The sequence below is a fragment of the Pseudonocardia sp. genome (assembly GCF_025465255.1).
Lineage (GTDB): Bacteria > Actinomycetota > Actinomycetes > Mycobacteriales > Pseudonocardiaceae > Pseudonocardia.
This window is the reverse complement of the sequence record NZ_JAODNI010000206.1, coordinates 1-56,064: the sequence shown is the minus strand read 5'-3', so window position 1 is coordinate 56,064 and position 56,064 is coordinate 1. Positions and strand designations below refer to the sequence as shown.

Genomic DNA, 56,064 nt, shown 5'->3' with positions numbered 1-56,064 from the left:
GTAGACGGGCCCGGTGAAGTTGGCGCGCAACAGGTTCGACAGCACGGCGTGGCCGATCTTCGACTCGTCCGTGGACGCCCCGATGACCGCGACGGAGGTCGGGTGCAGCACGTTCGCGACGCTGCGCGCCTCGGCGGCCTGTTCCCGGGAGTCCCGCACGGCGAGCGACTTCGCGGTGGCCTCGATGTCGAACTCGAGGTGCAGCACACCCTCGGCGAAGGCGCGGCTGACCTGGTAGCCGGCGTCCCGGAAGACGCGCACCATCTGGTGGTTCTCCACCAGCACCTCGGCCTCGAAACGCGACAGCCCGTTCTCCCGGGCGGCCGCGGCCAGGTGTTCGAGCAGGATCGAGCCGAGCCCCCGGCCCTGGTGGTCGTCCCGCACGACGAAGGCCACCTCGGCGGAGACGACCGGCTCGGAGTCCCCGAGGCCCTCGTACCGGCCGACGGCGATGATCTCGTCGCCGAGCAGGGCGATCAGCGCGACCCGTTTGCGGTGGTCGACGTTGGTGAAACGCTCCAGGTCCCGCGGGGAGATCCGCGGGTAGGGGCCGAAGTAGCGCAGGTAGCGGGTGCGGTCCGAGAGCTGCTTGTGGAACGCGGTGATGTGTTCCGCGTCCGTGGGCAGGATCGGCCGCAGGTGCACGATGCCGCCGTCCGAGGCGACGACGTCCGCCTCCCAGTGCCGGGGGTAACCGGCGGGGGCGTCCTCGGGAACCTCCGGCGCGGCCGGGGTGCCGGCCTGGTCGGGATCCGTCTCGTTCGTGTCCGGCATGTCAGTCCCGGGGATCGTCGGGGTCGAGGCCGTGCAGGGGGAACAGTGCACGGCGGGAGTCGACGACGGCGCCGTCGACCCGGTCTGTGGTGACACCGTCGCCCCAGGGCACGAAGGCGGGGTCGGCGCTGTCGGTCATGGCGACGGGCAGGGGCTGGCGGGTCAGGGTCGTGGCGTGCGCGGTCCAGCCCGCCGGGATCGGCCGGCGCGGGTCCAGGTCCCGGTCCAGGGCCGTGGCCAGCAGGTGCGTCCAGGAGCGCGGGACCACCCGGAACAACGAGTACCCGCCGCCGCCGAGGACCAGCCACTTGCCGCCGGCCATGGTCTCGGCCAGCTCGCGCAGCGTGTGGTAGATCGCCCGCTGCCCGTCCACGGACAGCTCCAGGTTGGCCAGCGGGTCCTCGGCATGGGTGTCCGCGCCGCACTCGGTGACCAGGATCTGCGGGCGGAACTCCTTGAGCAGCGACGGGACGACGGCGTTGAACGCCCGCTGCCAGCCGGCGTCGCCCGTGCCCGGGGGCAGCGGCACGTTCACGGCGTAGCCCTCGCCCTTGTCCCTGCCGAACTCCCCGGGCCAGCCGGTGCCCGGCCAGAGGGTCAGCGGGTGCTGGTGCATGGAGACGGTGAGCACGCGCGGGTCGTCGTAGAAGGAGGCCTGCACGCCGTCGCCGTGGTGCACGTCGACGTCCACGTAGGCGATCCGGTCGTAGCCGTGCTCCAGCAGCCACGCGATCGCGACCGAGCAGTCGTTGTAGACGCAGAACCCGCCCGCGCGGTTCCGCATGGCGTGGTGCAGCCCGCCCGCCAGGTTGACGGCCCGGTCCGCCCGGCCCTCCGCGATCTCCCGCGCCGCGGCGATCGAGCCGCCGCAGATCAGCGCGCTGGCCTCGTGCATCCCGAAGAAGATGGGGTTGTCGTCGGTGCCGAGCCCGTGGCCGACGTCGAAGGGCATCTCCGGGGCCGAGCGCACGGCCGTCAGGTAGGACGGGTCGTGCACCCGCAGGAGGTCCTCCTCCGTCGCGGGCTCGGGGACCAGCAGCTCGACGTCGTCGAGCACGCCGAGCTCGGCGGCCAGGCGCATCGTCAGGTCCAGCCGCACGGGATTGAGCGGGTGGTCCTCCGACAGCTGGTAGCTCAGGAACTCCGGTGTCCAGACGACCGAGGTGCGGGGACTCATGACGCGGACGCTAGGCGATCGGGGCGCGCGCGGCCACGCCTCCCGGAGAGCCGCGGTCGCCCGCGGCGGGATCTCACCACGGTCATCCCGCCTCCGGTCCGGTCGCCGCGGGCCGGTCCGGGTCCGTCGACCAGTCCGACCACGACCCCGCGTAGAGCGCCGCGGGCTTCTCCGGCGCCGTCAAGCCGGCGTGCTCCAGCGCCAGGACCAGGGACGACGCCGTCACCCCGGAGCCGCAGTAGGCCCCGACGGCCTCGGGCCCGGAGCCGGGCTCGACGCCCAGCTCGCGGAACCGTTCGGCCAGGTCCTCGGGCTCCTGCCAGCGCCCGTCGTGGCCGGCGTTCCCGGCCGAGGGGGCACTGCGGGCGCCGGGGATGTGCCCGGCCCGCGGGTCGACCGGCTCCGCCTCGCCCCGGTAGCGCTCCCCCGCGCGGGCGTCGAGGAGCACCCCGGAGCGGGCCAGCGCCGCCGCCCCGTCCGCGTCGAGCACGGGCATGCCGCCCGGCCGGACGACGACGTCTCCGGGCTCCGGCGCCGGCTCCTCCGTCGAGACCGGGAGCCCCTCCTCGCGCCAGGCCGCCCAACCTCCGTCGAGCACCGCGACGTGGTCCGCGGACAGCCCGGCCCAGCGCAGCAGCCACCACGCGCGGGCGGCGACGGACCCGTCCGCGTGGTCGTAGGCCACCACCCGCGAGCCCTCCGAGATCCCCGCGCGCCGCAACACCTCCTCCAGCCGCGACGGCTCCGGGAGGGGGTGCCGGCCGCCCGTGCCGGGCGGCGCGGCGAGCTCGGTGTCGAGGTCGACGAACACCGCGCCGGGCACGTGCCCGGCGGCGTGGTCCGCGCGTCCGGGAGGGCCGCCGAGCCGCCAGCGGACGTCGAGCACGACGGGCCGGTCGGCGGAGCCGCGTTCCAGGTCGGCGGCCAGGTCAAGGGGGGAAACGAGGACGGACACCCCACCATCCTGCCCGGGCGAGGGGCGACGGCCGACGGGGCGCCGCACAGCTAGACTGGGTCGACAACGAAGAGGGGTCCGGCTGTGAACGAGTTGATCGACACCACCGAGATGTACCTCCGAACGATCTACGAGCTCGAGGAGGAAGGCGTCGTCCCGCTGCGCGCGCGGATCGCCGAACGTCTCGGGCAGAGCGGTCCCACCGTGAGCCAGACCGTGGCGCGGATGGAGCGGGACGGGCTCGTGGTCGTCGCCGGGGATCGTCATCTCGAACTGACCGAGAACGGCCGCGCGCGTGCCGTGGCCGTCATGCGCAAGCACCGGCTGGCCGAGCGGCTGCTCACGGACGTGATCGGACTCGAGTGGGAGCTCGTCCACGCCGAGGCCTGCCGCTGGGAGCACGTGATGAGCGAGGCGGTCGAGCGCAAGCTCGTCCGCCTCCTGGACAACCCGCAGGTCTCGCCCTACGGCAACCCAATCCCCGGCCTGGACGAGCTGACGGTCGAGCCCGAGCTGGCCGAGGCCGCCGCGCGGCACACCGCCTCCGCGCCGCCCACCCTCGAGGTAGGCCTGCAGCGCCTGGACGAGTTCGCCCGCCGCGGCGGCGGCAAGGTCGAGGTCCGGCGGATCGCCGAGCACGTGCAGGTGGACGCGGACCTGATGGGCGAGCTGAAGCTGGCCGGCATCGTGCCCGGCAAGGGCGTGGACGTCGCGGCCATCCCCCGCTTCGGCGACGCCGTGTCCGTTACCTCCGACGGCGAGACCGCACCGGTGGGGCCGCTGATCGCCCACGCGGTGTTGGTCCGCGCCGTCTGACCGCACCACCGAGACGAGCGTCGCGCCGCCCCTCCCGACATGCTCGTCACCCGATCGAGTGCCCCGGCCATCCGGCCGGGGCACTCGTCGTTGCAGGCCCCGTCCCGGGCCGGATGCCCGTGACACCGCGGGGCGTGAGACCGTTCGCGCAGCGAGTCGACCCCCCAGGAGGACCTTGTGAAGCTGCTCGTCACCGGTGGCGCGGGCTACGTCGGCAGCGTGTGCGCGGCGCATCTGTCCGAGGCCGGGCACGAGGTCGTCGTGCTCGACGACCTGTCCACGGGGCACCGCGACGCGGTCCCGGACGGGGCCCGGTTCGTGGAGGGGAACCTCGCCGAGATCGCGGGGACGGTGCTGGGCGAGGGCGGTTTCGACGGGGTCCTGCACTTCGCCGCGCGGTCGCTCGTGGGCGAGTCCGTGGTGCGGCCGGAGCTGTACTGGGACAACAACGTCATCGCCGCGCTCCGGCTGCTGGAGGCCATGCGCGAGCACGACGTGCCGCGGATCGTGTTCTCCTCCACCGCCGCCACCTACGGCGAGGCCGAGCAGGTCCCGATCCTGGAGTCCTCGCCCACCCGGCCGACGAACCCGTACGGCGCGAGCAAGCTCGCCATCGACATGATGCTGACCTCCTACGCCACCGCGTACGGCCTGGCGGCGACGAGCCTGCGGTACTTCAACGTCGCCGGTGCCCACGGCCGCTACGGCGAGCGGCACACGCTCGAGACGCACCTGATCCCGATCGTGCTGCAGGTCGCCACCGGGCACCGCGAGTCCGTCGCGATCTACGGCGACGACTGGCCCACCCCGGACGGCACCTGCATACGGGACTACATCCACGTCGACGACCTGGCCGAGGCCCACGCGCTCGCCCTGGCGAACGCGGCCCCGGGCCGGCACTCGATCTACAACCTCGGCAGCGGTCAGGGCTTCTCCGTCAAGGAGGTCGTCGAGGCCTGCCGTGAGGTCACCGGCCACCCGATCCCGGCCGCGATCGCACCGCGACGCGCCGGGGACCCGGCCGTGCTGATCGCCTCCAGCGCGGCGGCGGCGGCGGAGCTCGGCTGGCAGCCGACGCGGACGGACATCCGGACCATCGTCGGGGACGCCTGGCGCTTCACCCAGGACCGCCTGCCCGTCTGAGGTCACCGGAGATCCTCTCGTCGGAGGTCCCGGGGCAGGGTCGTCTCCTCGAGCCACCGGCGGATCTCCACCGGCCCCATCCCTGAGTCCAGGGCCTGGCGCAACAGGAGCGCGAGCCGGTGCCCGGGGCACGCCCGGTGCGCCCGTTCGAGGGCGATGTTCGCCAGCGCGCCGTCCCCGCGCAGCAGGGCGCTGACGGCCAGCAGGGCGGCGGGTTCCGCGGCCTCCGGAGCGGGGGTCTCCCGCGCGAGCGCAGCCCACAGCTGCTCCGCGGCCGGTGCCTGCGACCCGGCACAGGCGGCGAGGGCGATGTCCCGCACAGCGGGTTCCTCGAGCGCCGCGGACAGGGCCAGGACCAGCGCGTCGTCGACCATGAGCCGGCAGGCCGCGGCGTCGTCGAGGGCGGCCTGCAGGGCGGTCCAGTGCTCCGCGAGGGTGCTCGTGCGGGCCTCGTCGGTCCACCGGTCCCGCTCCTTCGCCCGGCGCGCCAGGACGTCCCGGGACGCGGGCACGACCTGCTGTTCGAGCTCTTCGCGCGAGGCGCGCACGACGGTCCCCCGGGCCACCGCCGCCGCGGCGAGCGGAGTCGACGAGGGGTCCGGGACGGCTCCCGTGCAGCCGCACGGGTCGACCGAGGGGTAGCAGGCCCACGGGTCCCCGGCGGCGGTGCCGCCCGCCCAGACCACGGTGTGCGCCCTCAGCCCGACGACGGCGAGCGCGGCCACCATCGCGGTGGCGGCCTCGCCCCGGCGCGGGTGCGCGGGACCGCCGCCGCCCTGCACGACGACGACCGCCACGCTCGCCGGATCCCCGTTCAGGATCGCGTCCGCGGCCGTCTCGCAGACCACCGCGAGATCCTCGCCGACGCCGGGCGGGGGCAGGTCCACGCGCAGCGTCAGCCCGATCCGCCGCCCGGACGGGCCGCCGGTGCCCACGAGCACCACCGAGTCCCGGGGGTGGAACCCGAGCAGGACCGGGATCGCGGCGATGAGCTCGCCGGGGTCCCGCACCCGGAGCGGTGGCGGATCGGAGGAGTCGAGCGGTGCAGGTGCTGCGGTCATGGAGGCAGCGTCCGGCCGCGCACCGACGGTCCGGAAATCGCGACGATCTCGGTTGTGGACAGCGGTTCGCCCGCCGGTCCTGACCCGTTCGGAGGCCCCGAAATCCCGGCCTGGGGATGAATCGCCCCTACGGACGCCACTGAGCAGCGGTCCTGTCGTCGCACAGATGTAACGTCCTCCGGTTGCTCCGCCGGTCCGTGACGGGGAACGCTGACGGAGCGTGTGGTCACCCCGGCCGCGCGGACGGAACTTCCGACAGCACGCGAGGGGACGGTCGGTGTACGACTACGACCTGCTGGTGATCGGTTCGGGGCCGGGCGGACAGAAGGCCGCGATCGCGGCGGCGAAGCTCGGCAAGCGCGTCGCCGTCGCTGAGCGCCGGGACATGATCGGCGGCGTCTGCGTCAACACGGGCACCATCCCGTCGAAGACGCTGCGCGAGGCCGTGCTGTACCTGACCGGCTTCGCCCAGCGGGACATGTACGGCGCGAGCTACCGGGTCAAGTCCGAGATCACCATCGCGGACCTGATGGCGCGCACCCAGCACGTCGTCGGGCACGAGGTCGAGGTGATCCGCAACCAGCTCATGCGCAACACGTCGACATCCTCGGCGGCACCGCCCAGTTCGAGGACCCGCACACCGTCACCGTGCACGGAGCGGCCCGCGGGGACCACAACACCGTCACCGCGGACAAGATCGTGATCGCCACCGGCACCCGGCCGGCACGCCCTCCGGAGGTGGAGTTCGACGACGAGGAGTACCACGTCGTGGACTCCGACGCCGTCGTCAGGCTCAAGCGCGTGCCCACCTCGATGGTCGTGGTCGGCGCGGGTGTCATCGGCATCGAGTACGCCTCGATGTTCGCCGCGCTCGGCACCAAGGTCACGGTCGTCGAGAAGCGGACGAACATGCTGGAGTTCTGCGACCCCGAGGTCGTCGAGTCGCTCAAGTTGCGACCAGGCGGTGACCTTCCGCTTCGGCGAGGAGGTGTCCAGGGTGGAGAACACCGCGAAGGGCACCGTCACGACGCTGGCCAGCGGCAAGAAGATCCCGGCGGACATGGTCATGTACTCGGCCGGCCGGCAGGGCGTCACGGACGAGCTGCACCTGGACAAGGCGAACCTCACCGCGGACAAGCGCGGCCGGATCTCCGTCGACGAGCGCTACCGCACCGAGGTCGGGCACATCTACGCCGTCGGGGACGTCATCGGCTTCCCCGCCCTGGCCGCGACGAGCATGGACCAGGGCCGGCTCGCCGCCTACCACGCGTTCGACGAACCGGCCCGGGAGCTGCACGGTCTGCAGCCGATCGGCATCTACACCGTCCCCGAGATCTCCTACTGCGGGAAGACCGAGGCGGAGCTGACGGGCTCCTCCACCCCGTACGAGGTGGGGATGTCCCGCTACCGCGAGCTCGCCCGCGGCGCGATCGTCGGGGACTCCTACGGGATGCTCAAGCTGCTGGTGTCCACGGAGGACCGCACCCTGCTCGGCGTGCACGTCTTCGGCACCAACGCCACGGACCTCGTCCACATCGGCCAGGCGATCATGGGTTGCGGCGGGACCGTGGACTACCTGGTGGACACGGTCCTGAACTACCCGACGCTGTCCGAGGCCTACAAGGTCGCGGCGCTGGACGTCACGAACAAGATCCGCGCGCTGCAGGCGTACAGCTGACTACTCGGCGACCGCCAGCGCGTCGATCTCGACCAGCATGACCTCGTGCGGGAGGTCGACGAAGACGGTGGTGCGGGCGGGCAGCGCACCGCTCGGGACGTGCTCGGCGACGAACTCCCCGTAGACCTCGTTCATCAGCGGGAAGTCCTCCCGCTTCGTGAGGTAGACGCGGAACATCAGCACGTCCTCGACCGACGAGCCGCCGGCCTCGAGGATCGCCCGGACGTTCTCCAGCGTGCGCCGGGTCTGGACGCGGACGTCGCCCTCGCCGATGTAGGTGTTCGACTCAGGGTCCATCGGTCCCTGGCCGGAGACCTGCAGCAGCCCGCCCTTGCGCACTGCCTGGCTGAAGGTGTGCGCGGGCGCCGGGGCGGCGTCGGTCTTGACGACGGTCTTGCTGTTCATGCGGGGCGGCCTTTCGAGGTGGTGACGGATTCGAGGTGCTCGGGGGTTGCCAGCCGTGGTCCCGGGAGATCCGGCCGGTGACGGCCAGCAGTGAGGGGACCAGCTCGACGAGCTGGTCGTAGGTCATGACGATGTCCGGGACGGAGACCGACACGGCGGCGACGGCCCGGCCCGAGGCACTGCGGACGGGCGCGGAGATGCAGTTGATGGAGCGCTCGTTCTCCTCCCTGTCGTGCGCCCAGCCCTGCTCGCGTACGCGGGCGAGCTCGGCCAGGTAGTCCTCGCGCGTCACGAGGGTGTTCGGGGTGGCCCGGGTGAACTCGACGGCGCTGAGCACCTGCTCGAGCTCGGCCGGCGGCAGGTCCGCGACCAGCGCCTTCCCCGCGGCCGTCGAGTGCACCGGCGCACGCAGGCCGATCCGGGACGCCATCCGCACGTGGTCGTGGGACTCGAGCTTGTCGATGTAGACGATCTCGCTGCCCACCAGCTCCGAGAGGTGCGTCGTGCGGCCGTGCTCGGCGTTGAACACCGCCAGGTGCGGGGCCGCGATGCCGCGGACCTCGCGCTGGTCCAGTCCGCGCGAGGCGAGCTCGAAGACCGTGGCGCCGAGGTGGTAGCGGTGGTTGCCGTCCCGGTAGACGAAGTGGTCCTCGGCGAGGGTGCGCAGCAGCCGCAGGACCGTGGTCTTGTGCACGCCCAGCGCGCCCGCCAGGTCGTCCAGGGACGCGGGCCCGGCACCGAGCCGGACCAGGATCTGCAACGCCTTCCCCAGACTGGCACTCATCGGGTCACCTCCTTCACCCCCGCCGCGGACACGCGGACGTCCGCCCACTCCCGCTCCGTCGAGTCGAGGAGCCGGCCCAGCATCGCCGCAGGCAGCGGCGTCGCGGAGTCCCCGGGGACGGTCAGCACCGCCGCCGCGCCGAGGTGCCCGCGCCGCAGGCATCGCTCGATCGGCTCGCCCCGGACGAGCCCGGTGAGCAGGCCCGCGGCGAACGCGTCCCCGGCCCCCACCGGCTCCAGGACCTCCACCGCGAGCGCCGGTTGCGCGACGACGCTCCCGTCCCGCGCCGCGGCGAGCGCCCGGTCCGCACCGTCCTTGACAATGAGCAGTTCCGGCGCGGGGAGCAGCCGCCGCAGCGCCGCCGGATCGTCCGTGCCGAACACCCGCCGCGCCTCGTCGCCGCCCACCAGGACGACGTCCGCGAGCCCGGCGAGCCCCACCACGACACGAGGGTCCCCGGACGGCCACATCTGCTCGCGCCAGTTGACGTCGAACACCGCGCGCCCGTTCCGCGGCGCGGCGAGCAGGGCCTCCATCAGCTTCGCGCAGGGCTGCGACAGCGCGGCGGTGATTCCGCTGACGTGCACGAACGCGGCGGCGGCGAGGCGCTCGCGGACGGCGGGCCGCGCCAGGAAGCCCGGCCCCATGCCCGCGGCGGCCGAGCCCGCGCGGCGGTAGTGCATGCGCGACGACGGCTCGCCGTCCGGCCCGATCGCCACGGTCTTCGCGTAGCACCCGGTCGGCAGGGCCGGGTCGATCTCCACGGCGCCGACGTCGACCCCGCGGCCCTCCAGCTCGGACATCACGACCGCGCCGAGCGCATCGTCACCGAGGCGACCGATCCACGCGACAGGGGTCCCGGCCCCGGCCAGGCCGAGCGCGACGTTCACCTCGGCGCCCGCGGCGCGCGCCATGTCGGGGGCCGGTTCGCCGGTGGGCACGTCCGGGAGCAGCGCCAGCGCCTCGCCCAGACACACGACCGTCGGCTGCATACCTCGAACCCCCGCACGTTGACGCTCTGCCGGCGGCGATGCTACAACCAGCGCAGCATATTCTGCAACGCACGTTGCATAGCACGCAACGCACGAGCTGAACGCACCTGTCGTCCGAGGAGACGCACCATGACCGGAACGACCAGCCCGCCGGCGCACGCGACCACCGACCTCCGGCCGGGACCGCTGGCGAAGTCCCTGCCGGACGCGGCGGGCGACGTGACCGTCGGCGAGTTCCTCGCGACCGGGCCCCGGCTGTCCGCGTTCGGCACCCCGCTGCTGGTGCTCACCGGGTCGGCGCTGCGGGAGAACGCGGAGCACATGGCGGCGTGGTGCGCCGAGCGTGGCGTCGGCCTCGCTCCGCACGGCAAGACGACGATGGCGCCCGCCCTCTGGGACCTCCAGCTGCGGGCCGGCGCCTGGGGCATCACGCTCGCCACGCCGTCACAGGTCAAGGTCGGGCTCGAGTCCGGGCTCCGGCGGATCATGCTCGCGAACGCGCTGGTGGATCCCCACGGCGTCGCGATGGTCGCGCGGGCGCGCGATGCCGACACCGAGCTGGAGGTCCTGAGCTGGGCGGACTCGGTCGAGACCGTCGCCGCGATGGAGCGGGCGCTCCCGATGAGGCCCACCCGGCCGCTCACCGTGCTGGTCGAGCTGGGTGCTCCCGGCGGGCGGACGGGCGCGCGCAGCCGCGCGGAGGCGGAGGCCGTCGCGGCGGCGATCGTCGCGAGCCCGGCCCTCGCGCTCGGCGGCGTGAGCGGCTACGAGGGCGCGCTCGCCCATGACGCCTCCCCCGCCGCGCTCGACGCCGTGCGGCGCTATCTCGGGGAGATGGCGGCGCTGCACCGGAGCCTGCGCTACGAGACGGACGAGGTCGTCGTCACGGCGGGGGGCAGCGCCTACTTCGACGACGTCGCGGACGTCCTCGGCCCGCTCGCCGACGACCGCACGCAGGTCCTGCTGCGTTCCGGCGCCTACCTCGTGCACGACGACGGCTTCTACCGTGGCATCTCACCCTTCTCCCGAGGCGCCTCGACCCCCTTCCGCTCCGCGATGCACGCGTGGGCCCGCGTCGTCTCCCGCCCCGAGCCGGGCCTGGCGTTGCTCGACGCCGGTAAGCGGGACGTCCCGTTCGACGAGGGCCTGCCCGAACCGCAGCTCCTCGCGGACTCCCTCGGTGCCCCCGCCACCTCGCTGACCGGTGAGATCACCGCCGTCAACGACCAGCACGCGTTCCTGCGCACCGAGGACCCGATCCGCGTCGGGCAGGTCGTGCGGCTCGGCCTCTCCCACCCGTGCACGGCCTTCGACAAGTGGCGGTGGATCCCGGTGGTCGAGAGCACCGAGGAGGCCGACCCGGTCGTCGTCGACCTGGTCAGGACCTACTTCTGATGCGCACCCTCATCCGCGGGGCCACCGTCGTCGACGGCACGGAGAGCCCCCGCTACCGCGCGGACGTGCTGCTCGACGGCGGCCTGATCGCCTCGATCGGCGGCGACGGCACGGCCGACCGGGTCATCGAGGCGGACGGGCTCGTCCTGTCCCCCGGCTTCATCGACATGCACGCCCACTCGGACCTCCAGATCCTCACGGCGCCGGACCACCTCGCGAAGATCAGCCAGGGCGTCACCACCGAGCTGCTGGGCCAGGACGGGCTGTCCTACGCCCCCGTCGACGACGCCGCGCTCGCCGTCCTGCGCCGCAAGATCGCGGGCTGGAACTCCGATCCGCAGGACTTCGACATCTCCTGGCGCAGCGTCGGCGAGTACCTGGACCGCCTCGACCGCGGCATCGCCGGCAACGCCGCCTACCTCGTTCCGCACGGTGTCGTCCGCGCGCTGGTCTGCGGCTGGGACGACGTGCCCGCGAGCGCCGCGGACGTCGAGGCGATGCAGCGGATCGTCCGGACCGCGATGGAGCAGGGCGCCGTCGGCATGTCCGCGGGGCTGACCTACACCCCCGGGATGTACGCGGACAACGCCGAGCTGCTCGCGCTCTGCCGGACGGTCGGTGAGCTCGGCGGGCTCTTCGCGCCGCACCACCGCTCCTACGGCAGGGGCGCGCTCGAGGCCTACGCCGAGATGATCGACCTGACGAGCCGGGCGGGCTGCCCGCTGCACCTCTCGCACGCGACGCTGAACTTCGGCCCGAACAAGGGCCGCGCGGGCGAGCTGATCACGATGCTCGACGACGCCATCGCGGCGGGCGCGGACATCACCCTGGACACCTATCCGTACCTGCCCGGCGCGACGACGCTGTCCGCGATCCTGCCCAGCTGGTCGTCCGCGGGCGGGCACACCGCGACGCTGGACCGGCTGCGGGACCCGGCCGCGCTCGCCCGGATCCGGGAGGACCTCGAGGTCCACGGCTCCGACGGCTGCCACGGCGTGATCGCCGAGTGGGAGACGATCGAGATCAGCGGGGTCACGAACCCGGCGCTCGGCCACGCCGTCGGCCGGACGATCGAGGAGCTGGCCGAGGGGAAGGACCCCTTCGACGTCTGCGTCGAGCTCCTCCTGGCAGACGACCTCGGCACCGGGATCCTGCAGCACGTCGGGCACGAGGAGAACGTGCAGGCCATCATGCGTCACCCCCGGCACACGGGCGGGAGCGACGGCCTGCTGGTCGGCGCCAAACCGCATCCGCGGGCGTGGGGGACGTTCCCGCGCTACCTCGGCCACTACTGCCGTGACCTGGGCATGTTCTCCCTGGAGGAGTGCGTCGGACACCTCACCGGCCGGGCCGCGGCCCGGCTCCGCCTGCACGACCGCGGCCTCGTCCGCGAGGGCTACGCCGCGGATCTCGTCCTGTTCGACCCGGACGTCGTGGCGGACACCGCGACGTTCGCGGACCCGGCCCAACCGGCCGCCGGGATCCCCTACGTGATCGTCAACGGCGAGCTCGCGATCGAGGACTCGCACCGGACCGACGCCCTGGCCGGGCGCGCGCTGCGCCGCCGGCCGGACGGGAGCACCTCATGACCCACCTGATGCAGGACCGCGTGCTCGCGGTCGTCCGCGCCGAGCGGATCCCGGACGCCGCCGCGCTCTGCCGCGCGCTCGCGGCCGGCGGGATCCGGACCGTCGAGCTCACCTTCACCACGCCGGGCGTGCTCGACCACCTCCGGGCGGCGGCGGGCGAGCCCGGCGTCGACCTCGGCGTCGGGACCGTCCTCACCGGGGACCAGGCCAAGGCCGCGATCGACGCGGGCGCGACGTTCCTGGTCACCCCCGGTCTGCGACGGGCCGTGGCCGACGTCGCCGTGGCCGCGGGCGTCCCGGTGTACCTCGGCGCGTTCACCCCCACGGAGGTCGCCGAGGCGATGGACCTGGGCGCGAGCGCCGTCAAGATCTTCCCGGCCGGGCGGCTGGGCCCCGCCTATCTCCGTGACCTGCTCGGCCCCTACCCGCACGCGCGGCTGCTGCCCTCCGGCGGCGTCTCCACGGACAACGCCGCGGAGTTCCTCGCCGCGGGCGCCTCGGCCGTCTGCGCCGGGACCTCCGTCGTCCCCCCGGCCGCCGTCGCGGCCGGCGAGTGGGACCTGATCACCGACCGCGCCCGGGCCTTCGCGGCCGCCCTCACCCCTTCCCGGCTGGAGAGCTGATGTCCTTCGTCGACTGGCTGCAACACGACACGGCAGGCCTGCTCACACTCGCCGCCGTGAGCGTGGCGGTCCTGCTGCTGCTCATCATCAAGCTGAAACTCGAACCGTTCGTCGCGCTGATCGTGGTCGGCGTCGCGGTGGCGCTGGTCGCGGGACTCCCGGTCACGAAGCTGGTCGGGACACCGATCAAGTCCGCGGACTCGCTGCTGGAGACGGGCTTCGGGAGCATCCTCGGGCACATCGCCCCGATCATCGGGCTCGGCACCGTGCTCGGCGCGATCATGGAACGCTCGGGCGGCGCGGACGTGCTCACCACGCGCCTGCTCAAGCTCTTCGGGCCGAAGGGCGCGCCGCTCGCGATGGGCCTGACCGGCCTCATCCTCGGCATCCCGGTCTTCTTCGACATCGGCATCTTCGTGCTCGCGCCGCTCGTCTACGTGGCCGCGAAGCGCGGTGGACGCTCGCTGGTGCTCTACGCCCTGCCGATGCTCGCCGGCCTGTCCATGACGCACGCGTTCCTGCCGCCGCACCCGGGGCCGGTCGCCGCGGCCGGGCTGCTGGGCGTGGACATGGGCTGGATCATCATCATGGGCCTGATTTGCGGGATTCCCGCGTGGCTGGTTAGTGGGGTGTGGTGGGGCTCGTTCGTCGGGAAGCGGATCGACGTCGCGGTCCCGGAGGAGTATGTCCCCGAGCTGCCCGACGGCCGTTCGCCGCCCGCCGGCGGCTCCTCCCCCGCCGACGACGCCGACGGACCGACGGGCCGTGGTACCGCCACCGCGACCGCCGTCCGCACAACCCGCCCGCCGTCCGTGGGCCTGATCGGCGCGATCATCGCCGTGCCCCTGGTGCTGATCCTGGGCGCGACGGTCGGCACGATCGCCCTCGCCGAGGACTCGGCGATCCGCTCGGTCCTGCTGTTCCTCGGCACGCCGGCGATCGCGCTGACGATCGCGGTGCTGCTGGCGATGTACCTGCTCGGCCTCCGGCGGGGCATGACCGTCGTCGAGCTGGGCCGGATCACCGGTGAGTCCCTGAAGCCGATCGGCATGATCCTGCTCGTCGTCGGCGCGGGTTCGTTCTTCGGCGCGGTGCTGCGGGCGACCGGGGTGGGCGACGCGCTCGCCGGCTCGATGACGGCGATCGGCCTGCCGGTGATCGTCTCGGCCTACCTGATCGGCGCGGCGCTGCGGCTGGCGCAGGGCTCGGCGACGGTCGCGATCGTGACGACCGCCGGGATCATCGGCCCGACCGTCACCTCGGGCGGGTTCTCCCAGGCGCAGGTGGCGCTGATCGTCGTCGCGGTGTCCGCGGGCTCGATCATCGCCAGCCACGTCAACGACGGCGGGTTCTGGATCGTGTCGAAGTACTTCAACATGTCGGTGAAGGACACGCTGAAGACCTGGACGGTGCTCGAGACGATCCTGTCCGTGGTCGGCTTCGCGATGGCCGGCCTCGTCTGGCTCGTGGTCTAGAGCCTGTGGATCACGTGTAGCGGAAGCCGCGCTCGTCCAGCCACGGCTGCGGGTTGATCTTCGTCCCGCCCGGGGTGATGACCTCGATGTGCAGGTGCGGTCCGGTGGACTCGCCGCGGTTGCCGACCTCGGCGATCTGCTGGCCGGCCTGCACCTGCTGTCCGACGCTCACGAGCGAGCGGTTGATGTGTCCGTAGACGGTGATCGTGCCGTCCGCGTGCTGTACCCGGACCCAGAGGCCGAAACCGCTGGCCGGGCCGGAGCTGATGACGGTGCCGGCCAGCGGGACGTTGATCGGGGTGCCGATCGGCGCGGCGATGTCCATGCCCATGTGCGGCGTGCCGCCGCGGATGCCGAAGCCGGACGAGACCCGTCCGACGACCAGCTGGACCGCTCCCTTGGCTGCCGCCGGAACGGCGGCCGCGACGGTGTTCGCCTGCTGCGTCGTCAGCCGCACTGCGGCCTCCGCCGTGGCCTTCTGCTCTGCCTCCGCAGCCTTGACGGCCTCGGCCGCCTTCCGCGTGGCGGCGGCGGTCTGCTGGTGCAGCCCGGCGGCCTTGACGAGGTTCGCGACGTTCGGGGACTCGGCGACCGGGGCGGCGGCGGCCGGGGCCGTGGCGAGGGCCGCGATGGCGGCGCCGTCCACGGTCGGCAGGGCCTCCGCAGCGATCGGGGCCTCTGCACCGATCGGGGGCAGGGCCGGAGCCTCGGCGGCGACGGCGTCCGTCGTCGTGAACTCCGCGGCGCCGAGCAGCATGGTGTCCACGCCGATGTCCGGGAGGGTGCCGGCGTAGGCGGCCTGGCCCACAGCGGCCAACGTGCCACCGGCGACGGTGACCGCGGCCATGCGGGCGAGCAGGGACGGGGTGAACCCTGCGGTGGTGGACCGGAGCGTGTCACCGGTCCTCGACGCCGTCACGAGGACGGGCAGCGAGGAGCCGACGATCGCGCGACGGCCCCGGGGGGAGCGATGCCGTGCCACGTCTTTCTTTCCTTCCGGATCACCGGCGGCCGGACGACCCGTGGGGAGCGGGCGAGCGACTGGGGTTCGACTCGAGTCCGTTTCGTGACCGCGCCGTGATCCGGGACCGAACGTAGCCGCGCGGACGTGGGCGTCGAGGCGGAGGTTGCCTCCGGAAGGACCACCGGATCGTGGACGGCGCCGAGCGGTCGAATCCGGCGAGTCGCAGGGACACGCCGGTCGGGCGTTCCCGTTCGGCGCACGGAACGACCCGTTTTCGCATCCACCACTGCTCTTCGTACGCAACTCGTCACATAGTGTGACGGACGGTGCCGTGGGTCACGCGTAGAACGCCCGCCCGTCGCGCCGGGCCTCGTCGAGGACCGCCGCGGGACTCCAACAGGGTGGATTCGTCAAGCTCACGCGCGTTGATTTGCCCCACGCGCGCGATCGACACCGCGCGTCGCGCCGATCCGCGCGCGTGGGTGGCCGCCCCGAGCCGCGCGGGCCTCAGCCGATTCCGAGCTCCGCGAGCCGCGCCCGGTACCGCGCAACCCCCGCGAGCTTGACGTCCTCGTACCCCCGCACCAGCTCGGCCGCCTCCGCCGCGGCGGCCGCGGTCTCGTACGACTCGGGCGTCAGCTCCGCGGCGAGCCGCAGCACCATCGCCCGGTACCCGTCCCGCAGCTCCCGTTCCAGCTTGCGGATCTCGGTCCGGCCGAACGGGTCAAGCGGCGTCCCGCGCAGCACCTTCCCGCGGGCGAGCTGGGTCAGCACCGGCTTCATCCACGGCCCGAACGCGATCTTCCGGTCCCGGCCGAGCGCCTTGAGGATCGGCGGGTGCAGCCGGTAGCGCAGCTTCGCCCCGCCCGGCACCTCCGCGGCGAGCGCCGCCTCGAAGGCCGGGTCGGTGAGCAGCCGGGCGACCTCGTACTCGTCCTTGTACGCGGTCAGCCGGTGCAGGCCCCGCGCCACGGCCTCGGAGAACGCCGACCCGGCATCCACCCGCTGCTCGGCACACCACACCGCGACGACGTCCGCGACGTACCGGCGGGCCGTCCGCTCGCCCTGGTACCCGACGAGCTGCGCCGCCCGCACCTCGACGAGCCGGCGGGTCTCCCCCGCCAGCTCCCCGAGCGTGATCGACGCGGGCAGCCCGGGCGCCGTCGCCACCGCGACCGGCCGGGGCGTCCCCGCCGCGAAGGCCTCCGGGTCCGCGACAGCCACGCGTCCCCACCGGAACGCCGCGGTGTTGGCCGCGACCGCGACACCGTTGAGCTCGATCGCCCACTCGATCGCCGCGGCGGACAGCGGCAGCGCCCCCGACTGGTACGCCGCGCCCACGAGCAGCAGGTTCGCGGGCATCGTGTCGCCGAAGAGGGCCTGGGCGGCCGCCTGCGCGTCGAGCTGCACCACCTCGCGGGACGTGCCGGCGATCCGCGCCACCAGCCCGTCGACGTCCGGGGCGGCGACCGTCGCGTCCCGCACCATCGCGCCGGTCGGCACCGGGCTCGTCGAGACGACCGCGGTCGTCGTGTCCGGTGACGCGTAGGTGAGGTACTTCCCGTCGGCGCCGACCAGGACGTCGAAGGCGAGGTAGCAGGCGGCCTGCGCGCTGCCGACCCGGTTGGCCGGGCCCAGCGCCGCCTCGTCCGCGGCGATCCGCAGGTGCGAGACGACCGGGCCGGCCTTCTGCGAGAGCCCCGTCTGGTCGACGCCGTGGACGGCGAGCCCGTCGCGGATCGCGGCCGAGCCCAGCACCTGGTTCACGGTGACGATGCCGGTGCCCCCGATCCCGGCGAGGAAGACGTCGCCCTCGCGGCGCGGGGTGACGTCCGGGACGGCCGGCGGTTCCGGCCGTTCCTTCCGTGCCTTCGCGGCACCCCCGGGCGCCTCCACCGTCACGAACGACGGGCAGTCCCCCGCCAGGCACGAGTAGTCCGTGTTGCAGGACGTCTGGTCGATCCGGGTCTTGCGCCCGAACTCCGTGTCGACGGGCTGCACGGACAGGCAGTTGGACTTCACGCCGCAGTCCCCGCAGCCCTCGCAGACCGCCTCGTTGATGACGACGCGGGTCGCCCGGACCGGGATCGCGCCGCGCTTGCGCAGCCGCCGGGACTCCGCGGCGCACCGCTGGTCGTACACCAGCACGGTGACGCCCTCGGTGGAGCCGAGCACCTGCTGCGCCTCGTCGAGACGATCCCGGTGCCAGAGGTCCACGCCGCGTGGCAAGGGCGACAGCGCACGGAACCGCTCCGGCTCGTCCGCGCACACGATGATCCTCGTGACGCCCTCGGCCAGCAGCTTTGCCGCCAGCTCGGGCACCTCGAGGCCGCCCTCGGCGTCCTGCCCGCCCGTCATCGCGACGGCGCGGTTGTAGAGCAGCTTGTAGGTGATCGTGACACCCGCGGCCACACAGGCCTGGACGGCGAGCTGCCCGGAGTGCGCGAACGTCCCGTCACCCATGTTCTGGAACATGTGCCGGGCCGTGGTGAACGGGGACTGCCCGATCCACTGCGCGCCCTCGCCGCCCATCTGCGTGATCGACGTGACCTCGCTGGACTCGCGGTGGGTCAGCGCGACCATCGCGTGGCAGCCGATCCCGCCGCCCGCGACCGCGCCCTCGGGGACGACGGTCGAGCGGTTGTGCGGGCAGCCGGAGCAGAAGTAGGGCGTGCGGGCCACGGGCAGGAGTTCGAGCTTCGGCGGTTCGCGGCGGGCCATCGGGGCCGGGGCCAGCTCGCCGAGGACCCGGCGCAGCGGCCCCGTCAGGGCCCCGGCCGTCAGCTCGCCCGCGACCGGGACCAGCGGCGCCCCGTTCTCGTCGGCGGACCCGATCACGGCGGGGGCGTCGGCGAGGCCGTAGAGCACGTCCCGCACGGCGGACTCGACGAACGCCGACTTCTCCTCCACGACCAGCACGGTCCCGAGTCCCGCGGCGAACTCGCGCAGCTGCCCGCGGTCCAGCGGGTGGATCATGCCGAGCTTCAGCAGCCGGACGGCGCCGTCGGCCACCCCGAGGTCCCGCAACGCCTGCCGGACGTCGGTGAACGCCTTCCCGCCCGCGACGATCCCGATCCGCGCGTGCGGCGCCGCGTCCTCGACCGTGTTGATCGGGTTCGCCGCGAGGAACTCCCGCAGCATCGCCCAGCGCGGCCCGTACATCTGCGCCTCGGCCTCGAGCGACGCGGGCGGCGCGAGCATCGGGATCTGCCGGTACTCCCACGGCTGCCCGTCCCACTCCAGCTCGGGGACGGTGATCGGGACGTCGGGTGCGCCGTCGAGGGTGTAGACGCCGTCCGCCACGTCGGCCGTGATCTTCATGCCGACCCACATGCCGGACGCCCGGGACATCGCGATCCCGTAGCGGCCCAGCCGGACGATCTCCGTGGCGTCGGAGGGGTAGAGGACGGGGAGGCCGAAGCCGGCGAGGGTGCGCTCGGAGATGCACGGGATCGTGGAGGACTTACAGCTCGGGTCGTCGCCGGCAAGGACGAGCACGCCGCCGGACGGGTGGGCGCCGCACATGTTGCCGTGCCGGAACGGGTCCCCGGCCCGGTCGACGCCCGGCGCCTTGCCGTACCAGACCCCGACGGCGCCGTCGACGGTCCGCGGGTGCCCGGGCACCTCGACCTGGCTGCCCCAGATCGCCGTCGCGGCGAGCTCCTCGTTCAGGCCGGGGACGAACTCCAGCCCGGCGCTCTCCTTCAGCTCGGGCGCGGCGGCGAGCGTCTTGTCCAGCCCGCCGAGCGGGCTGCCCTGGTACCCGGACACGAACGACGCGGTGCGCAGCCCGGCCGCGGCGTCCGCGGCGTGCTGCTCGACCAGCAGCCGGACGATCGCCTGCACGCCCGTGACCAGCACGGGACCGGCCCCGGCGCGGTAGCGGGCGCCCAGGTCGAAGTCGACCTGGGCGCGAGGGGTGGTGTCTTCGAGCGTCATACGCCGTGCCTCACTTCGTTCGGCCTGTGCGGGGAAGTGGTGCCGGGGCACCACTTCCCGCGCACGGGCGACGTCAGCAGTTCGCGAGCATCGCGGACACCGTCGCCGCGGCCCTGCGGACACTCTGTACCACCGCGACCTTCCGCGCCCCCAGGACACGGGACGTCGACCCGACCACCGAGATCGCCGCGACCGCCACCCGCCGGTCCCCGCGCGTGACGACGACCGGCGCCGCGACCGACGACATGCCGATCGTGTGCTCCTCCCGCGAGGCCGCGTACCCGTCCGTCCGGACCTGCAGGAGAACCTGGCGGTACCGCGCGGGGTCGACGATCGTGAACGGCGTCTTCCGCTCGAACCCGCGCTCGAGGATCGCCCGCGCCATCGCCGGGTTCACCGCGGCCATCACCTTCCCCGCGCTCGACGAGTGGCCGGGCCCGCGCCGGTACATCTCGGTGTGGAACATCGTCCCGGCCCCCGCACCCTCCAGCCGGTCGACGTAGAGCACGTCGGCCCCGACCGGGATCGCCAGCTGCGCGGTCTCCCGCAGGATCTCCCGCAGCTCGCCGAGCACCGGCAGGGACAGCTCGCGCAGCATCAGCCGGTCGACGGCGAGCTGCCCGATCTCGAAGAGCCGCAGGCCCAGCCGGTACCGGCCACCGGGCGTCCGTTCCAGGAGGCCGCCGGAGGCCAGGGCCGCCAGCATGCGGCACGCGGTGCTCTTGGCGACGCCGAGGCGTTGCGCGACCTTCGTCGCCCCGAGCTCGGCCTCGTCGCCGAAGCAGTCCAGGACGGCCATCGCGATCGCGACCGAGCGGAGCGGGCCGTCCTGGGCCTCGCCCGCCGGCGCGGGACCGTCCGGGACCAGCAGGGGTGGTGGGTTCTCGAGCGCTGCGCCGACTTCACTGGCGGTGAGCGTCATATCGCGTCAGGCCTCCCAGGCGGGGAACTCGTCTGCGGGCGGGACGTGCACCTCGGTCACGCGGTTGCGGTAGGAGACGAACGCGGTCTTGCCGCCCTCGCGGAGCTTGACCCGGATCTCCTCGGTGTTCAAGGGCTCGCCCGGGTCGTAGCCGTGCGCCCAGGTCGCGAACGCCCGCATCGGACCCGAATGGGTGGCCGCGACGATCCGCCGGTGATCCGGCGACTCGCTCATCAGGCGGTGGAACCCCCGCCAGAACCGCCGCACGCACAGCGCGGGAGGCTCGAAGTACATCATCGGGATGGTCAGCCACATCTCGATCGGGTCCGCCCCGCCGAGCTGGGTCCGGTAGAAGCGGTCGATCTCGACCAGCCAGCGCGGGCGGTCGCCCATCGCCATCCGCTCGAGCTTCTCCATCGTCGACTGGTACTGCCGGAACGCGGACGTCACGTCGCGCAGGCCGTCGGGGGTCCAGACCCCGAAGTTCCGCAGCTCCGGGATGGGTTCGGGCTCCGACAGCTCGACGTCGTGGCCCCACATCTGCAGCCCGTCGAGCGCGCCGCGGTGGATCTGCTCCGCCGTCTGCCGGGCGCGGTTGGTGTTCGCGCAGACGAGCCGGACCTTGTCCCCGGAGTCCCAGCGCCGGGCCAGCTCGTGGCCGCGGCGGTGGGCCTGCCAGCCGCCCATCGGCGTCAGGCCCGCATCGGTGGAGTAGCCCTGGGTGATGCCGTGGCGGATGATCGAGATCTCGCAGACGATCTTCTCCGACGCCTTGCGCTCGACCGGCGCCGCGACCTCCTTGCCGCGGGTGGCCTCGGCGAGCGCGGGGGTGAACGACTTCCCCTCGTACTCGACGACCGTGGCCGCGGACGAGGCCCGCTCCCGGAACCGCCGGAGGTAGAGCGGCGCCGAGTCGGGCGCCTCCTCCGCGGCGCCCGGTTCGACGGGCGCGGCGTACGACCGGCTCGACCCGTTGCCGTCCGCGCCCTTGCGGGCCTGCCGGTCCCGGTACTTCGCGAGGTAGTTGGGTGCCTCGTACCGGTCGATCTTGCGGGGGTCCGTCGGCGCGCTCATGAGTGCACCGTGAAGAACCGCTCGTTGACCTGGCGGTGGTAGTAGAAGATCGCCCGGCCCATCTCCTCCTCGGTCCAGGTGATCGGCTCGAAGTCCGGGTCCACCCAGTAGCCGCCGGTGAAGAGCTCGTTGCGGTTGCCCACCGGGTCGAAGAAGTACGTCGTGTAGCCGCGGGTCACGCCGTGCCGCGTGGGCGCCACGTCGATCGTCACGCCGTGGTAGGCGAGGGTGTCCGCGGCGTCCCGGATGCCGTTCCAGTCGTCCATCCAGAACGCGAAGTGGTGCAGCGCGCCGTTCGGGCCGGTGATCACCGCGATGTCGTGCGGCGTGTGGCTGTGCTCCAGGAACGTCGCGAGCTGGTGGCCGTCGTTGGCCACGATCTGCTCGGTGAGCCGGAACTCGAGCAGCTCGGTGAAGAAGCGGGTGAACTCCCCGACGTCCTCCGCCATCACGAACACGTGGTCCAGCCGCGGCGGCGCGATCCCGACGAGGTCCTGCGGGCGGGGCGGCGGGTTGGTCATCGGCAGCATGTTGCCGACCCGTTCCATGCCGTGGACCAGCTCGACGAGGTGCCCGGACGGCGAGTCGAAGCGGATCGCCTCGCCCCAGCCCGGTCCCAGCTCGCGGGCGGCGAACCGCTTCACCGGCACGCTCGCGGCCTGCAGCTTGTCCGTGAAGTAGTCGAGGTCCTCGGCGTCCCGGACCTTGAACGACATGTGGTCCAGGCCGTAGGTCGCGGCCTGGCGCAGGATCACCGAGTGGTGCTCACGCTCGTCCCAGCACTTGAGGAAGACGCGGTCGGTGCCGTCCTTCTGGTCGCGCGCGGTCTCGATCAGCCCGAGGACCTCGGTGTAGTAGGCGGTGCACAGCTCCAGGTCCGGGACGCGGATCTCGACGTGCTGCAGCCGCAGGATTCGGTCGGTCACGATGAGCTCCTCAGGTGTGCATCCGCAGGAAGCGCTGGCTGACGACGTTCTCGTAGTAGAAGAGGCCCTTGCCGAAGTTGTCCTCGGTCCAGGTGATGATCTCCGTGTCCGGGTCCACCCAGTAGCCGCCGGTGAAGACCTCGTTGCGGATGCCCAGCGGGTCGAAGAAGTAGATGGTGTTGCCGCGGGTGATGCCGTGCCGGGTCGGGCCCTGGTCGATCTGCACGCCGTTGTAGGCGAGGGTGTCGGCGGCCTTGCGGACGTCGTCCCAGTCGTCGAGCCAGTAGGCCCAGTGGTGCAGCGCGCCGTTGGGGCCGTTGACGATCGCGATGTCGTGCGGCGAGTTCGTCCGGCCGGCCATCCAGACGCCGAGCTGGTGGCCGTTGCCGTCGAGCACCTGTTCGGTCATCCGCATGCCCAGCACGTCGATGAAGAACGACGCGGCCTCGGCGACCTCCTCGGCGTTGACGAGCATGTGGTCCATCCGCGGCGGCGCGATGCCCGGCAGGTCCGGCGGCGGCGTCGGGCTCGGGTTGTGCTTGCCGAGGATGTTCCCGGTCTTCTCGATGTCCCAGACCAGTTCCATGATCTGGCCCGAAGGCACCTCGAACCGGATCGACTCGCCCTGGCCGACGGCGGCGCCCTTGGAGACGCGCGTCGTGGGGCAGCCGTAGGCCTCCACCCTCTTCTCGAAGTCGTGCAGGTCGTCCTCGGACTCCACGCGGAAGGTGAAGGAGTCCATCCCGGTGCGCGGGTTGTAGCGCATGCGCAACGAGTGGTGGTCCTCCTCGTCCCAGCACTTGAAGTAGACGGTCTCGGCGTCGCGCTGCACGGTCTGCAGGCCCATGACCTCGGAGTAGTACGCGGCGGCGAGGTCCAGGTCGGGTGTGCGGACGTCGATGTGGGCGAGGCGCAGGATCCCCACGGGTAACCCCTCTCTCAGCAGCGGTGCCGGCGGGTTGACGGTGTGACCGTAGGCGGCCTAGCGTTCCGGAAGGAAGCCCACCCGTTCCGGAAATCAGAACGGACGTCGCATGACCCAGACCGATCCGATGCGCATGCGCGAGGCCGTCGCCGAGTACGTCACGGCGCTGCACCGCGCCTACCTCGCCCAGGCGGACACGTTCCCGCCCGCCGTCCGCGGCCGGATGCCGCTGCTCACCGGCGGTCCGTTGCACGTGGCGGCGATCGGGGTGCGCAACCTGCACCTGCTCGCGACGCGCGAGGACCTCGGCCCGCTCCGCGGCCAGGAGGTGCAGCACACCGGCACACTGCCGGGCCTGGAGTGGACGCTCCGCTTCTACGACCCGGTCGTCGTCCCGTCGCTGGGGCTGGTCGACGAGTCCGTCGAACCGCAGTACGCCGAGGTCAGGGGCGCGCTCGGGCTGCAGACGACCGTCTACCACGTGGTCGCGCAGCCCGGCTCGGGCCTGACGCCGCACCACGCGGGCCACGTCGGCTCGGGCCTGGCGAGCGGCCACTCGGCCGCGATGCGGGACTTCGACACCATCCGCAGCCGGGTCCGCGGCCGGGAGTCCCTGGTCGACGAGCTGGTGGGCGCCTCGGTGGCCGGCCTCCCCCGCGCCCAGGCGTTGCTGGCCCGCGCCATCGCCCCCCGGGACCCGGCGGTGGCGGCCCTCGCCGAGAGCGCGACGCCGGACCCGGACGAGGTCCGCAAGGCCCTCCTCGCCTCCGTCGGCGGCCGCCGCGACTGGACCCCGAGGCCGCCGGAGCCCCCCTCATGACGGACGCCCCCCTCGCCACCGTCACCAACGCGGCCCGGCTCCTCAAGGCCTTCCGCACCCGCGAGGCCACCCTCGGCGTCTCCGAGCTCGCCCGGCGCCTGGGCCTGCACAAATCCGTCGTCCACCGGCTCCTCGTCACCCTCGCGGGCGAGGGCATGATCGAGCAGGACCCGCACACCGGCGGTTACCGGCTCGGCGTCGTCATGGTCGAGCTCGGCGAGGCGGTCAAGGTCCACATGGACCTGCACGCCGCGGCCGGCCCGGTGCTCGCCCACCTGCGCGACGAGACCGGCGAGACCTGTCAGATCGGGGTGCTCGACGGCGTCGAGGTCGTCTACGTGGACCGCCTCGAGAGCGCCCACTCGCTGCGGCTGTTCACCGAGACCGGCCGCCGGGTCCCCGCGCACTGCACCAGTTCCGGGAAGATACTGCTCGCGCACCTGCCCGAGGCGGAGCGGGAGGACCGGCTCGCCGGGCCCTTCGCCGCGCTGACCTCGCACACGCTCGTCGAGCCCGGGACGCTGCGGGACGAGCTCGCGACCGTCCGGGCCCGCGGCTGGGCCGAGGCGGTGGACGAGCGGGAGATCGGGATCGCGTCGATCGCGGCGCCCGTCCGGGACCGCTACGGCGACGTCGTCGCGGCCCTGTCGATCGGCGCGCCAGGGGCCCGGTTCGGCGCGGCGGCCCGGCGGCGGCACGCGCGCTCGCTCGTCGAGGCGGGCGAGGCGATCTCCCGGCGTCTGGGCTGGTCACCGGAGCCCGTCGAACGCGACGGACAGGGCGCGTGAGCGCGGGGGCACCGCGTGCCTCGGCTCCGGGGACCCAGGGTTCCGGTGAGCGGAACGGGGGCGGTGACGGGGTGCGCCGCGGACGCCACGATGATCTCGGACTTCGAACGACGAGGAGAGGCCTGCGATGCCCGTGACGGACGCCCGCGAGAAGGCGCAGGCGCTGTACGACGCCCGCCGCACCCGCACCCCGATCCCGCCCTTCACCGACGACGACCCGTCGCTCGGCATGGCGGACGGCTACGCGGTGCAGAAGGAGCTGCTGGCGCTGCTCCTCGCGGACGGCGACAGCGTGGTCGGCTACAAGGTCGGCCTGACCTCGGAGCCGATGCAGAAGATGGTCGGCGTCGACTCCCCGGACTACGGCCCCGTCCTCGCCTCCACCGTCTACCGCGACGGGGACGAGATCCCGCTCGACCGGTTCATCGCACCGAAGGTCGAGGCGGAGATCCTCTTCGTGCTCGGTGAGCGGCTGCAGGGCCCGGGCGTCACGGTGACGCGGGCCCGGGCCGCGATCGCCGGCGCCGTGGCGGGGATGGAGATCGTCGACTCGCGGATCGCGGACTGGCGGATCAAGCTCGCGGACACGGTCGCGGACCTCGCCTCGAACGGGGCGATGGCGACGTCGAGCCGGATCGTGCCGGTCGAGAACCTGGACACCCGGCTGATCGGGATGACCCTCACCCGCAACGGCGAGCTGATCGACACGGGCGCGGGCGCCGCGGCCCTGGGGGACCCGGTCGCGGTCGTCGCCTGGCTGGCGAACGTGCTGGGCGAGAACGGCATCGCGCTCGAACCCGGCCACCTGGTGATGACGGGCGCGCTGCACGCGGCGGTCCCGATGACGCCCGGGGACGTGTTCCGGGCCGAGTTCGACCGGCTGGGCCCGGTCACGATCCGCGTCGGCGCGGGAGGCAACGCATGAACGTGTCCGAACTCGCGGCCCGGCTGAGCAAGGCCGTCGCGGACCGCACCGCCATCGAGCAGCTCTCCGCGGACGTCCCCGAGCTCGACCTCACCACCGCCTACCAGGTGCAACGCGAGCTGCGCGACGCCGCGGGCCCTCTCGTCGGCTGGAAGCTCGGCGTGACGAGCCGGGCGAAGCAGGCGCAGGTCGGCGTCAGCGATCCGGTGTTCGGCTTCCTGGCCGGGGCCAACGCGGTCGACCTCGGGGAGCCGCTCGACACGTCGGCGCTGATCCAGCCGCGCTGCGAACCGGAGATCGTCTTCGTCCTGGGTCGTGACCTCGCGGGCCCCCACGTCACGGCGTCCGACGTCGTCGCGGCCTCGTCCGGGGTGGCCGTCGGCATCGAGGTCCTCGACTCCCGCTACACCGACTACAAGTTCACGATGGCCGACGTCGTCGCGGACAACACGTCGGCGGGCCGGTTCGTGGTCGGAACGCCCGTCCCGCCCGGGTCGATCGACCTCCGGCTGGTCGGCGTGGTGCTGGAGAAGAACGGCAAGGTCGTCGCGACGGCGTCGGGTGCCGCCTCGCTCGGCCACCCGGCCGCCGCGGTGGCCTGGCTGGTCCGCCAGCTCGCCGCCGACGGCGAAGGGCTGAGGGCGGGCGAGATCGTGCTCTCCGGCGGCCTGACCGCCGCGGTCCCCGTGACCCCTGGCGACGTGGTCGTTGCCTCGATCGACCGGCTCGGCACCGTCGAGCTCGGCTGCAGGTAGACCCGTCCTGTGCGCGTGGAACCTCGTTCTAGCGAGGTTTCACGCGCACGGGTCGGGGTGAGCAGGGAGGACGCGACATGCCGTTGATCCAGGTGACGATCGGACGCGGGCGCACGCCGGAGCAGCTCCAGGCCCTGGGCCAGGCGCTGACCGACGCCGCCGAGAAGTCGATCGGGGCGAAGCGCGAGTCCATCCGCGTGGTCCTCACCGAGTGCGAGCCGGAGCACTGGTTCGTGGGCGGCGAGACCCTCGCCGAGCTGCGGGCGTCCGGGCGCAGGTAGTGAGCCTGGTCCGGCTGGACGGGCCGGGCGTCGTCACCAGCGACGACGGCCGGACCTTCGCGGTGTTCTCCGGCGCCGGCGGCTACCGGGTCACCGACGCGCTCTGCCCGCACAACAAGGGCCCTCTCGACCAGGGCTGGCTGCGCGACGGGCGGACCCTGACCTGCCCCTGGCACTGGTACCGCTTCGACCTCGAGACCGGCGAGTGCGACGCCTCGCCCCAGCACCGGCTCGGGGTCTACCCCGTGGTCGAGCGGGACGGGGCGTGGTTCGCGGACGTGGGCGAGCCCGCGGCGGCGCTGTCCTGGGCGGAGCGGCTGCGGGCGCACGCCCGCGGTGACGGCTGAGCGGCACGGCCCGCGCGTGATCGAGAGGCGGGGCGCCCGATCACCGAGGACCACGACGCCGTGACCCCGACGGCGGCTTGTCCGCACGCGAACGCCCTGGCTGGATGAGGGGATGCGCCGCCGTGCCGTGATTCTCCTGCTGAGCTGCCTGACCCTGCTCGGCGTGGCCACGGCCGTCGCCCCGGCCGCCTCGGCGGACGCCGGGCCGGAGTACGTCGCCCTCGGGGACTCCTACGCCGCGGGCGTCGGCGCCCCACCCGACGGCGTGAGCGGCGCCTGTCAGCGCAGCCCGTATTCCTACCCCGCCCTCTACGCCCGGACCCGGCCGCTGACCCACATCGCCTGCAGCGGCGCGACCACGACCGACGTCCTGCGCCACCAGGTCGAGGCCGTCACCGCCACCACCGATCTGGTGACGATCACCGTCGGCGGCAACGACACCGGCTTCTCCCCGGTGCTCACCACCTGCTCCACCGCAGCAGCGGACGAGACGTGCGCGCAGGCTGTCCGGGCCGGGGAGGGGGTCGCGCGCTTCGCGCTGCCGGTCGGGCTCGCCGCCGACTACGGGGCGATCCGGCTGCGCGCGCCGCAGGCCCGGATCGTCGTGCTGGGCTATCCCTGGCTCTTCGACGAGACGCCGGACTGTGCCGGCGTCCCCAACCAGGCCCGGAGGGTCCTGCTCAACGGCGGCGCGGACACCCTGAACGCCTCGATCCGCAGGACCGCGGCGCGCCTGGGCGCCGAGTTCGTCGACGTGCGCCCGGCGTTCGAGGGCCACGGGGTGTGCAGCGCCGACCCGTGGATCAACGGGCCGGCGGCGGCCGGCGCCTACCACCCGACGGCGCGCGGCTATGCGCTCGGCTACTTCCCCGCGCTGGTCGCCGCGGCGGCCCGGCCAGGCACTAACGCTCCCGCGTGACCGCCGCCAGGACCGCGGCCAACGCCCCGTCCGCGAGCGCCCGCAGCTCCTCGTCCGTCCGGTCCTGGATCGGGTGCGGGACGAAGACCGAGGGCACCTCGCGATAGCCCAGCGCCTTCGCCTGGGAGGCGGCGGCCACGACGAACTCGGTGGACGCGAGGAAGGCCGCGATGACGCCCCGGCCCTCGAGGGCGGCGAAGTCGTGCACACTGCACGACGTGCAGGAGCCTCAATCGGCGAGGGCCTCGATCACCACGTCGCACCGGGCGGTGATCTCCCGCCGCAGGTCCGGCGGCATCGGCTTGGCGAAGGTCGGCTTGGCGTAGCGGCGCACGGCGATCCCGCGGCCGGCCAGCAGCTCCTCGAGCCGGTCGAGGAACACGTCCCCCCGCGCCTTGGAGATGTCCAGCAGCCCGACCCGCAGCCCGTCGAGCGACGCGGGCCGCTCCAGCGCCGTGCGCGGGTCCGGCGCCCGCTCGTCGGTCGGGTCCAGGATCGTCAGCGCCACGGGTCCACCTCTCTCGTCACGGGCCGGCTGCCGCCGGGGCCGCCTGCCCAGCCGCCGATCACGGCGGAGAACATCCCCGCCCCGCCCCCGGCGTGCACGATCTGCAGCCCACCGGGCCGGAACTTGGGCAGCGGGCGGTCGGAGTCCGACACCGGGACGCCCTCCTCGATGCCGCCCGCACCGCGTTCGATCTCGGCCCGATCGAGCAGCAGGAGCGCGTCCAGCTCGGCCGTCAGGCGTGCGCGGTCCCAGCCCGCGTCGGTGAACACCCGCGTGTGCTCGGGGCAGACGACCAGGGTCGCGTCGAACCCGATCACCAGCTTGGGGTGGCAGACCGCACGCAGGCCGAGCGCGAGCGAGCGGGCGAGCGACTCCGGGGTCCGGGAGATCTGGTCCACCACGCCGCGCGGCCCCTCGGCCGCGAACACCGTGACCGCCGAGCGGCCCGGGGCGACGCCGTAGGTCTCGGCGAGGGGCTCCCACGGGGACCCCTCCTCGTCCTCGGCGAAGCAGAAACCGATCTTGCCGGGATGCCCGAGCGCGGCCCGGTCGACCTCGCCGGGGCGCCCGCCGCCGATGTTGCGGATGACGAGTTGCAGCGCGCGGCCGATCGTCGAGTTCGCCCGGTTGCCCTGGCCGAGAGCGTTGCCCCGGGCGTTCATCCCGATCTCGGCGGCGACCGGACCGTTGACCAGGACCGCCGGGCCGGCGCCCCAGGTCGTCGCGAGGAGGCCGTGGGCGTTGAACTCGTCCGTGCACGCGGCCTCGACGGCGGCGAGCACGACCGGCAGGTACTCCGGCCTGCACCCGGCGAGGACCGCGTTGATCGCGACCTTCTCGACGGTCGCCTCGGCGAGGTTCGGCGGGACCACGGCGACCACGTCGGTGGAGGCCCGCGACGTGCCGTCGAGCATCCGCAGGACCCGGGCGGGGGTCGGCGCGACGACCGGCAGCCCGTCGGAGTAACCGCGGTCGAACAGCGCCTCGGACTCGTCCTCCAGCTCCGCGATCTCCAGCCGGCGCGACGACAAGGTGCCGCCCCGGGTGCGGACCAGCAACTCCTCGGCGACCTGTGGATCGTGGGTGCGCGATCCACAGCCCGGCCGGTGCTCGGGCAGGTCGGCGCCGAGGTCGTCGATCCCGGTGAGCGCCGCCCACGACGCCCGCAGCCAGCCGACCGTCCGCTCCACCTCGACGCCGCCCGCGAAGCGGATCAGCGTGGGGACGGTGTCGATGTCCAGGGCGAGGCTGACGTCCAAGGTGGTGTCGTCGCGCAGGTCGGCGATCCCGGCCGGGAACGCGGGGTCGTCCTGGGAGAACACCGCCACCTGCGGCAGCGCGGCGAGGACGGGTTCGACCAGCCGGCACGTCGGACAGTCCTGCTTGACGACGGCGACGAGCCCGTCGGACGGGAGCGCGACCGTCGGGTCCGTCTGCACCGACATGCGATCACGCTAGCCCGCCGGGCGGCGCGGGCACAGTCCACGGGACGGACGTCCGGCGGTCAGTGGTCCGGCTCGTGCCCGATCACCCCGCCGTCGGACGTCGTGATCTCCCCGCTCCAGCCGCAGCCGCCGCACCAGCAGTAGAACCGGCGCTCGTCGGCCTCCCAGAACTCCGTCGCCATCGGGAACCGGGCGGCGCACCGCGGGCAGAACCGGGGGGCGTCGCGCCGGTGGGCGTCCGCGTCCCCGGTGAAGCGCCGGTCCGGGCGCGCCCCGCCGGGGAGCTCGGACACGGTCATCCCGCCGCCTCCTGCGCGGCGGCCTTCTCGCTCGCGACCTTGTCCGCGGCCGAGATGTGGATCTTCTTGATCGTGTCCAGCATCGGCGAGAAGCGGGTGGAGCCCATGTCGCAGAAGTCGAGGGCGAACCGGGCGCCGCCGGCGTGGAACTTGTCCTTCTCGCACGGCAGGTCGATGCGCTCGTGCTTCTCCCGGATGGTGCCGAGCGGGTCCTCCCCGCGCTCGACGAGCTCCATCTGCTCGCGGAACATCTTGCGCAGCATCGCGACCCCGATGTCGCTGCGGCCCAGGTGCTCCGTGGTCCGGTCGGTGATCGGGCCCTGCGTCACCCAGGCCATGAAGTCCTGGCCCTCGACGTAGTTGGTGACGTGCCGCCCGTTCTCGTCGATCAACGGCAGCTCGTAGTCCGGGATCTGCGGCTGCTCGACGTGCTCGTAACCGTCCGGACCGTGCACGGTGTAGAGGTAGAACCGCGTGGTGGTGCGGTTGACCGGGACGCGGATCTGCATCTGGTGGATCCCGCCGCCGCCGACCCGCATGTTGTACGGGAAGACGAGCGGATGACCGACCTTCCAGTCGTCGTTCTCCTCCGAGGCGCCTTTGAGCACGCGCCGCTTGATGATGCCCCACTCGAACGCCGTGAAGCCGATCTTCACGTGTTCCTTGCCGAACGACGCGGGCGCGGTGAAGCCCTCGTGCCGGCCGACGAACTCGAAGTACCGCCCGTGCAGGAACTCGACGTGGTGCGGGTCGACCGCGTTCTCCATGACCTGCACGTAGTTGCAGGGCAGGTCCGTCCAGCCGATGTCCCGGTAGCCCTCCATGACGTAGGTGTCGAAGCGGGGCAGCTCCGGGGCCGGCATGGGACCGACGTACGCCCAGACGAGGCCGCCCAGCTCCTCGACCTTGCCCGCCTGCGCCCGCACCCGGTCCTGGAAGTTCGTGTTGCCCTTCTCCGCGGGCTGCTCGGTGCACGCGCCGTCCGTGTCGAAGACCCAGCCGTGGTACGGGCAGCGCAGCCCGTCCGCCTCGACCACCCCGTAGGCCATCGACGCCTTCCGGTGCGGGCACGCCTCGGGCATGATCCCGTACCGGCCGCTCGGGCTCTTCCACAGCGCGAAGAACTCGCCGAGCAGCTCGACCCGCTTCACCGGGAACTCCTCGAGCTCGCGGGTGAACGCGACGGGGTACCAGTAACGGCGGAGGACCTCGCCCATCCGCGTCCCGGCGTCGACCTGGGTCAGCTCGTCGTTCTGCTCGGCAGTGAGCATCTATCGCTCCTCGCAGTGGTGGGGGTGCGCTGCGAGGAACGCTAGGTAGCGCCGGGCGCACGCGACAAGGAAGCTTTCCCGCATGGAGGGAAAGCCACGCACGGAGGGAAAGCCGTCCTGGGAGCTCGCGTCGGTCCGCAACGCGGCCCGGCTGCTCAAGGAGTTCTCCCGGACGGACCGCGAGCTGGGCGTCTCGGAGCTGGCCCGCCGCCTCGACCTCGCGACGTCCACGGTCCACCGCCTGCTCGCGACCCTCGCCGACGAGCGGCTCCTCGAACGCGGCCGCACCCCCGGGAGGTACCGGCTCGGCCTGGCGGTCTTCGACCTCGGCGCCGCCGTCGGGCCCAACCTGGACCTGCACGAGGCGGCGATGCCGGTCATGGCGACGCTGCGGGCGTCCACGGGCGAGACGGTCCAGCTGGCGGTCCTCGACGGCCTGGAGTCCGTCTACATCGACCGGCTCGAGAGCCCGCACACGGTCCGCATCTTCTCCCGCGTGGGCACCCGCCTCCCGGCGACGACGACGAGCACCGGCAAGGTCCTGCTCGCCGCCCTCCCCGCCGACGAGCTCGACGCCCGGCTCGCCGGCTGGCGGCCGAGCCGGATCACCCCGCGCACGATCGTCGACGCGCGGGTGCTGCGGACCCGGCTCCGCGAGATCGCCGAGCGGGGCTGGGCGGAGAACAACGAGGAGAGCCGGGTGGGCGTCGTGTCCGTCGGGGCGCCGGTGCACGACGCTGACGGGACCGTGATCGCGGCGCTGAGCGTCGCCGCCCCGACGGACCGGGCCGCGCCGGACGCGTTGCGCCGCATCCGATCCGGCGTGATCGACGCGGCGGGGGTCGTGTCCCGGCGGATCGGCGTCCGGCCCGCGTGACTGCGGCGATCAGATCGTCAGGACGATCTTCCCCGTCGTCCGGCCCTGCTCCCCCAGCCGGTGTGCGTCCGCGGCCTGCGCCAGCGGGAACGTCTCCGCGACGAGGATCCGCAGCTTCCCGTCGGTGTACAGCTCGACCAGTTCCGCGAGCCCGCTGCCGCCCGCCCGCACGTAGGCGCCGGACGCGTTCACCCCGCGCTCCTTCGCCGCCTCCAGTGCATCGGCGACCGCGACCGTCGGGAGGCAGATGAGCAGGCCGCCCGGCTTCAGGACATCGAAGGACCGGACCGCCGTCTCGCCGCCGACCAGGTCGTACACGAGGTCGACGGGCTCGACGACCTTCTCGAACGCCGTGCTCCGGTAGTCCACGACCTCGTCCGCGCCGAGCTCGCGGAGCAGCTCGTGCTTGGCCTCCGACGCCGTCCCGATCACGTGGGCGCCGCGGGCCTTGGCGATCTGCACGGCGAGGTGCCCGACCCCGCCCGCGGCGGCGTGGATCAGCACCCGCTGCCCGGCCTCCAGCTTCCCGACGTCGACGAGGCTCTGCCAGGCCGTCATCCCGGCGAGAGGCAGGGCCGCGGCCTCGACAACCGGCATGCCCTCCGGGCGCGCGACGAAGTGCCCGGCCGGGGCCGTCACGTACTCGGCGTAGGCGCCGTCCGGGCTCGGGAACCTGGCCATGCCGAGGACCGCGTCGCCCTCCGCGAACGCGCCGGCGGCCACGTCGACCACGCCCGCCGCGTCCCAGCCGACGGTGAAGGGCTTGCCGCCGAAGGACTTCGCCGGCCCCCCGCCACCGCGGGTCTTCCAGTCGATCGGGTTGACGCCGGCGGCCTCGACCCGCACCCGGATCTCGCCGGGCTCCGGCTCGGGCACCGGGACGTCGACGAGCTGAAGGACCTCGGGCCCACCGGTGGACTCACAGACGATCGCGCGCATGCCCGCTGTCTACCACCCCTTGTGAGTGGCGATGAGGGTGAGAGCGATCATCGCCACTCACAGGGGTCATCGGCCGGGGATGGGCTTCCCGCTGAAAACGAACTTGGTCGCGAGGGCGACCGGGTCGTAGGCCGCGGGTGTCTCCTCCTTGGAGGTCACGGTCACCGGGCGGGACTGGACGATGCAGACCGGATCGCCGGCGCGGCGGTGCCGGTCGATCACCCACTCGATGTCCACCGGGTAGCCGTAGTGGTCCTCGATGCACTTGACGGCGTCGGCGACCGCGCCGATCTGCTCCTCGTCGAGGACCTGACGGTCCGCGAGCTTGGCGGGCATGTCGATCTCGGTCACCCGGCCCTCGGCGAAGTCGAACGCGGACACGATCGCCTTGTGCGCGACGGTGTACTTGAGGATGCGGCCGTCGGCCTTGCCCACCTCCACGTGGTCCGGGTCAACGACGCCCTGCACGATCGCCTCGCCCCAGCCCCACGACGTCTCGATCACGATCCGGTCCGTCTTGCCGGTGACCGGGTGCACCGAGAACGCGACGCCCGACGCCCGGGCGTGGATCAGCTCGATCACGCCGACCGCGATCGGCATGTCGTGGTGGCTGATCCGCTTGCGGAGCCGGTACGCCAGCGCCCGCCCGGTGAACAGCGAACCCCAGCAGGCGCGGACGGCGTCGAGCACCCGCTCCGGCCCGGAGACCCCGAGGTAGGTGTCGAAGATGCCGGCGAAGCTCGCGTCCGCGGCGTCCTCCCCGGTGGCCGACGAGCGCACCGCGGTGGGCACGTTGACGTCGACGCAGCGCAGGCAGAGCTCCTCGTAGGCCTCGGTGATCTCGGCCCTCAGCTCATCGGACACCGGGGTGTCCTCGAACATCGCACGGATCTCCCGGGACGCGGCCTCCACCTCCGCGTCCGACGGCCCCGGTCCCGACGAGCCGCCGCCCAGACCGTCGATCACCGCCTGCACCCGGGCGTCCAGCCCGGACGCCGCGCAGTGCCGCAGGTAGGCGCCGACGCTCACCGCGAACCCCTGGGGCACGCTCACCCCGGCGCGGTGCAGCTCGGTCAGCCGGCCGATCTTGGACCCGGCCGCGGCGACCGCGCTGTCCGTGTCGACCTCGTCGATCCAGACGATCGAGTCCGTGCTGTGCGCGGCCCCTTCGGTCTCCGGCTCCACCAGAACCCCCGTCATCCGGCGACCTCCGCCGTGTCTCCGGTAGGCGCCTCCGCGAGCTCGGCGGCCCGCTTGAGGATCGTGACCTTACCGTTCGTGCCGTCGACCTCGACCGTGTCGCCGTCCTTGATGGCGACGGTCCCGACGCCGACCGCGGTCACCGTCGGGACGCCGTACTCCCGGCCGACGATCGCCGCGTGCGAGAGCATCCCGCCGCCGTCACAGACCGCGCCGGCGATCTTGCCGAACGCCGGGGTCCAGCTCGGCGACGTCGACTCGCACACCAGGATCGAGCCCGGCTCGAGGCGGTGCATGTCGTCGCTGGACTGCAGGACGCGGGCGATGCCGGTCGCCATGCCCTTGGCCGCCGCGACCCCGGCCAGCGTGGTCTCCTCGGCCGCGTTCGGGTTCTGCACCGCGCGGATCGCCGCGGGGTTGAGGCCGAAGATCTCGATGAGCACCGGGTCCTCGACGGTGTCCGGGACCGTGCCGAGCACCTTGGGCATCGACGAGCGCAGCGCGCCCCAGTGGTCGAAGTACTGGCGGCGGTCGGCGACCAGGCTCTTGAGCTCGCCCTGGTAGGGCTTGCCGTTCGCGACGTCCTGCAGCTCGGGCCAGAACAGGTAGAGCAGGTCGTCCTTGTGGTCGGCGCCGAGCCGGTTCGCCAGCTCCTGGGAGATCCGCCGGAGCGGGATCATGACCTTGAGGTCGATGTAGAAGTTGTGGTCGTCCTGCCACCACGGGAAGTTGGCGTCGAGGTTGGACTGCAGGCCGGCGTCGAAGACCGCCTGCTCCTCCTTGGTCAGCCCCGAGCGCGCCGTGTCGATCGCGGCCTCCCGCTCGGCCATCGCGTTGCGGGCGGCCGCCTCGAAGTCGTGGTCCTCCTCCTTCAGGACGAAGGTCTTGACCAGGTCGAGCGGGATCGTGTTGTCCTCGATCCAGCTGGGCACGCCGACGTCGCAGGTCGCCTCCTGGCGGTGGCCGTAGACCTGCAGGAAGTCGTCGAAGTCGGTGAGCCACACCGACGCGGCACCGCCGTGGGCCGAGAGCGCGGCCCGCAGGCCCCCGCCGGTGTTGTCCGCGAACACCTGGCCGAGGCCGGCCTGCCGGGCCTTGACCGCGAGCTTGTAGAGCTCCCGGTCGGTCTCCATGATCTTGGTGTCCTCGCCCTGGAGGAACCTGCCGATGTCGGCGGTGTTGATGCCCATCTCGGCACACGCCCCGTAGAAGCCCAGGAAGTTCACCAGCAGCGGGTACATCACCCCGAAGTGGATCTCCATCGAGCGCTGGTGGTAGCGCCGGGCCTGGGTGAGCAAGGTCGGGAAGTCACCGGTGGGTGCGGTGGTGAGGTCGATGCCCTGGAAGTACTGCCAGGTGGCCTCCAGCTCGTCGCGGCCCGCCGCCCACGTCTGCTTGTAGTTCTGCAGGAACCGGGGGAGGTTCGTGCCGAGCCGGTTGGCCCGGGCCCCGATCTCGCGGGGGTCGGACTCGGGGATCGCGGAGCCGTAGAGGTGGGTGCCCGCGAAGCGGGACGTGATGCCGCGCCCGGGCGGCAGCGGCAGCGCCTCGGCGGCGTGCTGAGTGCCCCAGCAGTAGCCGTCGTGGCCCCAGGCGAAGGCGGCGAGCGGGGTCATCCCGCGCGACCAGTGGAAGTCGAGGTACCAGAACTTGTCCTCGTCCGCACTTGTGAACGGCCCGGTGCCGTCGATGATGTAGGGCGAGGCGATGTGCTCGGGCTTGAAGCCCGGGTACCACTCACCCGTGTAGGGCTCGACTGGGACGACGTTGGCCATGACGATCTCCTGGAGGCTCGCGGTTGCGGAGGACCGTGACAGGCGCCACAACCCCCTCACAACCACCTCGTTCCGCCCTGCCGAACGGTCAGGTCCGTTCGCTCAGGCCGAACGGCGCCCTGTCGGGCCGCTGACCAGCGGATCTAGTTTCGGCGTCATGCTCAGCGCGGAGAAGAACCGACGGCTCACCCAGGTCGGACCGGGCACGCCCATGGGTGAGTTGTTGCGCCGTTACTGGTGGCCGGTCGCCACCCACGACATGGCCACGCGCGTCCCGGTGAAGCGCCGGCTGCTCGGCGAGGACCTCGTCCTCTACCGGGACGGGAACGGGACCGTCGGGCTGCTGGCCGAGCAGTGCCCGCACCGCCGGGCCGCGCTGTGGCTCGGCTGCACGGAACAGGAAGGGCTGCGCTGCGGGTACCACGGCTGGCGCTTCGACGAGTCGGGACAGTGTCTCGAGCAGCCCGGCGAACCCGCGGAGTCGACCTTCAAGGACCGGATCCGGGCCACCGCGTACCCGGTGCAGGAGCTGGGCGGGCTGGTCTTCGCCTACCTCGGACCCGCGCCCGCGCCGGAGCTCCCCCGCTACGACCTCTTCGTGTGGGAGGACGCCTGGCGGGACATCGGGCACGCCGAGCTGCCCTGCAACTTCGTGCAGATCATGGAGAACTCGGTCGACCCGTACCACGTCGAGTGGCTGCACGGCCGGTACGGATCGTTCCTCCGGGAGCTCGACGGCCGCGGCGGGCCCCTGCCCGTCGTCACGAAGAAGCACGTCAAGGTGGCGTTCGAGGTCTTCGAGCACGGCATCCTCAAGCGCCGGGTGCTCGAGGGGCACACCGAGGAGGACGAGGACTGGAAGGTAGGGCACCCGCTCGTCTTCCCGCACATGCTCCGGGTGGGGGCGGCCGGGCTGGCCACCTTCCAGATCCGCGTCCCGATCGACGACGAGAACACCTGGCACGTCTGGTACCAGACCTACCGGCCCGAGGGCGGGGCGCCGCCGCAGGAGTCCGTGCCGGTCTACGAGGTGCCGCTGCGCGACGAGAAGGGCGAGTACCTGCGGGACTACGTCGACGGGCAGGACATCGTCGCGTGGATCACCCAGGGCCGGGTGTCCGACCGGACCCAGGAGCACCTCGGGAAGTCCGACCTGGGCGTCATCCTGCTGCGCAAGCTCTACGCGGAGCAGATGGACCGGGTCGCGTCCGGGCTCGACCCGCTGTGCACCTACCGCGAGCCGCACGACGTGATCGACCTGCCGATGGAGAAGGACAAGTTCGGCTCCGCGGTGGAGTTCCGGCAGCTCTGGACCCGCGAGAGCTCGATCCGCTACTCCCCCATCAAGGACGAGATCTTCGAGCTCTTCGGGGACCCCGTGCCCGCCTGGGTGTCATGAACTTCTGTCCCGGCTGCGGGGCCTCGCTGGAGACCGAGGCCAGTTTCGTGCAGGAGTTCTGGTCGGGTGCCGACCGGAACTTCCTGTGCTGGTGCGCGGCCTGTGACCTGCTGTCCACCGTCGTCCTGCCGGCGATGATCGTCTCTCACGAACCGGAGCACTGATGAACGCGTTGCTGCTCGACGTCGGCGGGGTGATCTTCCGGTCCGGCTCCGAGATGCTCGGGGTGCTCGGCGTCCGCGAGCCCGCCGCCCGCGCGGTCACCGCCCGCCGCGGGCCCCTCGGCCCGGAGCCCGACCCGGACTGGGCGGCGATGCTGCGCGAGGAGATCACCGAGCGCGAGTACTGGGCGCGGCGCTGCGCGGAGATCGGCGGGGCGCTCGGCCGGGACTGGTCGATGCACGAGTTCATGCACGCCCTCTACGACCTCTCCGGCGAGGAGCTGATCCGGCCCGGAGCCGCCGCCCTGATCGCCGACGCCCGGGCCGACGGAGTGCCGGTCGGGGTCCTGACCAACGACCTGAAGGCCTTCCACGGTGCCGCCATGGCCTCGCATTCGGTGTTCGAGCAGGTCGACGTCCTGGTCGACGCCTCGGTCACCGGAATCCTCAAGCCCGATCCCCGCGCCTACGCCCTCGCGATCGCGAAGCTCGGCGTGCCCCCGCAGGACATCGTCTTCGTCGACGACATGCCCTGGAACGCCGCCGGGGCGAGCCGCGCGGGCCTGCGGGCGATCCAGCTGGACCTGCTCGACCCCGACCTGGCGTTCCTCACCGCCCGCGCCGCTCTGGGCCTGAAGATGGCGGCGTGAGCAGCGAGGTCGCGGTCGTCGTCGGGGCGTCCGGCGCGCTCGGGTCCGCGATCACGACACGGCTGGCCGGCGCGGGGCTGCCCGTCGTCGCCGTCGCCCGGAAGGCGCCTGCGGACGGGCCCGACGTCACCGGATGTGCGGCGGACATCGGCACCGACGAGGGCGCGGCCGCGATCACCGACGCCGTGGGTGGCCGGCCGGTGCGGATGGTCGTGCAGGCGGCGGGGCTGCCGGCCACCGGGCCGCTGGAGACGATCGACCCGGACGCGCTGGGACACGTCGTGGGGCTCGAGGTGGGCGGGCTGCTCCGACTGGTCCGGGCCGTCGACGGGCAGCTCCGGGAGGGCTCCCGGATCGTCGCGCTGGGCGGGCACTTCGGCAGCGAGCCCGCGCCCTACGCGTGCGCCGCGGGCGTCACCAACGCGGCTGGCCCCGGAGGCCTCGGCCCTGCACGGGGCCACCCTGGCGCTCGACCTCGGCGCCCGGAAGGGGCTGTTCTGACGGGGCCGGGTAGATCTCCCCGTCCGCTCACGGCCGGATCATGCCCTCCAGCGCCGCTCGGGCGGCAGCGTCCCGCGCCGCGATCCGCTGGAGGTCCTCGGCCAGCGCGCGCAGCCACTCGTCGACGCCGAGGGGTCTCCTGCTGATCACCACGCCCCGCACGACCTGACGCAGCTCCGCGGTCAGCGTCCCGTGAGCCGCCTCCCGCAGCTCGAGATCGCGCTCGTGGCCGTGCACCACCATCGCAACGGCCCGGCCCTCCCGCCCGGCGAGCCGGTCCGACAGCCCCCGCCGGTACTCCACCTCGACCATGCCCGGGGGCAGCGCATCCGCCAGCGCACCGGTCAGCACCCGCGCCTGCGACGCGACGTCCGCCCGGTCCGCGCGGAGCATCGCCGCGAGGAGCTGGACGTCCCCGAGGGGGCCCAGACCGCTGGGTTCTCCGGCGTTCATCGGTCCGTGAGGGGCAGGACGAGCTGCGGTGTCGGGATCCGGTGGTCCGGCCGCAGCGGGCGCACCGCCGTCCCGATCGCGAAGAACTCCGTGGTGTGCCCGCCCCAGCGGTGCCCGTGCGAGAGCAGTTGCACCCCGACGATGCCCTCGGCGTGCAACTGCTCGGCCTCGGTCTGCATCCGGCTCATCGCGAGCTCGCGCGCGTCGTAGAGGGCCTCGGTGAACTGCGGGAGCTCCACGTTCTGCCCGATGTTGCCCATCGCCTGCCAGAACCGTTGGTGGGCGATGTGGTAGACGCAGGAGCCCATCGTCATCCCGAGCGGGGCGTAGCCGGCCTGGATCAGCGTCCAGAAGTCCTGCCCGGACAGGTCGGAGGTGAACGGCTGGTTCTTGTTGTTGCGCCAGGAGTGGCCGTCCGGCGTCGTCGGCTCGTCCGCCTTCACCGCGGTGCCCACGGCGATGAACTCGGCGAGGTCCGAGCCGAACTCCTTGAACTCGATGTCCAGGCGCACGCCGACGATCCCGTCCGCGCCGAGCTGGTCCGCCTCGGCCTCCATTCGGGTCATCGCGAGCTCGCGGGCGTGGTACATCGCCTGGGACAGGACCGTGAGCTCCTGGTTCTTGTTCCACCGGCCCATCTGGAACCCGACGTGGTAGATGCTGGACCCGAGTACCAGCCCGAGCGGCCGGAAGCCCGCCTCCCGGACCAGCAGGAACTCGTTGACCGAGAGGTCGGAGGTGAACAGGCTGGTCGACTGGCCCGGGCGCATCTCGGCGAGCCGGCGCATCGCGTCGTCGGGGATGCGCTGCTCGGTGGGGTCGGCGGTCACGCGGACGTCCTTCCGGAACGGGGGCTCATCGAAGAGGCAGGTAGGTCAGGGACCGGGTCGGCACCGCCGGCCCGGCGTGGAAGCGGACCAGCGACGTGCCGAACACGGTCGCCTCCGCGACGTGGTCCCGGTGGTTCTCCCCGGGCTCGATCTCCCACGTCCGCAGACCCATCGACGAGACGATCGCGCCCTCGGCGCCGGTGGCCCGCACGTGCGCGGCGAAGCGCTGCCGGGCGTCCGCGCGGGCGTGGGTGACCAGCTCGGTGTACCCGGTGACCTCGACGTTCCCGGCACCCCAGGACGTCTGCTGGCGGGTGGCCCAGTCGTCGTGCCGGATGGCGACGGAGATGCCGAAGACCAGGTCCGTGGGCATCCACCCGGCTCGCAGGAGCTTCGCGACGTCCGTCGCCGCCAGGGCGGTGCCGAAGACGCGGGCGGGCCGCGTCCGGCTGCGGGCCCGGACGGCGGTGCCGAGCGCCGTGAACTCGCGGGTGCCGCCCTCCATGTGGTCCTGGCTCACCGTCACGCCGACGACGCCGTCCGCGCCGATCGCGCTCGCTTCCTGTGCCATGCGGTCCATCGCGGTGGCGTAGCCGTGGTCGAGCGCAGCGACGTAGGGACCGAACCCGGCGAACCGCTGCCGGTCCGACGACGTGATCGTCGGCACCGAGCCGTCGGAGAACGCGCCCCAGCCGGTGTAGCCGCAGCCGCGGTACCCGGCCCAGCCGATCCGCTGCACGATGCTGCCCATCACCTCGCCCACCGGGTCGAAGCCGGCGTCGGTGAGCCCGAAGGCGGCCGGGGCGGTCAGCAGCGATGTCCAGGCCCCGCCCGCGGCGGCGCGCCGCACCCGTTCCGCGGCGACGGGCGGCAGGCCCCGTCCGTCCCAGTCGGCCATCCGCGACCCCCGTCCGTCACGATCGACACTAGTGCCGCGAACCCCTCGGCGTGGGGAACGGGAAAGACCTTCCGAAGTGCGCCGATGCTCCCGATCGTCCGGCCTCGTCCGCACCCGGCACGTGACGCCGCCCTGCCTGGGCCGCCTCCTGCTGCCCCTTCAGGAAGTTCCTGATCCGGCAGACACCGCCCTTCCAGAGTCGGCTCGACCCAAGACCCCACCGGGGACTCCAGGACGGCCGCGTACCGCTCGGTCAGCGCGGCGAGCAATCCCGCCACGCGGTCCGGCGGGTGCCGGCCGTCGAGCAGGTGGACCGTCACGATGGGCGCGCCGGCGACGTTAGGCGCGCGCGACGGCCGGCCTACCACGTCGTTCGCGAACCCGGAACGAACTGCTCGCCGTCGACGACCGACGGTCCGCGCTTCTCCCAGTCCAGGTAGCGCTGGGTCTCCACGAGGACGGCCCCGCCGAGCCAGAGGGCGACGACACCGTCGTCGACCAGGCCGAACACCGAGAACAGCAGCTCGGGCACGACGTCGACCGGCGAGACCAGGTACGCGAGGGCGAGGACGAGCATCGCGAGCCGGCCGCGGCTGAGCTCCGGGTACTTCCCGCTCAGCGCGGCGCCCGCCATCCGGGGGAGGACGCGCAGCCGGTCCGCGAACCCGGGGGCACCGGGCCTGCGGCCTTCCGACAGCGCTCGCCAGAGGGCGCGGAACGCCGCGAGCTTCCGGGGGCCGTACCTGGTCGTCGCCACGATCCGGTCAACGCCGGACATCTCGCCTACGTTCCCGCGAGGTAGCTCTCGAACGCCTCGATCTCCACCGTGAGGCCCGGATCGGCCGCCTCGCCCCAGAGCTCGCGTCCCGGGAACCGGACCGTGTAGAGCCATTCGGGCTGCTCACCGGCACCGTGGGCGTTGCTGTCCGGCAGGACGTGGGCGCCGTGGACACGCTCGACCACCCCTTCCTTCCCACGCGCGTACCGCGGCAGCCGGGTGTGGCCGACCAGGTGGACGTTGCGGGTCCGGACCCGGTCCCCCACCGCGAAACGCGGGGTCGAGTCGATCGGCCGGTCGGCGGAGCTCCCCTTTGCGAGGACGCCCGGGACGGCCGACGCCGCGAGAACCGGCCCGGGCCTCCCCGGCCTCAGCGCACGGCGTTCGGCCAGCTCGTCGGCCCCGACCAGGCCGGCGCCGACGAGGAGCCGCTCGAGCGCCTTGATCCAGATCGCGTAGTAGCTGGACGTCAGGTACTCCCCCGGCGGGAGGCTCTCCCGGGCGGAGCGGCTGGCGTCGATGGTCCAGCCGCCGGGAAGGGCCGCGGCGAGGGTCAGCGCGAGCGCGCGGCGTTCCCAGTCGGCGTGGAACCGCTCGTCCTCGGGTTCGGGGCGCACCGGGCCGAAGCCCATCATCCCGCCCAGGTCGGCGACGGTGTTCACGCCGGAACCTCGACGAGCCCCGTGCCGATCATCGAGTCCCGGCTGACGAGCGCGGCGAGGGACCCCTCGTCCCAGCCGTCCGTGCCCTCCGGCCGCCGGGGCACCACGAGGTACCGCACCTCCGCGGTCGAGTCGTGGACGGTGATCCGGGTGTCCGTGGGCAGGGTCACGCCGAAGTCCGCCAGCACGCCGCGCGGGTCGATCACCACGCGCGAGCGGTAGGCCGGGGACTTGTACCAGGTCGGGGGCAGCCCGAGCACCGGCCACGGGTAGCACGAGCAGAGCGTGCAGACGACGAGGTGGTGCTCGTCCGCCGTGTTCTCGACGGCCACCATGTGCTCGCCCTGCCGCCCGCCGTACCCGAGCTCCGCGATCGCCGCGGTCGCGTCGGTGAGCAGCCGCTCCCGGTAGGCGGGATCGACCCACGACCGCGCGACCACGTGGGCCCCGTTGCGCGGTCCGACGTCCTTCTCGTAGGTCTCGATGATCACGTCGAGCGCCGCCGGCTCGACGTACCCCTTCTCGACGAGGATGGACTCCAGCGCCTCCACCCGAAGCGTCATGTCCTTCTCGTCCATGCGATCAAGCCTGCTACGGCTGGATCGCCATCACAACCGCCTTGGGCTCGGTGAAGAACTCCCGGCTGAAGTTCCCGCCCTCGCGGCCCCAGCCCGAGTCCCCGACGCCGCCGAACGGGGCGCGCAGGTCCCGGACGAAGAAGCAGTTCGTCCAGACCGTGCCGGCCCGCAGTGCCGCGGCCACCCGGTGCGCGCGCGAGAGGTTCTCGGTGAACACCATCGCGTTGAGGCCGTACGGGGAGTCGTTCGCGAGCCGGACCGCCTCGGCCTCGGAGTCGAACGGCGTCAGCGTCACGACCGGCCCGAACACCTCCTCGCGCTGGATCGGCGCGTCCGCGGGGGCGTCGACGATCACGGTGGGCCGGACCGTCCAGCCGTCGCCGCGGCCGCCGGTCAGCACCTTCCCGGCGGGGTCCTCGAGGTACCCGCACACCTTCTTCCAGTGCGTCTCCGACGCCAGCGGGCCGATCTGGGTCCGCGGGTCCGCCGGATCCCCGACCACGAGCGCTTCGGCCGCCGCGACGAACCGGGCGGTGAACTCGTCGAACACCGCATGCTCGACGTAGAGCCGGCTGCCCGCGAGGCACACCTGCCCGGCGTTGGTGAAGATCGCCTTGATCGACCAGTCCACGGCCGCGGCGAGGTCCGCGTCCGCGAAGACGAGGTTCGCCCCCTTGCCGCCCAGCTCGAGGCTGACCGGCGTCAGGTTCCGCGCCGCCGCCGCGGTGATCGCCCGCCCGGTGCCGGACTCGCCGGTGAAGGTGATCCGGTCGACCCGGGGATCCGTCGTGAGCGCCTCGCCCGCGGAGTCCGGGCCGTAGCCGTGCAGGACGTTGAGCACGCCGGACGGCAGACCGGCCTCGACCGCCAGCCGGGCGAGGATCGTCGCGGAGGCCGGGGTGTCCTCCGCGGGCTTGAGCACGATGGTGTTGCCCCAGGCCAGGGCGGGCGCGACCTTCCAGGACTCCAGCATCAGCGGGAAGTTCCAGGGCGCGATCGCGGCGACCACCCCGGCCGGTTCGAAGCGCGCGTAGGCGTGGTGGCCGGTGTCCATCGGATACGCCTCGGCGGTCGCGAGCCGGGCGTGGTCGGCGAAGAAGCGGAAGTTCTGGGCGGTCCGGGGCACGTCCTTGCCCGCGGCGTCCGCGACGGGTTTGCCCATGTCCCGGGAGTCCGCCCGCGCGAGCTCGTCCGAGTTCTCCTCGACGAGGTCGGCGAGCCGGTGCAGCAGCGCGCCACGCTCGGCGTGCCCCATCCGCGGCCACGGCCCCTCGTCGAACGCCCGGCGGGCCGCGGCGACGGCGTCGGAGGCGTCCTCGGCGGTGCCGAGCGCGACGTCCGCCCAGGGTTCGCGGGCCCAGGGATCGACCGAGTCGAACCGGGCTCCGTGGCGCGAACCGCGCTCCTCGCCGTCGATGACATGCCCGAAAGACACCATGCGCCGAGGTTGGCAGCCGCCGCCCGGGCGAGGAACGGGGCTGTTCGCACGGGCGGAACACCCGGGCGCGAGACCGCTGAAGATCGCCCGACAGGCCCTAAGCTCGATGATCGTGAGTGACGTGACGGTCGCCCGGCAGGTGCTCGACGTGCTGGCGGACCACGGTGCGACGACGGTGTTCGGCCTCCCCGGGGTGCACGACCTCGCATTCTGGGGCCCCGCTCGCGCGGAGCGTGGCACCGATCCCGCACCCGTCGTCGTCCGGCACGAGCAGACCGCCGTCTACGCCGCGGACGGCTGGGGGCGGCGGAGCGGGCGGCTGGGCGCAGCCGTCGTGACGACCGGCCCGGGCGCGGCCAACGCCGTCGCGGCGTTCGGCGAGGCCGCGGCGTCGCACTCGCCCGTCGTGCTCGTCGCGTCCGAGATCCCGGCCGCCGCGGCACGGTCCGGGCGGTTCCGCGGTGTGCTGCACGAGTCCAGGAACCAGGCGGCGCTGTTCGCCCCGCTGGCCAAGGCGGTGTTCCGGCCACGGACGCCGGAGGGGGTCGCAGCCGTGATCGCGGAGGCGGCGGCCACGGCGTTGCGGCATCCGCGGGGTCCGGTCTACGTCGACGTCCCGGCGGACGTCCTCGGCCGGCCCGCCGCGGCCGAGCCGGTCGCCGCGGGCTCCGAGGCCCGCAGGACCCAGCCGTGGGCGAGCATCTCCGGCGCCGTCGACCTGCTCGCCGGGAGACGCGTCGCCGTCTGGGCCGGCGCGGCCGTCCTCGACGACGCCGAGGCGGTCGGCGCGCTGGCCGGTCGGCTCGGGGCGCCGCTGGCCACGAGCTTCCACGCGCGCGGGCTCCCCGGCTCCCTGGGTGTCCCGCCGCACGAGCCGGAGGTCGCGGCGGTGATCGGCGACGCGGACGTCCTGCTCGTCCTCGGCGGTGACCTCGACGGGATGAACACCCGGAACTGGACGATGCCGCGCCCTCCGGTGCTGGTGACCGTCGACCCGGCGCCGCCCGCGGACCCGCCGGAGTGGACCGCGGACGTCGCCCTCACCGGCGAGCTCCGCGGGCTGCTGCGGGTGCTCACCGAGCGGGTCCCGGCACACGAGCCGTGGTTCCCGGCCGACCTCGCCGCGCGCGTCCGCCGCGGACTTGATGCGGACGCGTCGACCCTGCTCGACGCCGTCGACTCCCGTCCCGACGGCACCGCGCTGGTCTGCGACATGGCCGTCGCCGGGTACTGGGCCGGCGGCTACGCACGCGTCACCGAACCGCGCGGGCTCGCCTACCCCGTCGGCTGGGGCACGCTCGGGTTCGGGCTCCCGGCCGCGGTCGGCGTGGCGTCGACCGGGGTGCCGACACTCGTCGTCTGCGGCGACGGCGGCCTGGTGATGGGTGTCGGCGAGCTCGCGACGCTGGTCCAGGAACGCCTGCCCGTGACCGTCCTCGTGGTCGACGACGGCGGGTACGGGATGCTCCGCTACGACCAGACACGGGCGGGCGTCGAGCATCGCGGGGTGGATCTGGTGACCCCCGACTTCGTGGCCCTGGCCAGGGCGTTCGGCGTCGAGGCGACCGATGTGCCGGCGCTGGACGGGCTCGGCGAGGCACTGCGGAAGGCGCTCGCCACGGGCGCGCCGCACCTGCTCCGGGTGGCGGCCAGGCTGACCCCGCCGCGTACCACGTCCCCGCGCTGGCACGAGGGCTGAGCCGAGGACTCCGGAATTCCACCTTGCGCATCTGCGCTATCGCGATATATCGTGATGGCACACGAGCTACTGAGATAGATCCAAGATGGATCATCCACCCCAGGAGGCTCGATCACGAGAATCATCGAGGAGACATCTGATGAACGCCATGAACCCCGCGTGGGACCCCAACGCCCTCTTCGCCATGGGTCAGCAGTTCGCTGACCAGTTCGGCCGCGGTCGCCGCGGTCGGCCCCCCTTCGGCCCCCGGCACGGCGGGCCCCGCCCCGACATGCGGGCGGACTCCGACACCACTCCTCCGGAGCGCCCCGAGGGCGACGAGCGCGGCCCCGGCCGGCGCGGACGTCGCCACGGCGGACCTCGGTTCGGTCCGGGCTTCGGGCCGGGCGGCCCCGGATTCGGCCCCGGAGGACCCGGCCGCGGCTTCGGCCCGGGCGGCCCCGGCGGTTTCGGCCCCGGTGGTCCGCGCGGTGGCGGCCGGCGCGGCCGTCGCACCAACCGCGGCGACGTCCGGCTGGCCGTCCTCGCCCTCGTCGCCGAGGCCCCGCGGCACGGCTACGAGATCATCCAGGAGATCGCCGAGCGCTCGGGCGGCCGCTGGAAGCCCAGTCCCGGCTCCGTCTACCCCACGCTGTCCCAGCTGGAGGACGAAGGCCTGGTGCGCGTCGAGCAGACCGACGGTCGCCGGGTCGTCCACCTCACCGAGGCGGGCACGACCTACGTCGCCGAGCACCGGGACGAGCTGGACAAGGTCTGGCAGTCCATGGACGCGGACGGCGAGGAGAACGAGCCGACCGGTGTCCTGTGGCAGCAGCTCGGCCTGCTCCACGCCGCCGCCCAGCAGGTGATCGCCACCGGCACGCCGGAGCAGGTCGCCGCGGCGACCGAGGCCCTCACCGAGGCTCGCAAGACGATCTACCGCCTGCTCGCCGAGTGACCTGTGCGCGCGCAGCCTCGTCAGAGCGAGGCTGCGCCCGCACGACCCCACCTGACCTGCGAGCGAAGGCCCCGGCACTCACCGAGCGCCGGGGCCTTCGTCATGCTGACCGAGTGGCGGGAGCCACTCAGCAGTCGCGCAGCTCGGGCGTCTGGTTCAGCACCTGACCCCGCGGCGAGACGAACTCCCGGTAGACGGCCGAGTCGACGGCGGCCGGCGCGAAGGCGGCGACCCGGTGGCAGTTCTGGAACGCCAGCACCACGCCGAAGTGCCGCTCCAGGGCACCGCGGATCGAGTTGCTGGCCAGGGCGCGCAGCAGCTGGCCACGGGCCTGCTCCGAAGGCGGCGGGACCTCGTGCTCACCGAACGGCGCGTCGGGCCGGGCGGCCTGGTCGTCGGCCGCGGCGGAGACGACCTCCCAGGCGTAGGGCAGCGAGTCGCGGACGACGGCGACGAACTGGGCGTCGTCCATCTCGCCGCGCTGGGCGGCGTCGATCACGGCGGTGGGGACGTCGAGGGACACGGGTTCTCCTTGGAGTGCTGGTCGGACAGAAATCGCTGGTGGGGCTGGTTCGCTGGTCGGGTTGGTTCGCTGGTCGGGCCGGGTCGTGAGTGCGCAGCCTCGCTAGAACGGGGCTACGCGCTCACAGGAGTGAAGTCGGGGTCGATCTGCGTGCTCAGGTCGGTGCCGGTCGCGGTGTTCGCCCAGGCCAGGGCGTTGCGCAGGTGGAACTCGACGGTGCCGCGGTGGTAGGCGGCCCAGTCCCGGTCCCGCGCGTCGAGGTCCGCGTGCAGGGCCTCCAGGACGGCGAGGTTCGCGGGCTCGAGCGCCTCGATCGGGAGGAGGTCCCCGCGCTCGGCGGAGCGGACCCAGGCGGACTGACCGAGCCAGCCGAGCAGCGCGTCGCCGACCTGGCTCCGCAGGTACTCCACGTCGGTGTCGTCGGCGACCTTGTTGCCCAGGACCCGGAGCGCGACGTCGTGGGCCCGCGCATGCTCGGCATACTGGGCGTGGACACCCACTCCGCGCCGGGTCGGCTCGCTGACCAGGACGGTCAGGTCGAAGCGGGTGAAGAGGCCGGAGGCGAACGCGTCCGCGCCGGCGGTCATGTCGACGACGACGTACTCCCCCGGCCGGTCGACCAGGTGGTTCAGGTAGAGCTCCACCGCGCCGGTCTTGGAGTGGTAGCAGGAGACGCCGATGTCCGACTCCTCGAACTCCCCCGTCACCAGGTACCGGACGCCGCCGGCCTCCGCCGAGTAGCGGGTGAGCAGCTCCCCGGACGGGTCGAGGCCGACCAGCCGCGACCCACGGCCCGGCGGGGTGGTCTTGATCATCACGTCGGCGGACGGGATGCGCGGGTTGTCCCCGCGCAGGTGCTCCTTCAGCCAGCCGAGGTCCGCGCCGAGCGGCCGCGGCGGGGCCGCGTCCGGGTCCGCCCCGAGCGCCACGCCGAGGTGCTGGTTGATGTCCGCGTCGATCGCGAGCACCGGGTGGCCCCGGGACGCGAGGTACCGGCTGAACATGGCCGCCGCCGTCGTCTTGCCGCTGCCGCCCTTGCCCACGAACGCGATCCGCACGCGTCATCCCTCCATCCGTCGTACTGACGAGGGTAACGGTAACCATGTTCACTAAAGGCTGACGTCGCCGGGTGACCCGGCGACGGAGAGTCAGCTGGAGCGCGAGGAGCGGCGCGCCGCGAGGGCCGCCCGCAGCGACGGCACCGGCGTCCCGGCGAGCGCCATGTTGCGCCGCGCCCGCCGCCGGGCGACGACCACGCCGACCAGCGCGAACGCCCAGATCACGTACTGCACGGTCCAGGCGACGCGGAACGCCTCCGGGGTGTAGCCGCCCGTGCCGCCGATCGCGCTGAGCACCAGCCCGATCGCCAGCGACACCAGCAGCGACGCGGTGAACCCACCGACGTTGACGATCCCGACCGCGGTCCCCCGCCGTCGCTCGGGGTTGAAGGTGCGCGCGAAGTCGAACCCGATCATCGAGCCGGGTGGGCCCAGCGCCAGGACCACGACCAGCACCACCAGCAGCCACAACGGCGCCGGCGGCGGCACGAGGAGCACGATCGTCCAGATCACCGCGTTGGAGCCGATCACGAGCATGACGAGGTTCGAGCGGCGCAGCGGGTGCCGGGCGGTGAACGTGCCGAACAACGGCCCCGCCACGATCCCGACGGCGACGAGCAGCGTCAGCATCAGGCTCGCCGTCCCGCTCGCGACACCCTGGCCCGCCACCAGGTACGGCACCCCCCAGAGCAGGCCAAACACCGTGCCGGAGAACTGCGTGCCCGTGTGCGTCCAGAGCCCCAGCCGGGTGCCGGGCTCGGACCAGGACTTCTTCAGCCCGTCGAGGACCTCACGCGGGGTCGGGGCGTCCGGGCGAGCCGCCGAGCCGTCCGGCCGCTCGCGGAAGATCGCCAGCACGGCGAGGGCCGCGACGACGCCGAGCGCCGCGGCGGACAGGAACGCCGGAGTCCAGCCCGGGCCGTGCAGCAACGCCGCCAGCGGGACCGCGCTCAGCACCTGTCCGATCTGCCCGAGCAGCCCCGTGAGCTGCGTCAGCATCGGCACCCGCCGGGCCGGGAACCAGGCGCCGATCACGGACAGGACGCTGATGAACGTCAGCGCGTCGCCCGCGCCGACGAGGACGCGCGCCGCGATGGCCAGCGGCAACGACGTCGCGAGCGCCAGCGCGGCCTGCCCCGCCGCCATCAGCAGCGCCCCGGCGACGACCATCGTGCGGGCGCCGAACCGGTCCAGCAGCACCCCGACCGGGACCTGCAACGCCGCGTAGACGAGCAGCTGCAGGACGATGAACCCGGACAGGATCGCGGGCGAGGCGTGGAACCGGGCGGCGGCGTCGAGGCCCGCCACCCCGAACGACGTCCGGTGCATCACCCCCACCAGATAGGCGAACAGACCGACGGACCAGACCACCAGGGGGCGACGCAGCACAGACATGAGGAGACAATGGTCCCCGATCCGCGGCCGGAACGGGGATGGTCTGCGGGCGGAGTCACGTTGTAACGGCCACAAGGCTGTCAGTCGGAGGTGCGCACGGTGCTGGATCCCGCGGAGCTGTACCGGATCGAAGAGGACGTGCCGAGCCTCGACGGGCCGGTGCTCCTGGTGGTGCTCGACGGTTTCGTCGACGCCGGAAGCGCGGGCGGTCTCGCCGTCGACGCCCTCGTCGAGAACAAGGAGTCCCGCAAGGTCGTCGAGTTCGACGTCGACCAGCTCGTGGACTACCGCTCGCGGCGGCCACCGCTGCGCTTCGACACGGACCACTGGGCGGGCTACACCCCGCCCCGGCTGGACGTCGTCGCGCTGGCGGACTCGGCGGAGGCGCCGTACCTGCTGCTGTCCGGGCCGGAGCCGGACACCCAGTGGGAGCGGTTCGCCGCGGCCGTCGCGCAGATCGTCGAGAAGCTGGGCGTGCGGCTGGTGATCACGCTGCACGGCATCCCGATGGCCGTGCCGCACACCCGTCCGATCGGGGTGACGGCGCACGCGACCCGGCGCGAGCTGACCGAGTCCCACGAGGCGTGGTTCGCCGAGGCCGAGGTGCCGGGCAGCGCGGCGGCGCTGATGGAGTTCCGGCTCGGCGAGGCCGGGATCGACGCCATGGGCTTCGCCGTGCACGTCCCGCACTACCTCGCGCGTGCCGCGTACCCGCAGGCCGCGCGGACCCTGCTGGACCACGCCGCGCTCGCGTCCGGGCTGTACCTGCCCACCGAGTCGCTGTCGCGGGCCGCCGAGCGGACCGAGGCGGAGATCGCCGAGCAGGTCCAGAACTCCGACGAGGTGGCGCAGGTCGTGCAGGCGCTGGAGAAGCAGTACGACATGGTCGCGAGCGGACGGGGCGAGCGCTCCGGCGCCGGGCTGGGCGGGCAGCTGCCGAGCGCGGACGAGCTGGCGGCCGAGGTCGAGCGGTTCCTCGCGGACCAGGACGACGCGGACGGCAAGGACGAGAGCTGATCTCCCCCGGCTGATCTCCTCGGGATAGCGACAGGGTCCGCACAGCGAACTCCCAGGCTCCGGGCGCAGGGTGGGTCATGGCCGGCCGGCGCCCGTCCCCCTCCCGGGCCCCGGCCGTGCCACCCGCGACTCGCGTGGCCTCGGACCCCGACTCGCGGGGCTTGTGATCGCGACTCGCGGGTGCATCCGCACCTGCAACTTCCCGGAGGACCGGACCTCCGACCACCGGGTCGGGTACAAGGCTTACAACCGCGCATCGGTGCTCGACGACGTGCTCGGCGCACCGGACGCAGCGGAGCTGTCGCTCACGGTCCGTATACGCCCCACACCGCGGCGTGACAGTCGGGGCTACCGCCTGACCAGCGCTAACAATCCCCCTCGGGGATGCGACCTAAGCAGTTGGTGACTGACGGACAGATTCGAGGGCGTGTGAGATCACAAGAAGGGCGGCGGACGGTTCCCCCGACGCGGCGAGCTCTGGTGCTGCGCCTCGCTGCGGATCTCGCGCTCGCCGCCGCGGCCGCCTCCGTGGCGTGGCTGCTGCTCGCACCGCCCCGTTCGGCCTTCTTCGATCCCCGGACGACGCACCTCGCGCTGGATGTTGCGACCGTGGTGACGGCGGGCGCGATCGTGGTGCTGGGCGTCCTGGGCTGCCGGGCCCTGCGCCATCCCCGACCGGCATGGGTGGGTGCGGCGTTCGGGCTCTACGGCGCGGTCGCGGTGTTCCCGACGGCTCTCGGCCCGCGGGCGCTCCACGACACGCCGGGGCTCCTCGCTTCCATTGCGGCGGCGGACCTCGCCGTGGTCCTCGTGCTTCTCGTCGCCCCTCGTCCACCGTCTCGCCCCGGTGTCTGGGGGGCGTGGGCCGCCGCGGCGTTCGGGGGCGTGCTCGCGGTGATGGTCCCCGCCGCTGGCCCCGCGGCGGTCCACGTCCTCGCGTCGCGGCCGTTGCAGGCCGTCACGACACTGGGCTGGGCCCTCGTCACGCTCATCGGCCTGGTCACGGGGTACCGCCGACGCCGACTCGTCACCTCACGGGTCGCGGTCGGGTTCGCGCTCCTCGCCGCGGCGCACGTCCACCGGTTCGTCGTCGGCAGTGGACTCGCCGAACCGGACCTCCTCTTCAACGGGCTCGAACTGCTCGGTGTGATCGTCGTGTTGGCCGGGTGCGCCGGCCGGTTGCGAGGCGAGGTGAGCGTGCTGATGTCGGAGCGCGAGGAGCAGCGGCTCGAGCTGCGGGAGGCCGCACGCCATGCGCAACGCGCCGCCGAGCTCGCCCATGACCGTGACCACGAGCTGGCGAACGGGCTGGCCGGGCTGTCCGGCATCGCCTTCCTGCTCGACCAGCCGACAGCCGGCGTCGACGCGCGTGCGCTGAGGTCGGTCGCGCTGGCCGAGCTGTCGCGACTGCACGGTCTCCTCGGCGGAGGCCCGCGTGACACGTCCTCGGGCGTCTACGACGCGGCCGACGTCGTGTCCGAGCTCGGCGTGATGCGCCGGGCGGCCGGGATGGACCTCGACGTCACCACCGATCGGGATCTGCCGGTGAAGGGCAGGCGCGACGCACTCGCGCAGGTGCTCGTCAACCTCCTGGGCAACTGCGAGCGGCACGCTCCGGGCAGCCCGGTCCGGATCAGCGCCCGCCGCTGCGAGACGAGCGTCGTCGTCGAGGTCCGGGACGAGGGCCCGGGCATCCCCGGCGGAGCAGAACGCACGGTGCTGCAGCGCGGGGTGAGCGTCGGCGACACGGGCGGCTCGGGTCTCGGTCTCGCCGTGATTGCCCGCGTGGTCGACGAGCAGGGCGGTGGCCTGCGCGTGCTCGCCCGCGAGCCGGACCGCCCCGGGTTCGCCGTCAGGGTCGAGCTCCCCGTCGCCGATGAGACGCCGCGGTCGCTGCGCGGCGAACACTGACGCCATCCTCCCGCGCCCCTGGACAGCCTGATGCCTGATCGAGCAGAGCACGAGAACGGTGCCGGCGGACATCGGGTGCTCATCGTCGACGACCACGCCCTGTTGAGTACGACGCTTGTGATCGCCCTGCAGACGCGGGGGATCGCCGCGCGTCGGAGCGAGGTCGGAACCGAGGAGATCCGTCTGGTCATCGCCGGGTCGGCGCCCGGCGTCGCCTTGGTCGACGTCGACCTCGGGACGGACCCCGACGGCCGGGCGCTGAGCGGGGTCGACCTCGTGCCGGTCCTCGTTGGCGCCGGGTGGCGGGTCGTGATGCTGACCGGGGGCGCGGGCGAACCCGAACTCGCCGCGGCGGTGGTTGCGGGTGCCACCGGCTGGTTGCACAAGATGACGCCCTTCGAGGACCTGTTGGACGCCGTGCTGGCGGTGGTCGCGGGGGATCAGGTGCTGTCGGAGAACGAGCGGCTGCGCCTGACGCGACTGCACTACGCCCAGCACGCCCACCAGCAGGCTCGGCGCGCGGGCTTCGACCGGCTCACGGCGCGCGAACGCGAGGTCCTGCGGGGTCTCGTGGCGGGCAAGCGAGCCGCGGCGATCGCCGAGGAGTCGGTGGTGTCGCTCGCGACCGTGCGCGCGCAGATCCGCTCGATCCTGGCGAAGCTGGAGGTCACCTCACAGCTCGAGGCGGTGGCACTGGTGCGGGAGATCGAAGGGCTCTGAGTTCCCGAACGTGTTGTTCCGGTGCAGGAAAGTGCGGGGCGTCACACCTGAATCTGAGGTTCCGACTTGGATGAGGGCACCGGTCGGGCGGGCTAGATGATCACTGGTCGTAGCCTGGCTGGAGGCGTCGTGTCGGGCTCACTCGTGAGGTTCCTGCCGCCCCGTTCGCGGAGCTGGCTCGCCGGGGGTCTGCGGCCCGGCACGGCGCCGGCCGTGGCCTGACTCGACAGAGGTGTTCGACCACCCCGGGAGCTGGAAGTCGGAGTGTCGGCCACGGTCCCCTTGACGGAGTCGAGGAAGGGACACCGACGTACGGTGATCGTGATCGGCATCGACCCGCACAAGTCCAGCCACACCGCTGCCGCCCTCGACATCCAGTCGCACGCGGTCGTGGACCGGCTCCGAGTCGACGCGACGACAACGGACTATCGACGCCTACTCGCGTGGGCCAGGCGCCTGGGCGAGCGCGCAGACGAGCGTCGTTGGGCGGTTGAGAACGCCGAGGGTCTTGGGCGGCATCTGTCTCAGTGGCTACTGGCCCGCGGCGAGACGGTCGTCGATGTGTCCGCGACGGCCACTGCCCGGGTCCGCGAGTTGTCCCGCGGCGGCAAGCGCAAGACCGACGTGCTCGACGCCGCCGCCGCGGCGAGCGTTGCAGCGGCACAGGGCGACGCGAGACCGGTCGCGGCCGAGGGCGTGGCGAGCGTGTTGAAGATGCTCGACGAGCGTCGTCGCAACCTCACCCAGCAGCGCACCCGCAGCGTGAACCAACTGCATGCGCTGCTGCGTGAGCTGCTGCCTGGTGGAGCTCGCACCGACTTGACCGCCGACCACGCCGCGACGACCCTTGCGCGAGTCAGGCCTGTGTCGGTCGCCGAGCAGGCGCGCAAGCAGCTCGCCCGCGACATCATCGCCGACATCCGTCGTCTCGATGCCCAGCTCAAGGCGAACAAGGCGCAGATGGCCGAGGTCGTCGCGCAGACCGGCAGCAGGCTGCCCGACATCGACGGCGTCGGGCCGGTGGTGGCAGCCCGGCTGCTCGGACGCACCGGGCGAGCGTCTCGGTTCCCCACCGCGGCGGCGTTCGCCTCCTACTGCGGGGCAGCGCCGATCGAGGTCTCCAGCGGAGACCGGGCGCGACACCGGCTGTCACGACAGGGCGATCGCCAGCTCAACAACGCTCTGCACACGATCGCGCTGGCCCAGGTCCGCATGCCCGGCAGCCGAGGACGCACCTACTACGACCGCACCCTCGCCCGCGGCAAGACCCACGCCGAGGCGATGCGCTGCCTGCGACGGCGACTGGCCGACCACGTCTGGCGGAGCATGATCAGCGATGAGCGACGGATGGCGGCGGGCCCGGGAGGGCAAGCGGGAGCGACTCTGACATCCAGCGCGGCCGGCCTGATCCCGGAAGCCGACTCTTCGGAGAGGCCACTTCCCGGACCCACCACGCGCAAGCCTACGACGTCGACGCCGCCGTCTCCGGCGGCTTGACAGAACACAGAGGTTCCCCCGGTAGCTCGGAGACCGACGATCATGGCCGTAGGCCGTGAAGGGAGTCTCTGTGGCAGCACCGAAGAAGTACCCCGACGAGCTGCGTGAACACGCTGTCCGTCTCTACCGCAAGACGCACCCGCGCCCGGTGATCCGCCGGCTGGCCGAGCAGCTGGGCGTGCACCACGAGGCG

At 73.0% G+C, this 56,064-nt stretch carries 53 protein-coding genes and 3 pseudogenes (1 of these 56 only partly in view); 26 read left to right on the top strand and 30 right to left on the bottom strand.

Annotated elements, in window-relative coordinates; genetic code table 11:
• The 3 genes from JWP64_RS25315 to JWP64_RS25305 form a co-directional block, all read right to left on the bottom strand.
• Positions 1-774, bottom strand: partial view of a bifunctional GNAT family N-acetyltransferase/acetate--CoA ligase family protein gene (locus tag JWP64_RS25315; RefSeq protein WP_297502051.1) — the beginning only. It extends 1,950 nt beyond the left edge of the window; only the first 774 of its 2,724 coding nucleotides appear in the window; its start codon is at positions 772-774; its stop codon lies beyond the left edge, outside the window.
• Position 775: 1 nt separating this feature from the next.
• Complete coding sequence (locus JWP64_RS25310; protein WP_297502047.1) at positions 776-1,951, bottom strand: acetoin utilization protein AcuC; 1,176 nt, start codon at positions 1,949-1,951, stop codon at positions 776-778.
• Between the two features lie 82 nt (positions 1,952-2,033).
• Positions 2,034-2,906, bottom strand: coding sequence for a sulfurtransferase (locus tag JWP64_RS25305; protein ID WP_297502044.1), 873 nt, complete (start codon positions 2,904-2,906; stop codon positions 2,034-2,036).
• Between the two features lie 84 nt (positions 2,907-2,990).
• Here JWP64_RS25305 and JWP64_RS25300 point away from each other — a divergent pair, with 84 nt between their 5' ends.
• Together JWP64_RS25300 and galE are read left to right on the top strand one after the other, a co-directional pair.
• A complete protein-coding gene (locus JWP64_RS25300) occupies positions 2,991-3,722 on the top strand; it encodes a metal-dependent transcriptional regulator (RefSeq protein WP_297502042.1) in 732 nt (243 codons plus the stop codon).
• Positions 3,723-3,899: 177 nt separating this feature from the next.
• Positions 3,900-4,865, top strand: a complete 966-nt coding sequence (gene galE, locus JWP64_RS25295; protein WP_297502039.1) for a UDP-glucose 4-epimerase GalE — start codon at positions 3,900-3,902, stop codon at positions 4,863-4,865.
• Positions 4,866-4,867: 2 nt separating this feature from the next.
• Here galE and JWP64_RS25290 read toward each other — a convergent pair whose 3' ends face one another.
• On the bottom strand, positions 4,868-5,926 hold the full coding sequence (locus JWP64_RS25290; RefSeq protein WP_297502038.1) for a DUF4192 domain-containing protein: 1,059 nt from the start codon (positions 5,924-5,926) through the stop codon (positions 4,868-4,870).
• A 277-nt stretch (positions 5,927-6,203) separates the two neighbouring features.
• Here JWP64_RS25290 and sthA point away from each other — a divergent pair.
• Positions 6,204-7,604 (top strand): annotated as a pseudogene (gene sthA, locus JWP64_RS25285) (Si-specific NAD(P)(+) transhydrogenase).
• On the opposite strand, the gene JWP64_RS25280 reads toward sthA, so the two are convergent.
• From JWP64_RS25280 to JWP64_RS25270, 3 genes are read right to left on the bottom strand one after another with little or no spacing between them, the layout of a single operon-like run.
• Positions 7,605-8,009 carry a RidA family protein gene (locus JWP64_RS25280; RefSeq protein WP_297502036.1) on the bottom strand — a complete coding sequence of 135 codons (405 nt, stop codon included), beginning with the start codon at positions 8,007-8,009 and terminating at the stop codon, positions 7,605-7,607.
• On the bottom strand, positions 7,891-8,793 hold the full coding sequence (locus tag JWP64_RS25275; RefSeq protein ID WP_297502033.1) for an IclR family transcriptional regulator: 903 nt from the start codon (positions 8,791-8,793) through the stop codon (positions 7,891-7,893). The genes JWP64_RS25280 and JWP64_RS25275 overlap by 119 nt, the downstream gene beginning before the upstream one ends.
• Positions 8,790-9,785 (bottom strand): sugar kinase, encoded by a 996-nt coding sequence (locus JWP64_RS25270; protein ID WP_297502030.1) that lies wholly within the window; start codon positions 9,783-9,785, stop codon positions 8,790-8,792. Before JWP64_RS25270 ends, JWP64_RS25275 begins: the two co-directional genes overlap by 4 nt.
• A 129-nt stretch (positions 9,786-9,914) precedes the next feature.
• Between JWP64_RS25270 and JWP64_RS25265 the strand changes: the two genes are divergently transcribed.
• Genes JWP64_RS25265 through JWP64_RS25250 form a run of 4 tightly spaced genes read left to right on the top strand, consistent with a single transcriptional unit; the run spans position 9,915 to position 14,867 of the window.
• Complete coding sequence (locus JWP64_RS25265; RefSeq protein ID WP_297502028.1) at positions 9,915-11,180, top strand: alanine racemase; 1,266 nt, start codon at positions 9,915-9,917, stop codon at positions 11,178-11,180.
• On the top strand, positions 11,180-12,769 hold the full coding sequence (locus JWP64_RS25260; protein ID WP_297502025.1) for a D-aminoacylase: 1,590 nt from the start codon (positions 11,180-11,182) through the stop codon (positions 12,767-12,769). Before JWP64_RS25265 ends, JWP64_RS25260 begins: the two co-directional genes overlap by 1 nt.
• Positions 12,766-13,392, top strand: a complete 627-nt coding sequence (locus JWP64_RS25255) for a bifunctional 4-hydroxy-2-oxoglutarate aldolase/2-dehydro-3-deoxy-phosphogluconate aldolase (protein ID WP_297502022.1) — start codon at positions 12,766-12,768, stop codon at positions 13,390-13,392. Before JWP64_RS25260 ends, JWP64_RS25255 begins: the two co-directional genes overlap by 4 nt.
• Positions 13,392-14,867, top strand: coding sequence for a gluconate:H+ symporter (locus JWP64_RS25250; RefSeq protein WP_297502019.1), 1,476 nt, complete (start codon positions 13,392-13,394; stop codon positions 14,865-14,867). Before JWP64_RS25255 ends, JWP64_RS25250 begins: the two co-directional genes overlap by 1 nt.
• Before the next feature lie 10 nt (positions 14,868-14,877).
• On the opposite strand, the gene JWP64_RS25245 is transcribed toward JWP64_RS25250, so the two are convergent.
• The 6 genes from JWP64_RS25245 to JWP64_RS25220 form a co-directional block, all read right to left on the bottom strand.
• Positions 14,878-15,849 carry a M23 family metallopeptidase gene (locus JWP64_RS25245; RefSeq protein WP_297502016.1) on the bottom strand — a complete coding sequence of 324 codons (972 nt, stop codon included), beginning with the start codon at positions 15,847-15,849 and terminating at the stop codon, positions 14,878-14,880.
• Positions 15,850-16,338: 489 nt separating this feature from the next.
• On the bottom strand, positions 16,339-19,770 hold the full coding sequence (locus JWP64_RS25240; protein WP_297502013.1) for an indolepyruvate ferredoxin oxidoreductase family protein: 3,432 nt from the start codon (positions 19,768-19,770) through the stop codon (positions 16,339-16,341).
• 73 nt (positions 19,771-19,843) lie between these two features.
• Positions 19,844-20,692, bottom strand: coding sequence for an IclR family transcriptional regulator (locus tag JWP64_RS25235; protein WP_297502010.1), 849 nt, complete (start codon positions 20,690-20,692; stop codon positions 19,844-19,846).
• Between the two features lie 6 nt (positions 20,693-20,698).
• Positions 20,699-21,766 (bottom strand): histidine phosphatase family protein, encoded by a 1,068-nt coding sequence (locus JWP64_RS25230; protein WP_297502007.1) that lies wholly within the window; start codon positions 21,764-21,766, stop codon positions 20,699-20,701.
• Positions 21,763-22,692, bottom strand: coding sequence for a catechol 2,3-dioxygenase (locus JWP64_RS25225; RefSeq protein WP_297502006.1), 930 nt, complete (start codon positions 22,690-22,692; stop codon positions 21,763-21,765). The genes JWP64_RS25230 and JWP64_RS25225 overlap by 4 nt, the downstream gene beginning before the upstream one ends.
• Positions 22,693-22,702: 10 nt before the next feature.
• On the bottom strand, positions 22,703-23,617 hold the full coding sequence (locus JWP64_RS25220) for a catechol 2,3-dioxygenase (RefSeq protein WP_297501994.1): 915 nt from the start codon (positions 23,615-23,617) through the stop codon (positions 22,703-22,705).
• A gap of 109 nt (positions 23,618-23,726) precedes the next feature.
• Between JWP64_RS25220 and JWP64_RS25215 the strand changes: the two genes are divergently transcribed.
• The 7 genes and pseudogenes from JWP64_RS25215 (at position 23,727) to JWP64_RS25185 (ending at position 28,452) form a co-directional block, all read left to right on the top strand.
• A complete protein-coding gene (locus JWP64_RS25215) occupies positions 23,727-24,437 on the top strand; it encodes a hypothetical protein (RefSeq protein WP_297501991.1) in 711 nt (236 codons plus the stop codon).
• On the top strand, positions 24,434-25,225 hold the full coding sequence (locus tag JWP64_RS25210; protein WP_297501989.1) for an IclR family transcriptional regulator: 792 nt from the start codon (positions 24,434-24,436) through the stop codon (positions 25,223-25,225). The genes JWP64_RS25215 and JWP64_RS25210 overlap by 4 nt, the downstream gene beginning before the upstream one ends.
• Before the next feature lie 127 nt (positions 25,226-25,352).
• Entirely contained in the window at positions 25,353-26,150 is a 798-nt protein-coding gene (locus JWP64_RS25205; protein ID WP_297501986.1) for a fumarylacetoacetate hydrolase family protein, read from the top strand.
• Complete coding sequence (locus tag JWP64_RS25200) at positions 26,147-26,905, top strand: fumarylacetoacetate hydrolase family protein (RefSeq protein ID WP_297501983.1); 759 nt, start codon at positions 26,147-26,149, stop codon at positions 26,903-26,905. The genes JWP64_RS25205 and JWP64_RS25200 overlap by 4 nt, the downstream gene beginning before the upstream one ends.
• 56 nt (positions 26,906-26,961) lie before the next feature.
• Positions 26,962-27,186: pseudogene (locus JWP64_RS25195) on the top strand (4-oxalocrotonate tautomerase family protein); the annotation flags it as partial.
• On the top strand, positions 27,186-27,533 hold the full coding sequence (locus JWP64_RS25190; RefSeq protein WP_297501980.1) for a Rieske 2Fe-2S domain-containing protein: 348 nt from the start codon (positions 27,186-27,188) through the stop codon (positions 27,531-27,533). The pseudogene JWP64_RS25195 and the gene JWP64_RS25190, both read left to right, overlap by 1 nt.
• Positions 27,534-27,645: 112 nt before the next feature.
• Positions 27,646-28,452 carry an SGNH/GDSL hydrolase family protein gene (locus JWP64_RS25185; RefSeq protein ID WP_297501977.1) on the top strand — a complete coding sequence of 269 codons (807 nt, stop codon included), beginning with the start codon at positions 27,646-27,648 and terminating at the stop codon, positions 28,450-28,452.
• Here JWP64_RS25185 and JWP64_RS25180 read toward each other — a convergent pair.
• From JWP64_RS25180 to JWP64_RS25165, 4 genes are read right to left on the bottom strand one after another with little or no spacing between them, the layout of a single operon-like run.
• Positions 28,436-28,954 (bottom strand): UGSC family (seleno)protein, encoded by a 519-nt coding sequence (locus JWP64_RS25180; protein WP_297502165.1) that lies wholly within the window; start codon positions 28,952-28,954, stop codon positions 28,436-28,438. The genes JWP64_RS25185 and JWP64_RS25180 overlap by 17 nt on opposite strands.
• Complete coding sequence (locus tag JWP64_RS25175) at positions 28,951-30,405, bottom strand: thioredoxin family protein (protein ID WP_297501974.1); 1,455 nt, start codon at positions 30,403-30,405, stop codon at positions 28,951-28,953. The genes JWP64_RS25180 and JWP64_RS25175 overlap by 4 nt, the downstream gene beginning before the upstream one ends.
• 59 nt (positions 30,406-30,464) lie before the next feature.
• On the bottom strand, positions 30,465-30,704 hold the full coding sequence (locus JWP64_RS25170; RefSeq protein ID WP_297501972.1) for a hypothetical protein: 240 nt from the start codon (positions 30,702-30,704) through the stop codon (positions 30,465-30,467).
• Entirely contained in the window at positions 30,701-31,975 is a 1,275-nt protein-coding gene (locus JWP64_RS25165; RefSeq protein WP_297501969.1) for a Rieske 2Fe-2S domain-containing protein, read from the bottom strand. The genes JWP64_RS25170 and JWP64_RS25165 overlap by 4 nt, the downstream gene beginning before the upstream one ends.
• Before the next feature lie 82 nt (positions 31,976-32,057).
• Here JWP64_RS25165 and JWP64_RS25160 point away from each other — a divergent pair, with 82 nt between their 5' ends.
• Positions 32,058-32,852 (top strand): IclR family transcriptional regulator, encoded by a 795-nt coding sequence (locus JWP64_RS25160; RefSeq protein WP_297501966.1) that lies wholly within the window; start codon positions 32,058-32,060, stop codon positions 32,850-32,852.
• 9 nt (positions 32,853-32,861) lie between these two features.
• Here the strand turns inward: JWP64_RS25160 and JWP64_RS25155 are convergent, their stop codons facing one another.
• The 3 genes from JWP64_RS25155 to JWP64_RS25145 all read right to left on the bottom strand — a co-directional run bounded on the left by JWP64_RS25155 (position 32,862) and on the right by JWP64_RS25145 (position 36,766).
• The gene (locus JWP64_RS25155) at positions 32,862-33,791 is read right to left on the bottom strand and encodes an NADP-dependent oxidoreductase (protein ID WP_297501963.1); all 930 of its coding nucleotides are present in this window, start codon (positions 33,789-33,791) and stop codon (positions 32,862-32,864) included.
• A gap of 66 nt (positions 33,792-33,857) precedes the next feature.
• Positions 33,858-34,991 (bottom strand): PEP/pyruvate-binding domain-containing protein, encoded by a 1,134-nt coding sequence (locus JWP64_RS25150; RefSeq protein WP_297501960.1) that lies wholly within the window; start codon positions 34,989-34,991, stop codon positions 33,858-33,860.
• Positions 34,988-36,766 carry a PEP-utilizing enzyme gene (locus tag JWP64_RS25145; RefSeq protein ID WP_297501957.1) on the bottom strand — a complete coding sequence of 593 codons (1,779 nt, stop codon included), beginning with the start codon at positions 36,764-36,766 and terminating at the stop codon, positions 34,988-34,990. Before JWP64_RS25145 ends, JWP64_RS25150 begins: the two co-directional genes overlap by 4 nt.
• Positions 36,767-36,923: 157 nt before the next feature.
• On the opposite strand from JWP64_RS25145, the gene JWP64_RS25140 reads away from it, so the two are divergent.
• Genes JWP64_RS25140 through JWP64_RS25125 form a run of 4 tightly spaced genes read left to right on the top strand, consistent with a single transcriptional unit; the run spans position 36,924 to position 39,623 of the window.
• Entirely contained in the window at positions 36,924-38,165 is a 1,242-nt protein-coding gene (locus JWP64_RS25140) for a Rieske 2Fe-2S domain-containing protein (protein ID WP_297501954.1), read from the top strand.
• Positions 38,162-38,329, top strand: a complete 168-nt coding sequence (locus JWP64_RS25135) for a hypothetical protein (RefSeq protein ID WP_297501951.1) — start codon at positions 38,162-38,164, stop codon at positions 38,327-38,329. Before JWP64_RS25140 ends, JWP64_RS25135 begins: the two co-directional genes overlap by 4 nt.
• Complete coding sequence (locus JWP64_RS25130) at positions 38,329-38,976, top strand: HAD-IA family hydrolase (RefSeq protein ID WP_297501949.1); 648 nt, start codon at positions 38,329-38,331, stop codon at positions 38,974-38,976. Before JWP64_RS25135 ends, JWP64_RS25130 begins: the two co-directional genes overlap by 1 nt.
• Positions 38,973-39,623, top strand: coding sequence for an SDR family oxidoreductase (locus JWP64_RS25125; protein ID WP_297501946.1), 651 nt, complete (start codon positions 38,973-38,975; stop codon positions 39,621-39,623). The genes JWP64_RS25130 and JWP64_RS25125 overlap by 4 nt, the downstream gene beginning before the upstream one ends.
• Here the strand turns inward: JWP64_RS25125 and JWP64_RS25120 are convergent.
• The 7 genes from JWP64_RS25120 to JWP64_RS25090 all read right to left on the bottom strand — a co-directional run bounded on the left by JWP64_RS25120 (position 39,505) and on the right by JWP64_RS25090 (position 45,114).
• Positions 39,505-39,930, bottom strand: a complete 426-nt coding sequence (locus JWP64_RS25120; protein ID WP_297501944.1) for a hypothetical protein — start codon at positions 39,928-39,930, stop codon at positions 39,505-39,507. The genes JWP64_RS25125 and JWP64_RS25120 overlap by 119 nt on opposite strands.
• On the bottom strand, positions 39,927-40,760 hold the full coding sequence (locus JWP64_RS25115) for a heavy metal-binding domain-containing protein (protein WP_297501941.1): 834 nt from the start codon (positions 40,758-40,760) through the stop codon (positions 39,927-39,929). Before JWP64_RS25115 ends, JWP64_RS25120 begins: the two co-directional genes overlap by 4 nt.
• A 25-nt stretch (positions 40,761-40,785) precedes the next feature.
• Positions 40,786-41,658 carry a heavy metal-binding domain-containing protein gene (locus JWP64_RS25110; protein WP_297501938.1) on the bottom strand — a complete coding sequence of 291 codons (873 nt, stop codon included), beginning with the start codon at positions 41,656-41,658 and terminating at the stop codon, positions 40,786-40,788.
• Between the two features lie 361 nt (positions 41,659-42,019).
• Entirely contained in the window at positions 42,020-42,436 is a 417-nt protein-coding gene (locus tag JWP64_RS25105; RefSeq protein ID WP_297501935.1) for a YkvA family protein, read from the bottom strand.
• 5 nt (positions 42,437-42,441) lie between these two features.
• Positions 42,442-43,098 carry a nitrile hydratase subunit beta gene (gene nthB, locus JWP64_RS25100; RefSeq protein ID WP_297501932.1) on the bottom strand — a complete coding sequence of 219 codons (657 nt, stop codon included), beginning with the start codon at positions 43,096-43,098 and terminating at the stop codon, positions 42,442-42,444.
• On the bottom strand, positions 43,095-43,676 hold the full coding sequence (gene nthA / locus JWP64_RS25095; protein ID WP_297501929.1) for a nitrile hydratase subunit alpha: 582 nt from the start codon (positions 43,674-43,676) through the stop codon (positions 43,095-43,097). Before nthA ends, nthB begins: the two co-directional genes overlap by 4 nt.
• Positions 43,677-43,689: 13 nt before the next feature.
• Positions 43,690-45,114: an aldehyde dehydrogenase gene (locus JWP64_RS25090; protein ID WP_297501926.1), complete on the bottom strand. Its 1,425-nt coding sequence runs from the start codon at positions 45,112-45,114 to the stop codon at positions 43,690-43,692.
• Between the two features lie 112 nt (positions 45,115-45,226).
• On the opposite strand from JWP64_RS25090, the gene JWP64_RS25085 reads away from it, so the two are divergent.
• A complete protein-coding gene (locus JWP64_RS25085) occupies positions 45,227-46,813 on the top strand; it encodes a thiamine pyrophosphate-binding protein (protein WP_297501924.1) in 1,587 nt (528 codons plus the stop codon).
• Between the two features lie 139 nt (positions 46,814-46,952).
• Positions 46,953-47,750 carry a PadR family transcriptional regulator gene (locus JWP64_RS25080; RefSeq protein ID WP_297501923.1) on the top strand — a complete coding sequence of 266 codons (798 nt, stop codon included), beginning with the start codon at positions 46,953-46,955 and terminating at the stop codon, positions 47,748-47,750.
• 127 nt (positions 47,751-47,877) lie between these two features.
• Here JWP64_RS25080 and JWP64_RS25075 read toward each other — a convergent pair whose 3' ends face one another.
• The 3 genes from JWP64_RS25075 to JWP64_RS25065 form a co-directional block, all read right to left on the bottom strand.
• Positions 47,878-48,273: an SCO5389 family protein gene (locus JWP64_RS25075; protein ID WP_297501920.1), complete on the bottom strand. Its 396-nt coding sequence runs from the start codon at positions 48,271-48,273 to the stop codon at positions 47,878-47,880.
• A 113-nt stretch (positions 48,274-48,386) separates the two neighbouring features.
• Complete coding sequence (locus JWP64_RS25070; RefSeq protein WP_297501917.1) at positions 48,387-49,331, bottom strand: AAA family ATPase; 945 nt, start codon at positions 49,329-49,331, stop codon at positions 48,387-48,389.
• 90 nt (positions 49,332-49,421) lie between these two features.
• Positions 49,422-50,726 carry an MFS transporter gene (locus JWP64_RS25065; protein ID WP_297501914.1) on the bottom strand — a complete coding sequence of 435 codons (1,305 nt, stop codon included), beginning with the start codon at positions 50,724-50,726 and terminating at the stop codon, positions 49,422-49,424.
• A gap of 99 nt (positions 50,727-50,825) precedes the next feature.
• Here JWP64_RS25065 and JWP64_RS25060 point away from each other — a divergent pair, with 99 nt between their 5' ends.
• The 5 genes and pseudogenes from JWP64_RS25060 (at position 50,826) to JWP64_RS25040 (ending at position 55,871) form a co-directional block, all read left to right on the top strand.
• Positions 50,826-51,743 carry a PAC2 family protein gene (locus JWP64_RS25060; protein ID WP_297501911.1) on the top strand — a complete coding sequence of 306 codons (918 nt, stop codon included), beginning with the start codon at positions 50,826-50,828 and terminating at the stop codon, positions 51,741-51,743.
• A 184-nt stretch (positions 51,744-51,927) separates the two neighbouring features.
• A pseudogene (locus JWP64_RS25055) lies at positions 51,928-52,035 on the top strand (peptide chain release factor 1); the annotation flags it as partial.
• Positions 52,036-52,223: 188 nt separating this feature from the next.
• Positions 52,224-53,654 (top strand): HAMP domain-containing sensor histidine kinase, encoded by a 1,431-nt coding sequence (locus JWP64_RS25050; RefSeq protein WP_297501908.1) that lies wholly within the window; start codon positions 52,224-52,226, stop codon positions 53,652-53,654.
• 30 nt (positions 53,655-53,684) lie between these two features.
• The gene (locus tag JWP64_RS25045) at positions 53,685-54,374 is read left to right on the top strand and encodes a response regulator transcription factor (protein WP_297501905.1); all 690 of its coding nucleotides are present in this window, start codon (positions 53,685-53,687) and stop codon (positions 54,372-54,374) included.
• A 321-nt stretch (positions 54,375-54,695) separates the two neighbouring features.
• Positions 54,696-55,871 (top strand): IS110 family transposase, encoded by a 1,176-nt coding sequence (locus tag JWP64_RS25040; RefSeq protein WP_297501901.1) that lies wholly within the window; start codon positions 54,696-54,698, stop codon positions 55,869-55,871.
• Positions 55,872-56,064: the final 193 nt, after the last annotated feature.

Bases quoted from the DNA above. Each gene is read 5' to 3' on its own strand.
- JWP64_RS25105 (WP_297501935.1), bottom strand. From the start codon at position 42,436: ATGTCCGGCGTTGACCGGATCGTGGCGACGACCAGGTACGGCCCCCGG.
- JWP64_RS25280 (WP_297502036.1), bottom strand. From the start codon at position 8,009: ATGAACAGCAAGACCGTCGTCAAGACCGACGCCGCCCCGGCGCCCGCG.
- JWP64_RS25145 (WP_297501957.1), bottom strand. From the start codon at position 36,766: ATGGCCAACGTCGTCCCAGTCGAGCCCTACACGGGTGAGTGGTACCCG.
- JWP64_RS25310 (WP_297502047.1), bottom strand. From the start codon at position 1,951: ATGAGTCCCCGCACCTCGGTCGTCTGGACACCGGAGTTCCTGAGCTAC.
- JWP64_RS25255 (WP_297502022.1), top strand. From the start codon at position 12,766: ATGACCCACCTGATGCAGGACCGCGTGCTCGCGGTCGTCCGCGCCGAG.
- JWP64_RS25155 (WP_297501963.1), bottom strand. From the start codon at position 33,791: ATGCGCGCGATCGTCTGTGAGTCCACCGGTGGGCCCGAGGTCCTTCAG.
- JWP64_RS25110 (WP_297501938.1), bottom strand. From the start codon at position 41,658: ATGGCCGACTGGGACGGACGGGGCCTGCCGCCCGTCGCCGCGGAACGG.
- JWP64_RS25260 (WP_297502025.1), top strand. From the start codon at position 11,180: ATGCGCACCCTCATCCGCGGGGCCACCGTCGTCGACGGCACGGAGAGC.
- JWP64_RS25175 (WP_297501974.1), bottom strand. From the start codon at position 30,405: ATGTCGGTGCAGACGGACCCGACGGTCGCGCTCCCGTCCGACGGGCTC.
- JWP64_RS25185 (WP_297501977.1), top strand. From the start codon at position 27,646: ATGCGCCGCCGTGCCGTGATTCTCCTGCTGAGCTGCCTGACCCTGCTC.
- JWP64_RS25250 (WP_297502019.1), top strand. From the start codon at position 13,392: ATGTCCTTCGTCGACTGGCTGCAACACGACACGGCAGGCCTGCTCACA.
- JWP64_RS25290 (WP_297502038.1), bottom strand. From the start codon at position 5,926: ATGACCGCAGCACCTGCACCGCTCGACTCCTCCGATCCGCCACCGCTC.
- JWP64_RS25065 (WP_297501914.1), bottom strand. From the start codon at position 50,726: ATGTCTGTGCTGCGTCGCCCCCTGGTGGTCTGGTCCGTCGGTCTGTTC.
- JWP64_RS25205 (WP_297501986.1), top strand. From the start codon at position 25,353: ATGCCCGTGACGGACGCCCGCGAGAAGGCGCAGGCGCTGTACGACGCC.
- JWP64_RS25140 (WP_297501954.1), top strand. From the start codon at position 36,924: ATGCTCAGCGCGGAGAAGAACCGACGGCTCACCCAGGTCGGACCGGGC.
- nthA (WP_297501929.1), bottom strand. From the start codon at position 43,676: ATGGACGAGAAGGACATGACGCTTCGGGTGGAGGCGCTGGAGTCCATC.
- JWP64_RS25090 (WP_297501926.1), bottom strand. From the start codon at position 45,114: ATGGTGTCTTTCGGGCATGTCATCGACGGCGAGGAGCGCGGTTCGCGC.
- JWP64_RS25080 (WP_297501923.1), top strand. From the start codon at position 46,953: ATGAACGCCATGAACCCCGCGTGGGACCCCAACGCCCTCTTCGCCATG.
- JWP64_RS25165 (WP_297501969.1), bottom strand. From the start codon at position 31,975: ATGCTCACTGCCGAGCAGAACGACGAGCTGACCCAGGTCGACGCCGGG.
- JWP64_RS25215 (WP_297501991.1), top strand. From the start codon at position 23,727: ATGACCCAGACCGATCCGATGCGCATGCGCGAGGCCGTCGCCGAGTAC.
- JWP64_RS25270 (WP_297502030.1), bottom strand. From the start codon at position 9,785: ATGCAGCCGACGGTCGTGTGTCTGGGCGAGGCGCTGGCGCTGCTCCCG.
- JWP64_RS25275 (WP_297502033.1), bottom strand. From the start codon at position 8,793: ATGAGTGCCAGTCTGGGGAAGGCGTTGCAGATCCTGGTCCGGCTCGGT.
- JWP64_RS25200 (WP_297501983.1), top strand. From the start codon at position 26,147: ATGAACGTGTCCGAACTCGCGGCCCGGCTGAGCAAGGCCGTCGCGGAC.
- JWP64_RS25230 (WP_297502007.1), bottom strand. From the start codon at position 21,766: ATGAGCGCGCCGACGGACCCCCGCAAGATCGACCGGTACGAGGCACCC.
- JWP64_RS25210 (WP_297501989.1), top strand. From the start codon at position 24,434: ATGACGGACGCCCCCCTCGCCACCGTCACCAACGCGGCCCGGCTCCTC.
- JWP64_RS25045 (WP_297501905.1), top strand. From the start codon at position 53,685: ATGCCTGATCGAGCAGAGCACGAGAACGGTGCCGGCGGACATCGGGTG.
- JWP64_RS25160 (WP_297501966.1), top strand. From the start codon at position 32,058: ATGGAGGGAAAGCCACGCACGGAGGGAAAGCCGTCCTGGGAGCTCGCG.
- JWP64_RS25135 (WP_297501951.1), top strand. From the start codon at position 38,162: ATGAACTTCTGTCCCGGCTGCGGGGCCTCGCTGGAGACCGAGGCCAGT.
- JWP64_RS25170 (WP_297501972.1), bottom strand. From the start codon at position 30,704: ATGACCGTGTCCGAGCTCCCCGGCGGGGCGCGCCCGGACCGGCGCTTC.
- JWP64_RS25240 (WP_297502013.1), bottom strand. From the start codon at position 19,770: ATGACGCTCGAAGACACCACCCCTCGCGCCCAGGTCGACTTCGACCTG.
- JWP64_RS25120 (WP_297501944.1), bottom strand. From the start codon at position 39,930: ATGAACGCCGGAGAACCCAGCGGTCTGGGCCCCCTCGGGGACGTCCAG.
- JWP64_RS25235 (WP_297502010.1), bottom strand. From the start codon at position 20,692: ATGACGCTCACCGCCAGTGAAGTCGGCGCAGCGCTCGAGAACCCACCA.
- JWP64_RS25265 (WP_297502028.1), top strand. From the start codon at position 9,915: ATGACCGGAACGACCAGCCCGCCGGCGCACGCGACCACCGACCTCCGG.
- JWP64_RS25130 (WP_297501949.1), top strand. From the start codon at position 38,329: ATGAACGCGTTGCTGCTCGACGTCGGCGGGGTGATCTTCCGGTCCGGC.
- JWP64_RS25150 (WP_297501960.1), bottom strand. From the start codon at position 34,991: ATGACGGGGGTTCTGGTGGAGCCGGAGACCGAAGGGGCCGCGCACAGC.